We start from the raw sequence: 57,671 nt of genomic DNA, 5'->3' as shown, positions 1-57,671 counted from the left end.
TTGGCTAACATCTACTCTCTTTCCACTTCATGTAATGTTTTTAAGGCATCTTTTCCATTTCTAGCTACTCATTTCGAGCTTTAAGGGCCTTATTTTTAACGTTTAACCGTTCTTCGTCTGTTAATATTGCAGTGGTTTTGATCTACCTCGGCTGTCGATAAGACTGCCAAGACCATGTTTCTTATATATGTTCACCCATGCGTAAACATTATTATATGAAACTTTAAACTTTTCTGACGTCTCTCTATATGACAGGTCGTTATTTAGATAGTCTTGAACAATATTTAGTTTTTCTTCGTAAGTCTTTGTTTCTTTCATCAGTCACATCTCTGACTCTGAATTGTAGGATTGATTTAACTCACTTTTTTATGGCGTGAAAGAAAAAGGTTATCATTGATAAAGAGTACCAATAAATAACGTTATTATCACGTTGTTACGAGAGCAATGAAAAAGCAATAAAGTATGGACGGAACCAACTACACGCATTCTTAATTCTCTCCTTCTCTGTATTAGAATCTATTCTCGCTATCGCTATGGATAACTATCCTACAGTGGATAATGATTTGCTTGAAACGTTCTTAGTCATTGACTGGGCCGGTAAACTTCAGCAGCTTGTTCGACAAAAGAAAGAAATTCAAAAAAACTCATTAGTCGGTGAATTAACAGCTGCTCTTTGAATGCGGAGTTAGGCGATATTACACGATTTGATAATCATAGGCAACTCAATGACTCAATGCCTTTGTTGGCATAGATATCCGTCGGTTTCAACCAGGTGAGTCGCCTAATTACGATAAAATTAGTATATGTGGGAATACATCGGCTAGAAAAACACTATATGTTGTCATAACAAATATGGTTCGTTCACAAACGTCAGGTCCGAATCATATCGATGATTATTATTATTGAGCAAAAAAACAACCTCACACTAAAAGCATAAGGTCGTTCTGATTGGATGTCAGGACCGATTTCTAAGATCCATTCACTATTTAGCACTACATGGGAAAGTATATGAATAATTAAATTGTACCAAGTTTCTACAAAAAGTAGTCTTTTGAAGAATTATTCGGTATGCCTATTATTCTACTGATGTCTCTCTGAATAGTACTTGACTAAAAGTAGGGATAGGACCTGGTTTACAAGTCCTATCCATTATATTAGAAGGTATTTTATTGTTTAGGTGTATAAATTAAATGTTCATTTAAGAAAGCAGTAAAGCCTAATTCACTTAATTCACGACCATAACCTGAGTTTTTAACGCCACCGAATGGTAATTCTGGCAGTGAGGTCCAACCAGAGTTCATAAAGGACATCCCTGTCTCCACTTTTTCGGCAATTTTGCGAGCGTGGTCTAAATCCTCACCATAAACTGAACCACCAAGCCCATAACTAGAATCGTTAGCTAACTCTACCGCCTCATCTTCATCTTTAACTTTATGAACGATAGCTACGGGACCAAAGATTTCTTGATTAAAGATTGGGTTGTCTTTTGTAATATCAGTCAATATCGTTTGCATTACAAAGTTACCTGGATGGTCAATCGGCTCGTTACCATAAACCACTTTTGCTCCATTATCAACTGCTAATTGAATTTGTTCTAAGACGTCTTCCTTCGCTTTGGCTGATGATAGTGGGGCTAAAGTTGTTTCTGGATCCATTGGGTCTCCCCATTTAACTCCTTTGAAGCTTTCAACTAATATCTCTAAGAATGCATCATAATTTTTCTCTGTCACGATGAAACGTTTAGAAGAAGTACACACTTGCCCGGCATTATTCAAACGTAAGCCTGGTAGTAATTCTTTTAGGCCATCTAAGTTCGCATCATCCAAGACGATAAATGCATCATTACCACCAAGTTCTAAAGTCGATTTCTTCAAGTTACGTCCGGCAATCTCAGCAATCGTTGCTCCCCCACGTTCAGAACCTGTTAGACAAACACCTGAAACACGCGGATCAGCAATCACTTTAGCAACTTGATCATAATCTGCGAATAAGTTCTTATAGGCTCCTTCTTGCCCGCCAGCTTCTTTTACTAAATCTTCAAAGGCTTGAGCAGATCCTGGACAAATGGAAGCATGCTTAAGAACCATTGGGTTACCTGCTACATAGTTTGGTGCAAATACGCGCATAATTTGGTAGTAAGGGAAGTTCCATGGCTCCACTGCCATAATCACCCCTGTTGCTTGGCGCACGACATAAGCGTCTCCTGTATCTGTTTCAAAAGGAATTGGTTTCAGGAATTCGTCAGCCTTATCAGCATAGTATTCTGCAATGGAAGCAGATAATTCGACTTCACCCTTAGCTTCTTCGAATAATTTACCCATATCTTTTGTCATAATCTCAGCGTATTTATCGATATCACGACGTAAAATTTCAGCTACTTTATATAAGACCGCTTTTCTATCTTCTAATTGCCCCTCTTTGCGCCATTGTTTGTATAACCTGTGCCCATTCTCTAGATGTTTCTCAATCTCCTGATCCGAAATATTATCATATGTCTTCAAAACCTCGTTAGTAAAGGGATACTTTGTTTCATATGCCATAAAATAATTCCTCCTTAGAATGATATATATTTTTATTATAACACAAATGATAGCGCTTGCTAGGATTTGGCTCATAACCCACTATGATAATTTATAATCACATATAAATTTATACAATTAATTGTAAGAGGTTTCATTAATAACTCTAAAACGAATAATATTTTCTTTACGCTATCAATCTCTAAATTAAAATCCGTTATAGTACATCCATTGCCACATGTCACTACTCCCGTTACAATCCGAAATAACTCCCTCTTGAATATATTTGTAAATTAGAAGATGGGGCGTCGTGAGTGGCTGCCACGGTCTGCTTTCTAGATTTCGGTGCGTAGCAGGAGGGTGCCACGCTCCATTTCAAATAATTCGGACCGTCGCAGGGAGGCACCACGCTAAAGTTTGACAAAACGGACCATTTCGAAGGATCGCGACGCCCTCAAGCCTTGAAATCAAATAATCTAGATAAAAAAAAAACGACCAGTAACTTTCCACAGTCTCTAGCAGTTTAGTTGTTTTAATCTTAGCATCTATTTATTTTTAATCATCCAGGACGAATATACCCGTTCCTAAGATAATTCCTCCGTGACGGTTGCTAAAGTAGCCAGTAATATTTGTGGACTTGAGATAGAATATTCTTCACGGTGATGTTTCCTAAAGCAAATAAATCAATCCCAACTTCTTCTGATAATTTACCTTCTTCAACAATGTTTCGCAATGACTCTTCGAAGCCACTACGCTCCCCCGTACGACTATCTAACGCCACTTCACCAAATGTATCTAAACCTAACTATAACTTATGTATATTCATATAGTAAAACCATCTCTGTGCTGTTTTTTATTATGCACATCATTCTAATTGTTATTTGAATTTGATGTAGTCAACAAAAACCCCACTCTGTTGATTAAACAACAGAGTGGGAAGGGTGTGGAAGAGATTACTTTAACTTGGCTACTTCTTAGATTAACTAGGCTAATTGCTCGACTCTTTGTCTTTCAATCTCAAACACTTTCTTCTTCAGCGAATCTTCAGACACAACCGTTGCATCTTGTGCTTGACGTCGATCAAAAGCATCTGACACAAGCGAATCGTGCGCATATTGGTTAAATATATCAGACTTCTCGCCAAGTATTTCTAACATTGTTTCATCAATACTTGCTTCAGTCAGCAGACGATATACAATAACATTTTTAGTTTGTCCCATTCGATAAACTCTACTTATCGCTTGGTTCTCAGTAGAAGGTTTCCATTGTGGTTCGCATAAAATAACAATATTGGCTGCTTGAATATTTAATCCTACTCCCCCGGCTTCTATTTGACTTAAAAGTATCTTCCCATCTTCAGCTTCAGTAAATGCATCAATCATCTCTTGTCGTTGGTTGGTAGAAACATCTCCAGAAATCATACCCACTACATCTTTTCCAAGTAGATTCAGTAATTTGTTTAAAACAATTTTAAAATAAGAGAATATTAAAACTTTATCTCCATTTTCTTTCGCTTCCAAGCAAATATCCATTAATTGTTTAATCTTTTCTGAATGCTTAGGTTCATCACCGGCAAAACCAGCCTGTCTCATCTTCATTAATCCACTAAGCCCTAATGACACAGCGTGATTATAATATTCCTGCTCTATTTCTGAGAAGTTTGACCATAGTTCAACCGTTTCAATTTCAGGTAGCTCTTTCAAAACCTCATCTCTTTTTCTTCTTAAGTAGACATAAGAAACAAGTTGTTTAAACTTTTCAGGATTATAATCAGCAAAATCTCGATCGATGCGTCTAACTAATTTAGGTTTGAGATACGAAATCAACTTCTTCATCTCTTCTAAACGATTTTCAATAGGTGTTCCTGTCATATATAAATGATATTTTGATTTTTTAGCTAGTGCATTGACATTTTTGGCCCGCTTAGTCGCTTCATTTTTTATGTAATGAGCCTCATCAACTATGATTAAGTCTAATTGCTTCAACTTGTCATCATTTACTAAATGGTGAGTTTGTTCAAAGTTTGTTAGTAAAATACCACCTTGTTCTTGCCATTTATTCAGTGAAATCCCCCTCAAATCTCCTCGATATATATAGGTTGGTAAATCAGACCATTTTTCAACTTCTCGTTTCCAGTTCGCCAACACACTAAGGGGTGAGACAACTATTGAATGTTTTTTATTATCTAAATACAGATGATTAATCATCGCAATACCTTGAATGGTTTTTCCTAATCCCATCTCATCACCTAGCAAAGTACTTTTATATTGTAAAGCATACTTTGTCCCAAATTCCTGATATGGTCTTAAGGTAACTTTTAAACTATCTGTATTAAGTGGGTACTGATTTACTTTTTCAACTATAAAAGAAGGCAGATCATTTGGTGAATATGTTTTAGATCCTCCCATAACTCTATCTAACATAGCAAAATAATTCGCACTATTTTTCTCAAAATCTTTTCTGATTTCATTTGTTGTTAACTGTACGAGTGGAATGTTTTGCACTTCACTAAATTGTTCAATAAATTGTTCTAAACTGTTAAACAGATTTTCCTTGTATTGAGTGATAGTATGCTTAATATCATCGTTATAAAATTGTCGTTTATAGTCGTTTGTATCTTTTTCAGCTAATATCTCTAAGATCGATTTCACTTGGGTTAACAGATTTTTAGCTTTATTAATAATATCTCTTTCAAATTTTCCCAATTGTTGGCGGTGGTGGAGGTGCCCTAGAAGTTCGATTTCCTCCTCAGAGAGATTATTTGACCTCAATTTGGGGTAAAAATCTTTTTCCATCGTCTTTACAAAAATATTTAACTGATTTATTAAATCATCATAGTCTTCTTCTGATACATTATCTTTTAATTGCTGTAATTTATCAGATTCCTTTTTCAAATCACCAATTGTTGTGATACCAATTCTATCCAGTTCATTAATAGGTAACACTTTCTCACTATTAGCTTGTAATACTTCAACCATCATGGAGTCTAATTCATGAGGAATTTGTATTTCTTTTGTCTTATTCCAGCTTTCACTAATGCGTTTTTCAATGACTTCCTCATCAAATTCCATCATTCGATATTCAAGCTCTGCAACTTTTTCAGCAATAAGTTTATTTAATAAATCTCCTTCCTTTGTGTCATATTCAATAACCGCCAAGATTCTTTCCATGTATTTTGAGGGATTTAAGTTGAAGTCGTTGCGCACCTCTATTTCACTGACTGATATTTTATCGAGAAGCTGTAGTTCTCTTTCGAGCGTCTCAATTTTATAGAAATTTGCCATAAATTTCTCTCGCGAATCATTAAGTTTTTTCTTAATTGATCCTCGTTGGAATAATTTCATAAATGCATTCTTATCATGTTGAATAATATAATCTAGTGAGTTTTTTAACTCTACTATCATTGGCATATACTCTTTTTCTATATTAATTTTTTTCACTTTGATGGTATCTGACACGAATAAGACTGTCAGCAGTTTGAGTTTTTGTTCTGATATTTCAGCTCCGATCATTTTAGGAAAGGTATTCAATACTAGTTTGTCTGATAAATTTTGCTTTGCTAATGATATATTATTAGCAGAGTAATTATTGGGCATTATCTTTGAAATAACTGACAATGCTCTTTGATTAAAGGGTTGATTTTCTACTTTTACTTCTTTTGAATGTGTTTCAAATAATGAAAGTATAACATTAACTGGTAATACATCTATCTTATCTTTTACAGCTTGATTTCTTAAATTGGTTGCTAATGAGCGAACATTATAGTCAGTAAAAAAGTCGTCTGATTCAGTTAAAAGCTTTTCAATGTCATTGATTTTACTTTGATATTCTTTTGCATTTTTATAACTTATATCCATACCCTCACGCCCTTATAATTTTTTATAATATCAATTGCTATCATTGTATCAAGATAATGAGAAATAAAATAGTTAAGTAGTGACGGATAGTATAATGATATTAGCAATCTTTAAAACTAAATAAAAAACGCCACAAATCAAATTTGCAACGTTTCTATTTCTTAATTTTTTTCACTTAATAGATAACCCTTCTCATATAAGCAATCGTTCGCTTAACCGATTGCTCAATATCTTCGATATTTTCTTCAAAGGCTATATCTTCCACTTCAATACTCGTATGCCCATCGTAACCAATATCAGACAAAGCAGACACGAACGCATACCAATCAACGTCCCCGTATCCAGGAAGCTTCGGTGCCATATACTCTAACGGTAGTGCCGTCACTCCGACTTTGGCTAATTTATCTTTATATAACTTAATATCTTTGAAATGAACGAAGAACAACTTATCCTTAAAGTCATAGATTGGCTGAATATAATCTAACTGTTGCCATACACAATGCGATGGATCAAAGTTAAGCCCCAAATAATCACTATCTAATATATCAAAAACCCTGTTCCAATTAGCTGGGCTGGTCATGATATTTTGCCCGCCAGGCCATTCATCTTCCGTGAATAACATTGGACAATTCTCAATCGCTATCTTAACCTGCTCTGCTTCAGCTAAATCGATAATAGGACGCCAAACGTCTTCTAAAATCGCTAAGTTATCCGTCACCGTCTTACCTTGATCGCGTCCTATGAACGTAGTTACTATATTCACATCCAGCATCGCAGACGCTTTGATGACTAACTTCAGATGCTCAATAACCGCGTGTCGCTTAGCCAAATCACTATCTAACGGGTTCGGATAATAAGCTAAGGCAGCAATCTCAATATCACGCTCTTGTGCATATTGCTTAAGGTATTGCGCTTTTTCAACTGTTAGATTCTTCACATCTATATGAGAAACACCTGCATAACGGCGCGCCCCTTCTTCTTGTGGCCAACAAGCTAATTCAACACTATCCAAGCCGTTCGCCGAGGCAAAATCAATCACTTCTTCAAAATTCATATGTTCCAGTATCGCTGTTACTAATCCTAACCTCATATATCCACCTACTCTTTTTGTTTTGACATTACTTTGTAATATGACCGCCCCAATGGATTCGTCAAATTGCTAATAATCACGGTTCACTTTTATAAAAGTTGACCGTCGTGATGGTTCGCCACGGGCCAAATCAAAGGAATTAGCCCGTCGCACACCTCCCACCTACTCTTTGTGTTTCGACATGACTTTCTGTAACATAACCGCTCCAATAATGATAAAGCCTTTGATTGCACCAACAAGAAAAGTAGGTACACCTAGTAAGTTCATTAAATTATTAATAATCCCAATCGTTAATGTTCCAAATACCGTGCCAACAATACTACCACGACCTCCACTCATCGCCGTTCCACCAATGACAACCGCTGCGATCGCATCCATTTCATATGAGCGTCCAGATGAGGCTGAGTTCATACTTCCTAATCGCGCTGCTTCTAACACCCCAGCAATTGCCACGAGTACACCAGACATAATGAACACACCAATCTTGACGCGGTGCACATTTACAGCAGCTAGAAAAGTTGCTCGTTCATTACTCCCTACCGCAAAGATATGTCGACCAAAAGCTGTCTTGCGAACAAAGACAATCATCAAGACACTCACTAATAACCAATATACAATCGGCATTGGAATCTCACCAAACAAACGATAGTTCGATATATTCGTAAAGGCGCTCGCATTAGTCGCTGTTGCCATCACGCCCCCACCATTATAGAAATATTGGGCAAAGGACCGGTAGATTTGCATCGTTCCTAAGGTCACAATAAAGGATGGAATCTTAAAGAAGGTTACTGAAACTCCAGTCAAGCCGCCTGTTAGAGCACCAATCCCTATACTCGCTAAAATGGCTAAAACAACACTTTCCGTATTATTTAAAACACTTACTCCAATTAATCCAGATAGTGCTAATTGCGACCCTACAGCAAGGTCAATGTTTCCTGTCAGAATAATTAAAGTCATTCCTAAAGCAATAATTCCAATAAAGGAATTATTCATCAAAACATTCATAAGATTATTGTAAGTAAAAAATATATCCCCACGTAATATAAACCCCACAATAATAATAAAGAGCAATGCTATAGCCGCACTGTGATTAGCAAGAATCGTTTTGATAGAATCGTTTCTTGATTGATTCGGATTATTGAGTATGTCTTCTCTTGTCTTAATCTCTTCCATTAATTGATCCTCCTGTCGCGACTAACATAATGTCTTCTTCATTTAATTCCTCGCGCGTAAACTCGCCCCTCACTTGACCTTGGAACATGACATAGACCCGATCGCATAAATTATGCATCTCAGGAAATTCACTTGATAAGATAACAAAGCTAATGCCTTCTTCAGCCAACTTCATAATGAGCGTATATATTTCTAATTTAGCACCGACATCCACTCCTTGGGTGGGATTATCTAAGATCACAATATCCGGATTGGTTCCCAGTGCTCTCGCTAAGACAACTTTTTGTTGATTACCACCTGATAATGATGTAATTAAATGATTCACATCCGATATTTTAATAAACAATTCTTGAATATAACACTGATTATGTTCCAAGATGGCTTGATTATTTAATAAACCATTTCGGTAGAAATTCTTAAGAATCGGCAATGTCATATTCTCCTTAATACTCAAGTCCGTTATAATACCATTCTCTTTGCGATTTTTCGGCACATAGGTAATACGACTACGCATGGCCTGCGTTGTATTATGTAACTTCACAGTCTTTTGATTGACTATCATTGACCCTGAATAAGGCATATTCGCTCCTGCCACAGTCATAAAAAGTTCACTGCGCCCATCACCTAAAAGACCAGTTACACCAAGTATCTCACCTTTTTTCAACGTCATATTAATATCTTTATACTCACGTTCTTTAGACAAATTGGCCAACTCAAGAATCGTCGAACCAAGGGGTCTTTCTCGGTAAATAACTTCTGTACTTAACTCACGCCCGACCATATGGCGACTCAACATCGCTTCTGTTAAATCCGGCGTAACTTCTCCGGTTGCGACAACATTTCCGTCACGCATAATTGTATAAGCGTCACAGATTTCCAAGACTTCATTTAACTTATGTGAGATAAATATAATACTCACACCATTCTCCCTTAAGTTACGAATCACATTAAAGACGTGATCAATTTCAACATCGGTTAATGATGATGTCGGCTCATCCATAATAATAATTCGTGCTTCTTGCATCACTGCTCGAAGTATCTCCGTTATTTGCTTCAGAGCCGGATTCAAACTCGACACCATCTGCGTTGGTTTTAAGGCAACATCTAATAATTCAATATAATGTTGTGTTTCTTCAATCATTTTCTGTTTGTCTAAGAAGAAGCTTTTTCTCAGTTCTCTACCTAGATAGACATTTTCAAAGACGGTTAAGTCATTGACTAGAGACAGTTCTTGATGGATGAAAGCAACTTGTTGGTTCATCTCATTACTTTCATAAGCTTCTCCAAATAACTTAATTGAACCAGAATCCTTGGGAATAATGCTCCCAAGGATATTCATTAACGTTGTCTTTCCAGTACCATTCTCTCCTAGGAGCGCATGAATTGATCCTGGCATTAATGTGAAATCAACATTCTTTAACACATGATTTTGACCAAATGATTTGGTTATTTGTTTCATCTCTGCTACAGGATTCATAAGTTCATTCCTTTATCTTATAGATTAATATGGAGAATCTGCGTCTAAGAAGTCACTAACATTCTCTTGATTCACAATCGTTGGTGATACAATTTGGTCTTTTTCAACATCTTCGCCGTTTAAGATCTTCCATGCTTCTTCAATCGCATCGCCAATCATCGAAGGTGAGTATGTTGCTGTAAACAAGTTAATACCCTCGCTGTCAGCAATTTGTTGGAAGTAAGCTTGTGAGCCACCCGCACCTGATAAGAATTGAACATCTTCACGACCAGCGTCACGAATAGCTTGTAAGATTCCTAGAGAAGACTCATCATCAATTGAGAAGATTGCATCTAGTTCTGGATTCGCTACTAACATATCGGTCGCCACACTTAAGCCTTCTTCTTGAGTAAAGTTCTCAACCGTCATATCAACGAGTTCAATATCAGGATATTTTTCTTCCATTACGGCCTTAAAAGCATCAACACGTTCATAACTAACTGATCCTGCACTTGGATTGTTCAAGACCGCAATCTTACCAGCTCCACCAAGTTCTTCGCCTAATACCTCAGCCGTTGCTTCACCAATTTCTGGGTTACTTCCAGCAACGTAAGCTGTGTAGTCAACATCAACACGACGGTCAAAGACGATTAATGGAATATCAGCTTCGACTAATTTTTGCGCCGAAAGTGACAATTCATCCGTATGTGGTAGTAAGACAACACCCGCTACTTCTTGTGAGAGCACTTCATCAATTTGCGATGCTTGTTCATTCACATTAGAACTTGTTAAAATACGATAGTTTTCGATCCCTAATTCTTCGGCTTTAAGTTCGGCATAATAAGCAATTCCTGCTAACCAACCGTGTTCTGCTCCTGGAATAATTATTGCTAACTCCCCTATTTCCTCCTCTTGGGCATAGGTAGCTTGATTGAAGGCGAAAATATTGAATATGCTTAGAGTAAATACAGCGAGTAATATTTTTTTAATTGTTTTCATTATGGATACTCCTTTAATGTGTGTTTATTTTAACCGGTTTACTTTCTTTTGCACTTATTAGACATGCATCGATCAACTTCATAACATAATGCGCCTCGTCCACCGTCACATAGCCTTCTTCATCATCTTCCACAATACCTCTATAGAAATTCCGAATCCCTTGTGTCACTGCGTCATGCCAACCAACAGAATGCCCATTAGGTAAGATCGTCAACTTCCCAGCATAATCTGTTAAATACTGTTCCGATGCATAAATTTCCGAGTTACCTATATCACGATTCCCAATCCATAAGCGATCAGGTCGTTCCTGATACCATTCCAAGGTCTGATTATCCCCTTCAATCGAGATAAGAAAGTCATTCTTCTTACCCGCCGTCACTTGCGATACTCGAATCAATCCCATTAAACCGCTTTCAAAAGTGACTAAAATAATTGCTGCATCTTCATTTTTAATCTGTCTTGTTTGATCACCATCTTTTCGTTCAGCAAATTTTTGTAACATTTTCACTTCCACTTGAATAATGCGCTCATCTAAAATATATTGAATCGTATCAAAACAATGAGATCCAATATCTGCAATCGCCCGCGACGGTCCGCCTACTTCAGGATTCATCCGCCAATCATAATCTGTCTCGTATAATAGCCAATCTTGCAGGTATTCAACATGCACGAACCACGGATGACCAATGAGCGCTTCTTTAACGCGCTCTCGCATCTCAGCAACCATAATATTTTGCCGGTAATTAAAGTTAATCCCACATTTCACGTTCTTTTCTTTGATCAATTTAACCAATTCTGCTGATTCATCTGCATCCAATGTAAAAGGCTTTTCTGCATATAGATGGATGCCCGCTTCAATAATTTGTTTATTGATTGAATAATGCAAATTATTGGGGGTACAATTATGAATCACATCAACTTCAATATCACTTGTTAACATTGCCTCGACACTGTCGAAAGCACGTTCAATACCTAATTCTTTGGCCTGTCTTTGTGTCTTCCCAAGATTCCTTCCAACAATCGCCACCACTTGAGTATTAGGAAGCCTACGAATCGCTTCAATGTGCTGAACACCTAAGAACCCAATCCCAATTACTGCTACACGAAGTGTGTTCACATCACCCCTCCTTTTTGTAAATCTTACATCATTATGTAAGTGTTTACTTTATTATATTGTCAAGGTATAATTAAATCAAGAAATTAATCTATGTAAATTTTACATTATTGTTAAAATATCTGATGGGAGTGAATAGAATGGCTCGTAAGAAAACAGCAACATTGCAATCCATTGCCGACGACCATAAGGTCTCAATTGCAACAGTATCACGCGTCTTGAATAATAAAGGCAATGTGAGCAATGGCTTAAAAGAAGCCATTACCCACTCATTGATTCAAAACGGCTACGAACTCGCTAACCCCGTAAAACAATCACAGACGGTGGCTGTATTCGTACCTGATTACTCAAACCCCTTCAATATCGATGTCCTCGCCGGCGTTGAGAAAGCCGCTAAACTCGCTGGATACCGCATGATTCTCATCCGAACAAAAAGCCAAGAAACAGAACTGAAACATTATCTATCTTTAATTGAAGATGTGGATATTATTGGGATTATCTCGCTATCTCCCTTTAACGATGTTAAAACTGTCCAGCAGCTAAACGCAATCATTCCCACAGTGATGTGCTCAGATTATATCTATCATGACCATCTATCGTTCGTGAGTATTGATGATACAAAAGCCGCATACAACGCGACCAACTTCTTATTAAAGGCAGGTTGTAAAAACTTAATTCACATCACATCCACACTGAATCATAACTATGCCATACTTCGTCAAGAGGGCTTTCTAGCCGCTTGCACAGATTACAATATTGAGGTTTCCGAAGATAATATTTTATACTTCTCAACGATTAATTATGATCTCGCGTACTCACAACTTAACTATACCTTTCGTAATAATAAGAACATTGATGGTGTCTTTGCAAGTTCAGATATATTCGCAGCTGCTGCAGTTAAAGCCGCACTGAATAATGATTACCGCATTCCCGAAGATATTGCGATCATTGGTTTCGATAATATTGATATTACCTCAATCATCCAGCCTACTATCACTACAGTAAACCAACCACGCTTTGATATCGGATTTCAATCTTTGGAGTTATTGCTCGAGAAGATTCGGAAAGAGAATACTGTTGAGAAACAAATCTTTTTGGAGACGACTTTGATATTGAGGGAGTCGACTTGAGGGGGTGGATTTGGGCTGGGAGTCGGGGCGTCGCGGAGGTGAGTGACGCTCCGATTTGGTGAATTTGGGTCGTCGTGAGGCGCAGCCAAGCCCCAGTTTTACAAAACACAACAAAACCCCGCTAATATCAGAGGACAATCTGATATTAGCGGGGTTTTTTACTCTACACCTTCTAAACTCTTCTCTATTCTATTTAAACCTTCAATTAATTTAGCTCTTGGGCAACCTACATTCAATCTTAGAAAATGTTCACCGTTACCTCCGTAAACCTCCCCATCCATAATCGCCACACGTCCGATATGAACCAAGCGCCTTTGAACCTCATCCATAGGTATACTTATTCCGGATAGATCTATCCACATAAGATAGGTTGCTTCTGTAGGCACAATGACTACTTTTTCAAATTTTTCTTCAAAAAAGGTTGTCGCTAAGTGAATATTATCCGCGATGTAAGTATTTAATTCATCAACCCAATCACTAGAATAATTATACGCTGCCATCGTCGCTTCCATTCCTAGAATGCTCGTTGAAGATAAGCCGTCTTTATTCTTTAAATGATTCAAAAATAATTCTCTATCTTCTGAGTTAGGTAAGATGAGATAAGAAAATATCAAACCAGGAAAGTTAAAAGTCTTACTTCCTGATGTAACTAAAGCAACGTTATTTGTCATGAATTGTGTGATGGGAAGGTGCTTGTGCCCTTGACTAACTACGTCCATATGAATCTCATCACTAATTAAAAATACATTGTATTTCACACATAAAGAAACAACGGGTCTCAATTCTTCCTCAGTCCATACCCTTCCTGTAGGATTATGAGGTGAACAGAAAAGCAATATTTTGTTGCGAGGATCAGCTAACTTCTCCTCTAAATCTTCAAAATCAATCCTATAATATCCTGCTGAGTAAATGAGCGGATTTTCAATAACGCGTCGCTGATTTCCTTCAATAGTCTTAAAGAATGCATCATAAGCCGGTGTTTGAATAATAACACCATCACCTTCATTAGATTCCATCTGAATCAGCTGAGCAACACTATATATGACCGATGGACTATATAGTATCCATTCAGATTGAGGTTGATACGCAAATCGCTTTTGATACCAATTCATAACCGCTTGTTGAAAATCCCCATTGTTCCACCGTGTATAACCAAATACTTGATGTGATAATCTCTTCTGCAAGGTATCCATCACCTCTTTTGGAACAGCAAAGTCAGTATCTGATATTGTAAATGGTAGTAAGTCTTCTTCACCAAATCGATCCGCAACGTAATCCCACTGCGTACAATAGGTTCCACGACGATCAATTACTTTATCAAAATCCACAGAACTACCCCCTTACAAATACGATTCTAATTCATTGCGGACACTCGTTACCTTCGTCCCAATCACAACTTGAACATTTTGCTTATCTAAATGAATGACACCTAAGGCACCTAAGTCTTTTAGTCGATCATCATCCACAATCGTACCATCTTCAAGCACTAGTCGTAATCGTGTTACACAATTATCCAGCGAAGCGATATTCTCAGCTCCACCTAATGCTTCTAAAATACCTTTCACATCAAAGCTCGTATCTTTGGAATAGTTTAATTCTTCTTTTGAATATTCTGTATCATCTTGTTGAACTGCTCGACCTGGCGTTGGTAAATCTTGTTTTAATATCACAAATTTAAACACCCAATAATAAATTGCAAACCAAATCGCACCAACAATTAGGACTAACCACCAACGCGTGTAAGATCCTTGCATAATTCCGAATATTAAGAAATCAAGTATACCACCATCAGTATTTCCAATTAAAACGCCTAGTAAACTCATAACTAAGAAGCCTGCTCCGGTCATAATCACATGGAAAATCCATAATAGAGGACTGATGAATAAGAATAAAAACTCAATCGGTTCTGTAATACCTGTCACCGCAGTAGCAACAACACCTGAAATTAAAAGACCTTTAATGCGAGCACGATTCTCTGGTCTAGCAACTTGATACATCGCAAATGCCGCACCTGGAAGTCCAAAGATAAATGTCGGCATTTTCCCTTGAGATAAGAAAGCCGTTGCTGCACCTGAAATAGCTTCACCTGAATTAAGTTGCGCAAAGAAAATATTTAATGCACCCGAAACAGTCTCACCATTCACAACTTCTGTACCACCTGCATCAGTAAAGCGAATCATCGCTACTAAAATGTGATGTAGACCAAAAGGTAATAATAAACGTTCCCCTGCACCAAACAAGAACGGTCCAAATGCACCCGCACGTTGAATTAAGTTACCAATACCTTGAATAATTAAAGCAAAGAATGGCCAAATAATAGGCAAGATTAAACCAACTACTGATAGAACTAAAGATGTAATAATAGGAACAAATCTTACACCTGAGAAAAAGGCAAAACTATCTGGCAGTTGAATATCGTAGAATCTTTCGTGTAAGTAGTAAACTAATACACCTACAATAATTCCTCCAAGCACTCCTAATTCAAGTGTTTGAATACCGAAGACCATCCCTTGGCCAGCTTCTCTTAATACGTTCGCTTCAGCAAGGCTTCCTGCCTCAGTTAAGTAAAAGTTAATGGCTAATATCATCACCGTATAACCAACAAAACCTGAAAAGGCTGCGACCCCTTTTTCTCTACGAGCAAGTCCTAAAGGAATTGCCATTGCAAACATAACTGGTAAATAGCTAAAAGCAAAACCACCAATCGTTGATAAAAAGCGTAAAATAATTTGTAAAATCTCATTATCTAAAAACGGCATTGCTTCGATTGTTGAAGTGCTTGAGAAGGCACTCCCAATCCCTAATAGTAACCCCATGAATGATAATAAGGCAACGGGTAACATAAACGTTCTACCTAAACCTTGTAGAAACTCCATAAAACTCGGTCTATTTCTCTTCTCCATATAATAACCTCCTAAAAAATAAAAGCGCTTTCTTTGTCGTTATTATACTTTATTCAATTCACTAAAAGTGCTCATTCTCAACCTTTGTAAGTGGTTACATTAAATTGTATGAACATTCGTTAATATTCTAACATTTCACTATACTTAATCATTAAATACTCAAGCACTGTAATAATAGCGACTCGCGAACTAATATCTGCATCTTTATGATATTTCATACGAGAAGGGGCATAAATACAATAATCAACTAACTCTTCTAAGCGAGATTCTTTAATCCCAACAATACCAAGCATTGGAACACCACTGTCTCTTAAATTCGTAGCAAAATCAATGATATGCTTCGTTTCACCGCTTAGACTAATTAAGATAGCTAACTCCGAATCCGTTTGAATCTTTGACTTTCGATTCAAATCATCCCAATCGATGAGCGCGTTGGCAGGCTTTCCTAAAGAAAGCATCTTCCTAGATAAATCAATCCCAATTGGTAAGCTAGACCCCACACTATAAATTTCAATATTCGATGCTTCTTTAATGGTTTGAAGGATTGTTTCCAACTTAATATCATCTAACAATGCCATCGCCTCAACAATTTGATCAATCACATAAGTTTGATAGTTTGTCGCATCAAGCGATTTATTATTTTGTTTAGTATTAGTTTGAGAATACTGTTGAATGGTAAACTTTAATTCCTGAAAGTTTTGAAAACCTAACTTCTTCACTGTCCGCGAGATAGTAGCGGTTGATACATAAATAATTTCAGATATTTGATGAATGGTCTCATTCGCAAAGGTTTCTGGACTGGATTTCAAAAATTTAAACACAGCCTTCTCCAAATCACTTAAATCCACTGCTTGTTTCTCTAGTTTATAAAATAATTCATCCATTGTTGATCCACCTTATATTTTGACTTTATTCACTACAATTATAACATGATGAAAACAAAGAAGCCGTTGGGATGAAGTGTTATGGTCAGTTTTTGGGGGGCGTGGCGAAGGTGCGCGACGGGCAGCTTTGTCGAATCTATTGACCATAGTAACTATATAATGATAAAAAATTTTTAAACTAAAAACACCTACAAGCTATCTCAACTCGTAGGTGTTCCTCTAAAAATATATATTTCATCACCACTCCGCATTCTCATGCTCCCATCCAGTCCATGGGTGTGGCGTAACGAAAATAACTTCTCTCGTTTCTGGATGTTCAACAGCATCGTAAGTTTGATAGTGATTATCATATACCTGAACCGTTAAATAAAAATAACTATTAGCATCTTCTATATCGACAAAATGTTTATAAAATGCCCCGAGCGACATCCCATCTTGGCAACAATGTCCGAAACTTTAACTTGGCTTAAAGGTTGATGATGGAAGGTCTCCAACAAGATCGACTCAATTCGTTGGCGCTTAGGCAAAATTAAATTAAAAAATGTATCATGTGGCATCATAAACATCCTTTGTAAATAGATTGAAAAAGCTGACATATAAGGTATTTTCGATATTAAATGATTATTATTGAAAAAGATTTAATCAAAAATGACACTTTGTCACTTTTAGAGTATAGATAGCTTAATGGACTTGTGAATAAAGAAAGTGTTGTGGATTTATCAACCTGCACCATGTAATCATATAAATTCTTGAACACATAAAAAACCCCCGAAATTAACATGAGTCTCGGGGGTTTTATGTGATAGTCAAAGCCAAATCTAACTCTCAACTAAATCAATACGTTTTCCATATATTTCTTAAACATCGCATCATAATCTTTGTCAGACTGCGGTTCAACAATCCGATATTCTCTGAGTAACTCTATCTCTTTAACAGCTGCAATACTTCCCATTGTTTCTGCATTTTCTATCAGTGGAATGTATAATTTATAGCCTAAGATATCGGCAATTAATTGTGGAAATGCTTCGAGTTTTGTAATTCCACCCACTAAACCAATGGCGTTAAAATCAGCAAGTTCTTCCAAGATACTCACATTGTGCTTAATATTAAACAACATTCCTAGAATAATCGAGAATAATACAGATTCTCTCGAACTTGTGCGTGTTAAAGCCAGTAAGTTTCCTGTTGCCGCCTCATCCCAAGTAGGTGCTCGCTCACCGTTTAAATACGGTACAAAGATACTTTCTGTATGTGGCCGTTTGGCTGCAATTGCATCCAACTCTTCAAAACTACTATTGAAGACTTTGTTGGTCCAAGATAGAACATCTGCTCCATTGTTACTGGGTAAACCAAGTAAATATTTATTTTCCCTAATATTATAGGCAAAGTTTTGGTATTGATCGTTTAATTGGGCCTCTGAGTGAATGACACGCGCAGCATGGCTAGTGCCAATCGATAATACGGCCAGTTCATCCAAGTCACTAAATACGTAATTCGATGAGATGCCATCCGACGTTCCAATCGTAACTGTTACCTCCGCATCAAAAAGTGAAGGTAAAGCTGGCCGATTATAGTCAACCGCTTCAATTCGTGGAAGATGATTAACACCTAAGCCAATCTCACTTAACGACCTATCATCCCAAGTCAACTCCGCCAAATTCAACAATCCACTGCTGGAGGCATTACTTACATCAAGTACCCATTCCCCTGTCAATCGGTGGAATAATATATCTTTTAATGAGCCAACCCGCTTGTCCTTTTGATACATACTCAATAATTTGTAATACGGATTCATGCTATGAATCGGCGTTCCAGTCCGGTAATATTGTTCTAATAATATTTCAGGACTCAACTGTTTAATCATCTCAGCCCCGCGAGTATCAGCCCAAGTTACCAAAGCCCCAAAGAGGGTATCATCTTGATTGATTAATTGAACACTATGCATTGCAGTTGTCAGAATGATTTCCAAGTTGCTAATGGCATTTCTCGATATCAAATCTTTCAAGCCAGCTCTAATATTCACCCAAATTTCTTCCAAATCCAACTCAAATAGTGAGTCCGTTTTGTAGATAGTTAAGTGAGGCGCTTTAACTGTATCGATGACTTCATATGTTGCATTAAATAAATTAATCTTGATATTCGTAGTTCCTACATCGATACTCGCAATGAATTTATTCAATATTCCTTATGCCCACCAAAGTTGAATCTCATGGCAGATAGCACTTGGTTTGAGAAGGGCACCTCTTTCAAGGACGCGTTACGCTTCATTAATGATAAAGAAATGACAGGGGTAGGAACTTCCTCCTGTAGGGCTTCACTTACCATCCATTTTGCTTCACCAGATGCATGAACTTTCTGATTAAATTGGGCTAAGTCTTCATCTCTAGATAACTCTTCATGAATATTATCCATTAAAGCTGACTCGATAATTGATCCATAACGCCAATTATTGGTGACACGACTTAAATCAAAGTCATAGTGACTCTGACTATGCAATAGTTCTAAGCCTTCAGCGATCGCTTGCATCATGCCATATTCAATCCCGTTATGAACCATCTTTAAGTAATGCCCACTTCCTGGTTGGGGGTAAAATTCAAAGCCGCCTGGTACGCAAAGTGAGGCTAATAAATCAAGTAATGCTTGGTCCGTCTCAGCTTGGCCACCTAACATCATACAAGCCCCATTCAGTGCCCCTTCCACACCACCCGATAGCCCACAATCATAGTACTTAATGCCTAAATCACGCAGTGCTTCAAAATTATCAATCGAATCTTTATAGAATGAATTCGAAAAATCAATAATCACATCATCTTTTTTCAGAAGACTTGACAGTTCATAAATCGTTGCTTTTGTTGGTCCACCTGCTGGTAGAAGTAGAAATACTAAATTTTTCGTATCTTGAACTGCTTTTAAGTCATTGATACTACTTAAGTAGTTTAGACGTTCATCAGAATAAATGTCAGAAATTAACGGATTCACATCGAATCCGTTAATTGTCTGACCTTGCTTATTCAATTGTTTAGCAAGCGATAAGCCCATCTTGCCTAATCCAATAATTGTTATTTCCATAAAGTCCACCTTAGTGTAATTCTGGCCAGAAATCACCATTGGCAACAATTAAATCATCTAATACTTCACGTGCTTTTGTTGCACTTGGTATCGTTCTAGATAATGTATAAGCTTGCCACACTTTTTGATAACTTCCTTCAATAAACCCTTCAACTAATAGTTTTTCCGATGAAGCCTGTTGGAACATTAGCGCTTGTTCGAACATTGGAATCTTTCCTTGAGCTAAGGGCTCTGGTCCTTTTGAACCAATAATACATGGAACTTCAACCATGACATCATCTGGGAAGTTGGCAATCGCCCCATTATTTTCAACAATCATAATCATTCGCTCATGAGTATTGAATGCGATCGCTCGCGCTAAATCCACAATAAAAGATGCGTGACTATCAATATGGAAGCCATTTTCTTTAGCTGTTCCAGCGGCAATAATTCCTTTTGCTGTATCAAAGACATCTTTTTCACGTCCAGCCATTACTTCGTTTGCACGGGTGAATTCTGGATTAGAATGTTCAACCATTTCATCTGGGAACAGGTAATATTGTAAGTATGTATTTGGCAAGAAGCGTGGCTCAACAGCGAATAAATCACGTGCTTTTTTATGTGTCTCTTGCCAGCTTGGGTCAGTATGTTGCGTATCAATCTCTACTTGGTTCAAGTATCCATTCTCTTTTACATAGGCTTTAACTTGTTCTGTGTAATCCGTTCCATCTTTTCCACGGATTGATGTCCACCAACCAAAGTGGTTTAAACCAAAGTAATCCACTTCTAATTCGTCTGGTGTCATGCCTAAGATTTGAGACATACGGCGTAACGTACCAACTGGCATATCACAAATATTTAAGACTTTAGATTCCGGCTTTAAGACGCGGCACGCTTCTGCTACGATTGATGCTGGGTTGGAGTAGTTTAACATCCAGCAATCTGGTGCATATTCTTCCATTAGGTCGATTAATTCAATCATGCCACCAATACTTCGCATACCGTAAGCCATTCCACCCGGTCCACATGTTTCTTGCCCGATTAAGTCATGCTTTAACGGTATTTTTTCATCTTGTTCACGCATTGCATATTTCCCTACTCGAATGTGTGCCATACAGAAATCCATACCGGTGAAAGCTTTCTCTGGATCTGTCGTATAAGCGAAATCAATATCTGGTGCTTCTTCTTTTAACATAATATCAATCGCTTCACCTAAAATCGCTTGACGCGCTTCATCATTATCATATAGATACAATCTTTCTAAGGGGAAGCGGTCGATATTTTCAAGTAACATTTTAACAATACCTGGCGTAAATGTACTTCCGCCTCCTGCAATAACAACTGAGAATTTCTTCATAATTTAATGACGTCCTTTCCTAATGACTAATCTTTTGAACTGAAGCCTAATACTTCATCAACTGATTTTCTAATTGATCCAACTTGAACCCCGTAAACTACTTGTACATTGTTCCCTTTGACAACAACTCCACTCGCTTGAGTTTCATTCTTCAACCCAGCTTCATCAACAAGTTCAGGATCTTTTAATACCGTTCGAAGTCTTGAATAACAATTCGTGACTGATTCGATATTATCTTTTCCACCTAACAACTCAACCACAGTAACTCCGATGCTTCCACGTTCTTGAGTAGCGACATCTACGTCATCTTCATGGCTAAGGTTCGTTTGCTTATCTAAATAATCTTTTTTTGAATATAATCTTGTCTCTGCTCCCTCAGTCTCACGTCCGATTGTCTTCAAGTCCATCATTTTAATTAAGAGTCTAAAGACAACAAAGTAGATGACAAAGAACACAAGTCCAACCAAGATATACATTGGCCAGCCCGTTTTTTCAATTCCCAAAGGTACGTTCATTAATAAGAAATCAATAAAACCATTAGGACCAATTGAACGGACATTGAATATGTTTAATACAACCATACTTAAGCCACTTAAAGCCGCATGCACAACATATAAAATGGGTGCGATAAACATGAATGAAAATTCAATTGGTTCAGTAACTCCAGCAATAAATGAAGTAAAGGCTGCCGGAATAAGAATAGCTTTCGCACGTTGTTTCTTATCTGGATCTGCTGTAACGTACATTGCCAGACACGCTCCGATTAGACCAAACATCTTCGAAATACCACGCGCGTCCCAGATAACACTTTCAGATAATTGACGTATTGACGGTTCAACCATCTCAGCATAATAAATATTACGAGACCCCTCGAATACAGCTTCCCCAATTACTTCAGTCCCACCAAGTGATGAATATAAGAATGGTGTATAAACTAAGTGATGTAAGCCTGTTGGGATAAGTAATCTTTCAAGAGCACCATATACGAACAGACCAAAGTTACCCGCATGTTGAATCCACCCACCAAGTGAATTAATACCACTTTGGAAGAACGGCCAGATGTAAGTCATCACAATCGCAAAAATAACCACGACAGGAATTAAAATTATAAATGCAAAACGTGTTCCACCATAAATATTAAAAGCATTATTGAATTCAATATCTGCATACTTGTTGAATACATATGCGATGATGACACCAAGTAGGATCCCAGCGAATACACCCATGTCTAAAACTTGAACCCCTAGAACGACACTCTGACCAGTTCCTCTTAAAGCTTCTGGATCAGCTAATGTTCCGTTAAGTTCCATAAATTTGTTCATAGCGTTAATGAAAACTAAAAATGCTAACATTGCAGTGAAACCAGCTTCACCTTTTTTATTATCAGCTAAACCAACCGCAATTCCGACACAGAATATGATACCTAAATTCTGTAGAATTGTTACTAATGATCCGGATATAATCGTTCCAAATCCGACGGTGTATGGATTATCTAGAAATGGTACCACCTCTAGTAAATTTGGATTCGTAAAGATATTCCCAATCGCAATCAACAAACCAGCTATCGGTAGAATCAAGACGGGGATGAACATTGCTTTTGAAAAACGTTGCATGACATCCATTATACTTTGCCCTTTGTTCATACATGAACCTCCTTTTTGTTTGTAAATATACACTACCATCAAAACGCTTTCATTAACATAGGGAAGGGCTTCTTAGGAATTTTTTCCAAAAAAAAGAAAAGTTTTTCTATAATTTAGAAAGACTTTTCAATAAGATACTCTAAATAGAGTAATAACATCGAATAAAATTGGGTGGAGTTAATATTATTTCGATCCAAAAACTGATTGTCATCAATCGTAAAAGCAATATCTGATAGCTTTGCGAGTGAATTATCACTGGAGTGGGTAAATGAAATAACACCTATACCTTTCTCTTTCGCAATCTCAGCTTTAGTATTCACGAGATCTGTTTCGCCACTTTTTGAAACACATATAATATCTGAAATACGATGTAAATTATTGAGAAATAAAGCATTTGTATCCGCCCCATTAGAGTAATAAACCAACTCGCCTTGCCCAAGTATTTTCTTATATAAATACTCTCCGATAATCCCTGAATATCCTGTTCCAATAATGTAAAGTGAACGGTCATCTTTTTTTGTCCGCTCGACAAAATCTAGTAAATTTTTTTCATTTTGTATAAATATCTTCTGAATACTCGTTGATAAGTCACCAATATAAGTATCCACTTCGCCGTCCACCGTCTTAACTTGCTGACGACTCAAGTGATAAATCATATCTGTAAATCCATCGAATCCAAGCTTCTTAGCTAATCGAAAAATTGTCGACTTAGAAGTAAACGTCTCGTCCGCTAACTTTTGAATCGTCAAATCTTTTAACAAAGTCTGATTATTGTCGATATACTTCAGGACAGTATTTTCAATATCGGTAAATTTTTTGTTCGTTGTATAATAATTATGTTTCAATATGGTATCCTTTCTAAAATGTAGTAGTTTATGATTCCGTTCATTTCATCTGTCTTTATTATACATCTAATTAGTTACTGCACCAAAAGTTACTTTGATATTAATTTACAGGTATTTTGAGAAAAATATTCTTATTATTGGCATTAATCCGTTTTATTTTATTTTACAAGGTAAGTTAACCATAAGTACCTATAAAAAAACCACAGTTTATCAGCTGTGGTTTTCTATCTCTACTAATTCTTCCGCATCCCACTCCGCCAATAATCGTAAGCCGTTTAAAATAACTAAGATGGTTGACCCTTCATGGAACACAACACCCATTGGCAAGTCGAGCGCACCAATAATATTTAATTTGACGAACTTTACAATCACTAAGTTTGAGAAAATGAATGATACACATTTCTCAGTCTCATCCTGTAAATAATTCAACAAAAATTCTTTTTTCTCAAGTTGATTAATAATTAAGTTTGGATCATATTGCGAGCCATTTGATAGCAACATGTTCAGTCAATACTGGTTCACCAAGTTCCAATTGACAGATAGACGTCGTTAAATTAACAGTCCCAAAATCACCAGTTGTTGACTTTTTTAAAGCCAAAACAAATCATTGACACTTTCTGTTTATTCACGTAATACGCAGTCGATTCACTTTTATAAACGTTATGGCTTTCAATTTATTGAGGAGAGTTTGGATGAAGAGACTCAGAGAAAGAATGGCTGATGACCTGGAAAGCGACATAGATTAACAAAGAACCCCCAATCAAACTCGCCGGATTTGGTTGAGAGTTATTTACTTTATTAAACTATCAATTCTTAAATTACCTTCTATCTAGATACTTTTTAATAAATCCAATTATCAAAGCGTTCACTAAAGCTGAGCCAAAAATTGTTGCAATCCAAATTGTTCTTGGTGAAGATCCACCAGCCATATAGCCGACAACTGCCCCTAAAGGAGAACCAATCCCTCCATAGAAATGAATATTTTGAGAAGCGATGATTCCTCCAGTCAAAGCAGATGTAAGTGTGTTAGAGATAATAAACCATGGATGAGTACCTATATATGGAAGTGCACCTTCTGAAACTCCCATAAATCCCATCATAAGTGTGGAAAAACCAGTAATCCTTTCTTGTTTTGTAAATTGATTTTTAAATATTATAGTCGCTAAAGCAATACCTATCGGAGCAACAGCAATTGCCGCTCCAGTTGCAGCTTGTGGAACTCCATTTACACCCAAAGGTCCATTACTTGCCATAGTATCGATAAATATGGCTGAAGATACTAGAGATGCCGTCTTATTTATAGGACCACCTAAATCAAAACCAATCATTCCACCTAAAATTGCTCCATAGATAATTGGAGCTGATGCATTTTTCTCAGTAATATCGTTTATGAATTGGTATAGTTCACTCATCCCAAAAGATAGCGGTTTGCCAATGATAAAGTAACTAATTATAAATGTTACTACTGTTGTAAAAAAAGGAATGAATATCATATGGACTGTTGACTCAACATAATTTGGCCATTGAATTTGATTCAAATACTTAACCAAACAACCTACTCCAAAGCCAATAATAATTGCACCAATAAAGCCTGCTCCTGATTCTGTATCTAATATACTTGGGTCATTAATTATATAACCACCCAGTAATGCAGGCGCAATTGCCATCACTCCACTTATAGAATAAGCAATCCCAGCTGCAAATACAGGAATCATTAAAGTAAACCCTAATTGACCAACTTGATATAATTTTGAAAATAACTCTCCCCAAGCTGTCTTGGGAAATTGCCAAATAACTACTTCGGGATTGACAGGACTTTGTTGAAAAGCCATTGCACTGGCTATAGCGATTATAAATCCAGAAGTAATCGTTATTGGAATCATATAAGTTAATCCCGCCATTAACAGATTCAAGAACCCTTTATTTTTTTGAGCTTCTATATCCACCACTCCTCGATTTATTGAATATAAATCGGGTTGGATACAAGCAGAAGATTTCCTTCAATTCCCTTAAGAGAAACAATACTCTCGCCATCCCAAATTTCTATTCTTATAAATTTTCTATTTTTTGTTGTCTTATTCATTTGAAGTTCTTTTATATTCTCTGTGATTCTAGTAATTTTTGTTTCTTTATCATCAATCACTTTAACAATATTTCCTTTATTCAAGTTATGAATAGTGATTGAAATATCTTCACCAGAATGTGTAGTTTGACCCATATAACTCCCATCACTTGCTCTCATATCAATCTTTGGTCCGTTCACATTATTAGTAATATAAACTGCACCTTCTTTTATCGCTTTTAAAATATCACTTCGACTCTTTGATTTAGAAAATATATGCGTAGTGGGTGAGCCGAGAGAATGAAACTGATCGAATCGATGAAAGTCACTTCCACCAATGACCGGCACTTGATTACCATTCACTAATTTTTGGTGCCACCACTCAATTGCTTTCAGATTTGCACGTGGATCTGAACCCCCATTAATAATTTCAACCGCATCATAATTCAATTCCATTGTCCATTTCCAAGGAACATTTGAACAGAATGGATGATTTATGACAAAGAGGGCTCCTATATCATTTCCTTTATTAATCATTTCTCTTAATTCTTCATCGGATGTTGTCACAAAAGAAGATGACAGAGGCGCATCAATATTAATAAAATTCCCATGACCATTATATTGTGTCCACTCTACTCCTGGTATCACAGTAAGCTGAGAATCAGAGAGATAGCTTGCTTCTGGATGGTAATTATTATGATCTGTTAGAATAATAAAATCCAGTTTCATGTCTTTTGCTACATTTACTAATGTTTGGCTAGTGAGTTGCCCATCAGATGCTTGCGTGTGCATATGTGTATCTCCTTTGAACCAACGATGTCTTTTTTCAGTTGTTTTAAATTCATATGTCACATCGATACCACCATCTGGAATTTTATAAGCTCCAATTAGTATAGTCCAAACACCTGCCATTTGTTTTAACTTTTCAAACCCGATAGAACTTTCCAATTCAGAGAAAAATAAATATTCTCGATCTGAGCCAGATGAGCCAAGAAATTGCTCATTAGGACCGATTATTGAGAAATCTATGACTGCATTTTCTTTTACAGAAATCTGATTATCTTCGACTATCTCTTTATAACGATTATAACTGTAATGAATTTCTAATTTCTCAATATCTTCGACTTGAATTTCTAATGGTATATATTTTCCTTCTTGCTGTTTTTGTAACCTGATTACTTTATTTTCCATTCTATCTCCTCTTTATGAAAACACCACACTCACATAGAGTGTGGTGTCAAATACCTTAACCTTTAACTGAGCCTATGATTGTTCCACTTACTAAGTATCTTTGTGCAAATATATATGCAATCAATAAGGGTATTGTTGATATAACTATAGCTGCCATAATTGCATTAGGTGGAACGAACTCACTTCCTGACACCGATGAACTATTAAAAACTAAATTACGTAAAACCATCGGTAATGTATACTTATCTTGGTCTGTTATGATAGTGACTGGTATCATTAAACTATTCCACTTGGAAACAAATGCTATAAAGCTAACAGTGGCTATACCCGGCTTGGATAGTGGTAAATAAATACGAGTAAATATTTTGAATTCCCCTGTATTATCAATTAATGCAGCTTCCGATAAACTCCTTGGTACGGATTCAAAATAATTATTTAATAATATGATACTCAATCCTGATACTAATCCATTAATGATAAGTCCTGAATAAGTATTTAGTAAATTTAAATTCTTATTCAAAGTATAAATTGATACTAAAGTTAATTCACCTGGTATCATCATAGTAATCATAATAAAACTGATAATTAGTCGCCTAAATGGTAAATCTTTTTTCATTAAAATATACGCTGTAATTGCTGACAGAAATGTCTGTAAAGCAGCTCCTACCACTGATACGAAAAGAGAATTTAAAAAAGGACTCCATAACTTAGCACGTTGCCATATATAAGAAAAACCTTCCGTAGAAAATTCTTTAGGAAAAATAGATATCCCAGGTGACATTGAAGCTTGTCGGCTTGAAAACGCAATTGATAAAACATTTAAAAATGGAACGATCATAGATAGCATTAAAATGATTAACATAATGATATTCAGAAATTTTAATGTTGGTGTTAATTGATTTCTATTACTCTTTGGTTGTTTTTTACTCAACTTAGAGGGACTAAAAAGCGCTGGTAATTTCATTATGATTCATCCCTTCTGTATAATATGTATCTTAGCCCTAACGTTACTACCCCAGTTAATAATAATACAATTACTGAGGCTGCTGTCGCAATTCCAACATCAAATGCCTGAATCCCATTCTCATATATGTATAATATTGGCGATCTAGTTTTTTCAATCACAGCAGGGTTTGCCATAACAAATATCTGATCAAAATTAGTAAATAATCCCATAATACTTAGAACTAAAACAGTTTTCATTGTAGAAACCATTTCTGGTAACACTAGGCGTCGAATTTGTTTCATTCGAGGAGCTCCATCTATTTGAGCTGCTTCAAATATATTTGGATTAGTTGCTACGATACTTGTTAAGAACAAGACAGCATAATAGCCAAGATCTTTCCAAACACCTGTTAAAATCATAATCCATCTACCATATTTCTGGTTTGATATAAATAGAATTGGCGATTCTTGTCCAAAAAATCCTAATATTCCATTTAATAGTCCGTTTGGACTGAGAATAAATATCCAAATACCACCCACGATTGTCCATGATAGTAAATATGGAATGTAAGTAGAAGTTTGAACAGTAGTCTTTTGCCATTTTGTCGTTAACTCATTAATACCAATAGCAATAGCCACACCACCAATAAATATTAAAATCCACTTTCCTAAACCAATAATTAAGGCATTCCAGATAGATTGAATAAATTTCGAATCATTTAAGACTTCTTGATAATTTTCCAATCCAACAAACACACTGTTGCCCGATAGTTTTACATCATTAAAACTTTGGACAATCCCCATAATGAGTGGTGTGTATGAAAAAACAATGAAATATAATAAGATTGGCAGAAGGATAATATAGATAAAACGATATTTTTTAATATTTTTCCATGTATTCTTCTTTTTCTTCATAACACACCCATCTCATTTCTTAATCAATAATACCAGCGTCTTGTAGATTAGCTTGCATTTGTGCTAATCCCTCTTCAACACTAATCTCACCAGATACAATTGCAATCGCACCTTGTCCAACGATTTCTAAATATTCAGGAGATTCTGGTAAATATGTTTCAGTTGATGCAAATTCTAAAAATTCCATTGCTTCATCTACACCAGGATTATGTTCTAATGGTGCTTCAAATTGCGATGAAATTGGGAATGGTGCACCGTGGTCCTTAGCATGTAATTCACCTTGTTCCGTAAGGACATACTCACCGTTTTCAAGGTTATAGTCATATCCTTCAGAACCTAATGATAGTAAGATTCCACCTTCTTGAGTGGCGAAAGTTTCAAGAACTTTCATTGCACCTTCAACATTGTCTGAAGTTGTAGGTACACCCCATAATGAGCCAGCTCCACGGTGCAGCATATACTCTCCATCTGGAGTAGTCGTTCCACCAAAAGGTACTGCTTCAAAATTGTCTGGGTAATCATCACCAGCATTAGCATTGTATAAACCAGTCCATGCTGCCCAATCAACTACTAATCCAGTTTGACTTGACTGGAATTTGTTTCTTAATTCAGCAGTGGTATCTGTTAAACTAGCTGGATCTAATAATTCTTCTTCGTATAATGTTCTTAACCATTCCCAAACAGGAGCCGATTCATCAGATACGATAGGTACAGTTTTATTTCCATTTTCATCTACAACAATACCAGTTTTCAATCCTTGACTTGCGAACCAAGGTTGTACATCATTTAGATCACTTAAAACAATATTAATTGGATAAAATCCTTGAATATCTATTTTTTCTTTCATTTCCGTAAATAAATTATAATATTCATCTAAAGTTTCTTCTTGTAATGGTTGAATATCGTACTCATTTAACAAGCCTTGGTTAATATTTGGTAAACGATGTACTTCTTTTTTATTGAAACCAGCATATATTTGTCCATCTAGAGCAATATTTTCCCATTCTTCTATAGGAATGATATTAGGATCAGAAAGTATTTCAGAACCTTCAACGTATTCTGTAATATCCATGATTCCCTCTTGCTCAACTAAGTCAGCCATAGAATCCTGACCGAAGTAAACTAAGTCTAATCCTTCTCCGCCATTTGCTAATTTTTGTAACATAACCGTTCCATAGTCATTCGCAGGTTTTTCCATATTAATAGTCAGACCAGTCAACTCTTCCAATTCAGCAACAAAAGCTTCCATATCTGCGTCGTCTTTACCACCTGTTACGTTTGTTAATATGTCAACTGTGCCATTATCTTGAGCAGAAACATGAAATGGTGTGAATAGAGCACCGATTAAAGATAAAACAATTCCTGATTTTTTAAGTAAATTCATTATTATTTCTCCTTTTATATTAAATTCTCGAGCCATTTTGTTTGTCAAATATATATAATTTTTCTGGATTAAATTTTAATTGATAATTATTATCACTTTGAAGTTTTGACGATTTATGTACTTTTACAATTAATTCACCTTGTGGTGTGTCAAAATATAGTAAATTTTCAGAACCTAAATACTCGATAAGCGCAGGTTTTAGCCCTGCTTGATCAATACTCAATTCAATTTCTTCAGGTCGAATCCCAACTATCACCTCCTTTCCAAAATAGTCATTAGCCCTTTCTAGTACGTTATTAGGTAATTGTATTTCTGCATTCCCTAATTCAATACTTCCAGATTCATTAAAATTACTCTTCATTAAATTCATTGAAGGAGTTCCGATAAAATTTGCTACAAAGGTATTTTTAGGCTCTCGATATATTTCTTCAGGTGTTCCAATTTGTTGAATAACTCCTCTGTTCATTACAACAATCTTGTCACCTAAGGTCATTGCTTCAATTTGATCATGTGTCACATAAATCATTGTCGCTTGTAATTTATTATGCAAATCAGATATCAATTTACGGGTTTGCACACGTAAACGGGCATCTAAATTCGATAAAGGCTCATCAAGAAGGAATAATTTTGGGTTCTTTACTAAAGCTCGTCCAAGTGCAACACGCTGACGTTGTCCACCAGACAATTGTTTTGGTAATCGTTCTTTTAAATCCCCTAATTCTAATACATTTAAAGATTGATCAATTTTTTCTTCAATATCGTTTTTTTTCATTTTGGAATTCTCTAATCCGAAACCCAAGTTATCTCCCACACTCATATGCGGATAAAGTGCATAGTCTTGAAAGACCATTGCAATTGCTCGTTTACTAACTTCCACCTCATTAATAACTCTCTCGTCTAATATTATTTCGCCTTCACTAATATCTTCTAAGCCTGCTATCATTCGTAATAAAGTTGATTTACCACAACCAGAGGGTCCAACAAATACAACTAATTCGCCTTCCTCTACTGTGAAATTTGCTTGTCTCACTGCATAGTTTTCTGTGTCCCGATTATCAAAGTAGACTTTTGATATGTTTTTAAATTCTAAGTAAGCCATATACCTCTCCCTTCACTCTCTCAATGAACCTTTAATTTTAATCTCACTTTTTACTATTTCTCTTTTGGAAATATCTTGATTATTTATTTTTTTAATTAGATTGGCAGCTATCTTCTCTCCCAATTCCTCTTCTTTTAAATCTACATATGACAAAGGAGGAGTAAAGAACTCACTGGATTCTAGACTCTCTGAAACTGCAATAATAGACAATTCCTCTGGAATACTTAACTGATTATCCATTGCAAATTTATACACCCCTTGTGCCATAAAATCATTATCTACAATGATTGTGTCAATATTATTTTCTTTCCATAATTCTGATAAAGTCTCATATGCAAATGTAGCCGGACTTAATCCTCTTTGATAATTAACATGAAGTGTTTGAATATCAAATTCTTTATTGTTTATAATTGCTTTAGAAAATCCTTGTTCTCTATCCCTAGAAACGGTCATATCTTCCGGTGCATTCATAAACAGAACACATTCTTTAATATTAGGGAGTAATAAATCCATTAATCTTTCCATTACTTTTTCGTTGTCATTATCTACGAAATATGAAGTTTCAATAATAAAATAATTAGGTCTCCCCAGCCAAATATGAGGGGTATCCACTATTTCTAAATCAGTTAATGTTGGGTTCATTTGGATTAATCCATCAATCGGAAAATACTCTTTTTCCTTTGCTGTATTTGGCATCAACAGCAAGTAATACCCTTCATCTGAGCAAACTTTTAATATCCCATTCGTTACTTTTTGTTGGAACATATTCATTGATCCAGTTGGAGAATCAAGTTGAATTCCAATGACTTGTGACTTGTTTGTCGCAAGTGTTTTTGCATAATAATTGCTTTTATAATTTATTTTTTCCGCTGCTTCAAGAACACGTTGAGTTACTTCCTCGCTGGTATACTTTGTATTATTAAACACGTGTGATACCGTGCTTTTGGATACTCCAGCCAGCTTTGCTACATCATTTATATTTGCCATATCTCACCTCAGAAAACCGGTTTTCTCAACAGATTTATATTAACAAAGGATTGTAAATATGATGTAATTTTTATGTAAATTTGAGTTTTAAATTGTAAAGAGTATGTAAATTTCACAGTTTTTATTGTAAAGATGATTATTTTGTAATTTAATATTACGACAGACAAGTCAAACAACCCCCAACCAAACTCAATAGATTTGGTTGGGGGCTCTTAATTTTTTGTCTCTACAAACGCTGCAACAACTTATTTCATTTTAAGTATAATTTTCCCTTTTGCTTTGCCTGTCTCGGAATAGTTTAGTGCGTCTTCTGCTTCTTCGAAAGGATATACTCGGTCGATGACTGATTTCACGGTACCTTCTTCTAATAATTTAGTAAGGGTTTCTAATTGCTTACCGTTATGTTCCATAAAGTAGAACATATAATCGACACCATATTCTTTTTCTAAGTTAGTTACTTTACGGCTAATAGTAGAAAATATTTTTCTCTTCACGAAACCAAAGCCCATTTTTTCAGCAAAAGCTTCATTAGGTGGTCCTGCGATGGATATAATGTCTCCACCTTTTTTCACGGACTTGAAAGATTTTTCTAACGTATCCCCGCCAATAGTGTCTAAGACCGCATCAAAGTCTTGAATGATATCATCAAAATTCTCTGTCTTATAATTAATCACTTGATCGGCTCCCATTGATTTGGCTAGATCAATGCCATCACTGGACGTCGTTGCGACATAGGCCCCCATTGCTTTGGCTAATTGGATCGCGAACGTTCCGACACCACCGGAGCCTGCATGGATGAGAATTTTGTCGTCTTTGTTTAAATTCAAAATATCGTTAAATACTTGATAAGATGTTAGGCCTACTAAAGGAATACCAGCTGCTTCTTCAAAACTTAAGTTCGTTGGTTTTAAAGCAATTTCTGCTTCATTTAGTGCAATGTATTCTGTGAATGTCCCCATCTTTTCTGAACGTGGTTTACCGTAAACTTCATCTCCAATATTAAATTTCGTGACGTTCTTCCCTTTTTCCACAACGGTACCACTGAAGTCATTACCCAACACGAGTGGCATATCGTATTCTAATAGTGCTTTTAACTCACCCTTTCGGATCTTACTATCTAAGGGATTAATACTTGCGGCGTGAATTTCGATGAAAACCTCTTCGTCATTGATTTGGGGCTTTGTTTGGTCAATGAATTTAGGGTCTTGATTATATGCTTCTATAGCGAATGCTTTCATTTTATAACGCTCCTTTATTATTGTTATTTGTTTTTAGAGCGGTCGTTCTAGAATATTAAAAATAGAAACCTAATCTAGCACTTTTAATACTAGATCGAGCATTCTTTCAAATTCTGCTTTCGAGTAATCTGCCTTAACTAATACTCTAAAGCCAACAAGATTATTATGAAGATATTGTGCAGTCAGCTGTGGATTTATATCCTCCTTGAATTCTCCATTAAGACGTCCTTTTTCCAGTAATTCTTCAAACATCCGTTCACTGTCTCTAAACATCTCTGTGACAATTTTCTTTATATCAGAATCGATCGAAGAAAGTTCTGTCGTCGTATTCACTGCGAGACAACCAACGGGAGAATCATTTAATTCCATGGAATTTAAGACATACCGAAAGATATTTCTGATGGCATCTTTTGTCGTTGGGGCAATCACAATGATTTCAGTGAATTTTTGGTGTACAAAGGATTCATAATATTCAAGGCTAGCTAAAAATAACTCATATTTATTCCCAAACGTATCATAGATACTTCTTCGGTGTATGCCCATCTGATTGACTAAATCTTGTAATGAGGTTTTTTCATAACCTTGCCCCCAAAAAAGATCCATTGCTTTTTTAAGTACTACTTTTTCTTCAAATTCTTTATTTCTAGCCACAGTATCTCCTTCTCCTTATAGTGTTATTTTCTAATAGATTTTAGAACGCTCATTCTAATATGAGTTTAAACTGTTTACAAACTAAAGTAAAGCTGAAGGCCTCTTAACGACATACGTCATTGGTATTACATTCAATGAATTTGTGATAATGTCCGCGGTTTCACACCTTTATCTGTGCATTTACTAAATTTTTCGATATTTTTGCGCCAAAACACGAACGTTCGCTAATTATTTCTTTCTCATTATTCGTTAATCTATTGAGTATTCTATGAGACTAGTTATAATCCATTAGTAGTTAATTTTTATTTTAATCAAGGAGGAATTATATTTGTCTTCTAAACAAATCCCGTACGTTATTATCACTCCGGGATTAATCCTTTTAGTTGTATTTTTAGTATTGCCTTTACTTTCAATCATTTGGCCGACGTTCTTTGATGGGGCCTTTACGTTTGAGTCGTACACGAATTTCTTCTCAAGCAGCTTTAACTTGAGTATCTTATGGCGAACGATTAAGTTATCGCTTATTGTGACGGTCCTAACGATTATTCTAGGTCTACCAACGGCTTACTATATCTCAAAAACAAGTAAACGCTGGCGCTCGCTTTTAATGGGCCTGGTTTTATTCCCATTACTGACAAACTCAGTCGTACGAAGCTTTGCTTGGATTAATATCTTAGGTACCAATGGTATTATTAATCAATTTCTATTAAGTACTGGGATCATCTCAGAACCTTTAAAGATGTTATATACAGAATTCGCCATTGTGATTGGTTCAGTTTATCTTTTCCTACCATTAATGATTACTACTTTAGTGGGAATCTTGGAGAATATTGATAGCGAAATGATTGAAGCCGCTGAAACGCTTGGTGCGAATCCCTTAGTCGCTTTTGTGAAAGTGATTTGGCCTTTAAGTATTCCTGGGGTCATTGTTGGAAGTATCTTAGTTTTCACTGGGTCATTCACGGCTTATACCACACCACAATTACTTGGTGGTAACCAAAACATGATGATGTCGACGTTTCTATACCAACAAGCAATGTCTTTAGGCAACTGGCAAAGTGCTGGAGTGATTGCCTTAATTATGATTGTGACAACAATGCTAGTAATGAGCCTATTCAATGGTCTCGCAAATCTAGTTGACCGACGAGGAGGTGATTTAAATGCGTAAACAATTTGGTTTGAAACTTTTCGTCATTCCAGTCTTTTTATTCCTATTTATCCCATTATTCATTATTATCGTCACTTCTTTCGGTGAGAATCCGACGATTCAGTTCCCGATTGAAGGTTTTACCTTAGATTGGTACGCCAATGTCTTTAGAACTGGTGGGTTCCTTTCGAGTTTCTGGTTAAGTTTACGAATTTCTTTCTTAGCAACAATCTTTGCTTTATTGATTGGAGTTCCGGCAGCTTATGCCTTATCTCGCTTTAACTTTCCAGGTCGTCAGGGGCTGAAGAGTTTCTTCCTGTCCCCAACGATTATTCCTGGTGTTGTGGTTGGTTTTGCGCTTTTCCAATTTATTGTGATTCGGATGCAAATTCCAATTTTCATTGGTTTGCTTTTAGGACATTTCTTAATTAGCTTGCCTTACATTATTCGTGTCGTGGGCTCAAGTTTAGAACAATTGGATATGTCCCTTGAAGAAGCAAGTTGGACTTTAGGTTGTACACGTTTGGAAGCCTTCTTTAAGATCGTTTTACCTAATATTACTTCAGGTATTTACGCTGCTTTTATGTTGGCCTTTATTAATTCATTCAACAACATACCGGTGTCACAATTTTTAACGGGTCCGGGCTTTACAGCCTTACCTACGAACTTAATGGGTTATATCGAATATAACTATGATCCAACGGTTTCGGCATTATCTGTTCTGTTAATGCTACTGACAATTATCTTAATGATTATTATTGAGAAGACTTTAGGTCTCGCTTCAATATCTTAATAAGGAGGACGCCAATACAATGGCTTTTGTTAATTTGAATGACATTCGCGTCAGTTATGACGGGAAGACAGATATATTAAAAGATTTAAACCTCTCCATCGAAAACGGAGAACTTGTGTCACTGCTCGGTCCATCGGGTTGTGGAAAGACAACAACTTTGCGGGTCATTGCTGGATTAATTAATCCTAATGATGGGCAGTTTACAGTGGATAACGAAGATTTGACTGCTACACCCGTACATAAACGCCAATTCGGAATGGTCTTCCAGTCTTACGCCCTGTTCCCGCATTTAACGATTTTTGAAAATGTGGCCTTCGGTTTAAAAATGCAAAAAGTAGACAAACAGACGATTAAAGAAAAAGTCACTGCCATGCTTGAAGTGACTGGCTTAGCTGACTTTGCTGACCGTTATCCTAAACAGTTATCTGGTGGGCAAAGACAACGGGTTGCCTTAGCTCGCGCTTTAGTTATTGAGCCGAAGTTATTATTACTAGATGAGCCTTTAAGTAACTTAGACGCTAAATTACGTGTCTCTATGCGTATGGAAATCAAACGAATTCAAAGACAATTAGGTATTACAACTGTCTTTGTAACCCATGATCAAGAAGAGTGTTTCTCAATCTCAGATAAAGTTGCCGTGATGAATCAAGGTGTCATTGAACAATATGCAACACCAGAAGAAATTTATAATCACCCTAAAACTGAATTTGTTGCTCGTTTTATTGGCTTTGAGAATTTTATTAATCTAACGAAACAAGCAAGTGGCGCTTACATTACTGATAATGGGACAGCGATTCATACAACTCAAGCGGACTTAGACCGTGCAGAAGTGAAGGCGACGATTCGCCCAGATGATATTCAAATCATTGCCCAAGTAATTTCAGAAGAGAATACAATTGTTGGTAAGATCTTAGTTCGGACATTCTTAGGTAAAAGTTACCAATACGAAGTGGAGACTCCGGTTGGTAAGTTAATTGTCAATGATGACTCACAAACTCTGTATCAAAGTGGCGATCAAGTTACTCTTTATCTAACACCAGAAAAATTAATTTTAGTTTAAAAACATTCTTAAAGGAGAATATATAATGAAAATTATTAAAACATCTGTATTAGCTTTAACATCAGTTATGGTCCTTGCGGCTTGTGGTAATTCAGACACGGCTTCTACTTCAGACACAGTGTCTGCTCAAGATAACGGTGAATTAATTGTCTCAACCTTTGCGATTTCAGAAGATGTGATTCAATCTGACGTCTTTGCTCCATTTACTGAAGCAGAAGGTATTAACATTACGCACGAAGTTGGGAATTCAAGCGAACGATTTACAAAATTACAAAACAACCCACACTCAACGATTGATGTCATTGAACTCTCTCAAAACAACGCAGCTTCTGGTGTTGCTGAAGGAATGTTCGAGCCTTTAGACGAAGAAAAAGTACCGAATCTAGCTTTATTAGTAGACGGTGCCCAAGATGCTGTGGATACAGCTGGAGCGCCTTATACAATGAATAGTATTGGAATTATCTACAATGAAGAAGCGGCTGGCATGACTATCGATGAGTGGTCTGATTTATGGGATCCTGCTTTAGAAGGTAAGATTTCGATTCCAGATATTACAACAACATTTGGTCCAGCGATGTTACATGTTGCAAGTGCTCACGCAGGTGTTGATATTACAACTGATAACGGTGACGCAGCTTTCCAAGCTTTAACTGACTTAAAACCAAACATTACAAAAACTTATACAAAATCATCTGACTTAGCGAACCTTTTCCAATCAGGTGAAATTGTTGCAGCCGTTGTCGGTGACTTTGCTTACCCAATTATTTCTGAAGCAAACCCAGATGTGCAATTCATTGTCCCTGAATCTGGAACTTACGCAAACTTCAATACTTTAAACGTCGTTGCTTCTTCAGAAAATAAAGAAGCGGCTTATGCTTTCATTAACTGGAAACTCAGTGAAGAATTACAAACACAAACAGCAAGCTCATTAAATGAAGCCCCAACAAATGCGGACGTTGAATTAGACGAAGAAACAGCTGCTAATAAAACTTACGGTGATGTTGCTCAACGCGCCAAAGCCATTGACTTTACTTTTGTTAACGAGAACTTAGACGAGTGGATTAACACTTGGAATGAATTGATGAACCAATAGTCTTTAGCTCACTTTTGAAAAGATGAAATTTCGGGGAGTCACCTGAAGTTTCATCTTTTTCTCATTGTTCTTGAAAGGATTGAATAAATTGATTGATTTACTCATTGAAAATGGGCAAGTATTTAATGCCTTCTTAAAATGCTTTGAAAGAAAAAATATCGCGATTATTAACGACCGTTTCTACTATATTAAAGAGACTAATTTGCGTTATTTAAATCCGAAAGAGATTGTGGATGCTTCGGATAAATTTATTATTCCAGGCTTGATTGATATTCATATGCATATTGAAAGCTCGATGATTCCCCCATCAACCTTCTCTGGAGCTGCCCTGTTTCATGGAGTGACAACTGTGGTTGCGGACTCTCATGAGATTGCGAACGTCTTTGGCATTGAAGGGATCTATGCGTTTATGGCACAAGACACGGTGATGGATATCTTCTACGCAATTCCTTCATCGGTTCCGTCGACGGTTCCCGAACGCGAAACAACTGGTGGAATCATTGGTACCGCTGAAGTGACGGAGTTATTGGAACATCCGAAAGTAATTGCTTTAGGCGAAGCCATGAACTTTAAAGGCATCACTTCAGAGCCGGATTCACTGATCCGAAATATTCTACAAACAGTACAGACAAACAAACCTTTCATGCCTCTCGAAGGCCACATTCCCCGCGTTGAGGGTGAGGACTTAGCTAAGTTTATGTATGCCGGTTTAAACGCTGACCATACCCACCAATCCCCTGAATCGATTCTAGAAAAGATTGGGAGTGGGATTTTTATAGAGTTACAAAAGAAATCACTAACAAAAGAGAATATTGCGGTAATTAATGAACATCAGCTCTTTGAACATGTCGCTTTAATTACTGATGATATTATGCCTGATAACTTAATAGAGGGTCATTTGAACGCCAACTTGCGTCTTGGTATTCAGGAAGGCTTAGACCCGGTCGATGCCATTTATATGAGTACATACACACCGGCGCGCCGAATGGGCTTTCAAGACCGTGGTGCCATTGCGAGTGGGTTAAAAGCGGACTTTATTCTGTTGAATGATTTAGAATCTTTCGCTATTGATTGCGTCTATAAAGATGGCCGTTTAGTTCATCGATCCGGTGATGCCTTGGCTTTTGATCAAGAGGCTTTAGACTTTCCAAGCCACTTCTATTCGTCGGTTAACTGTGCTGAACTCACCCTCGATGATTTGCGGATTCCAGTGAGTCGTGATGTATCCGAAGTGATGTGTAATGTGATTCAAATTCAATCTGTCGGGACCTTTACCGAACATGTGAAGCGACCGGTTAAAGTGAAGAATGGCTATTTGGATTGGGAAGCTAGCGGCTTGTCGTTAATTATTGTTCAAGAACGATATGGGAAAAATAGGCAAGTTGGTTATGGGCTCGTAGAAGGCGCATTGAGTGACAAAGGTGCTGTCGCAACGACTTGGGCACATGATCATCATAATTTAATGGTCATGGGAACGTCGAGTGAAGATATTTTACAGGCTCAACGCGAAGTTTTAAGTCTGAACGGGGCTTATGTTGTTTCGCAAGACGGAGAAGTTGTCGCAACTTGTCCCCTGCCGATTGGCGGGATCTTAAGTGATAAAGCCCTACCTGAGATTGGTCGCGATTTAAAAGCGGTCCGTCAAGCCATGGTTAATTTAGGGTACGACAATACAAATGAAATTATGTCTTTTTCTACGCTATCCCTTCCAGTGTCGCCTCAAATTAAAATCACAGACTTTGGTATGATGGATGTACATACACATCAACTGATTCCATTAATGGAGGATTAAGGATGAAAACATTAATCAAAAACATTCATTTAATTACCATGGACGCACAATTTACACAATTCGAAGACGCCTTTTTAACGATTGCCGGTACGCAAATTGTGGGCTTTGGCGACACTAGTCAAGCTCCTTCTGAGGCGGATTTCGATACAGTGATTGACGGAAATGGTGCCATAGCCATGCCAGGTATGGTGAATACGCACACGCATGTAGGCATGATTCCTTTTAGATCGCTTGGAGACGACACACCCGACCGGTTAACGCGCTTCTTATTTCCTTTAGAGCATGAATGCATGACGAAGGAATTAGCCTACCACAGTGCTAAATATGCCATTGCAGAAATGCAACTTGCTGGCGTGACAACTTTTTTTGATATGTATTATTTTGAAGAAAAGATTGCAGTAGCAACGGATGAAATGCATGCTCGCGCGATTTTGGGCGAGTCTATCATTGATAAAAGTCCAGACAGTGAAGTTGAATTCGGTGGGTTGGAATATAGTGAAGCCTTTATTCCGCGTTGGTTAAATCATGACCGCATTACGCCGGCGGTTGCGCCCCACGCGCCTTACACAAATACGGATGAATCTCTCCTTGCGGCGAGTGAATTGGCTCGCAAATATAATATTCCTTTCTCAATTCATTTGAGTGAAATGACCTTTGAGATGGATAAATACTATGAAGAGTATGGTCAAACACCCGTTGAATATTTAAGTCAGCTTGGCGTATTGGATGAGAAAACCTTGGCTGCTCATTGTATATTCGTGACTGATTCGGATATCGCCTTAATGAAAGAAAAACAAGTTTCAGTCGCTCATTGTATTGGTGCGAATACGAAATCAGCTAAAGGTGTGGCACCACTTTCTTCAATGTTGGAGGCGGGTTTAGCTGTCGGTTTGGGAACGGATGGTCCTAGTAGTGGCAACACGCTCGATTTATTCACACAAATGCGTATGGTGGCGAATTTTCATAAGACGCATACTGGAAACCGCGCTGCCTTCCCTGCACGAGAGATTGTTCGCTTAGCGACTCTAGGTGGGGCTGAAGCAATCGGGATGTCAGATTCAATCGGGTCGATTGAAGTTGGGAAAAAGGCAGATATTGTCTTAGTTGAAACTGATTCGGTGAATATGTTCCCAATCTTCGATGTTTATAGTGCTTTGGTTTACTCTGCGAATGCATCGAATGTGAGCCATGTCTTTGTTGATGGGAAGTTAGTTGTGGAAGATAAGAAACTGCTCCTGGCTTCGGTTTCTGATTTGCGCGGGAATTTAGCTAAGGAAATGACTTATTTCACCGAAAAAGCACTGGAGTTTAGTGAGGATTTATAATAATAAAAAATAGCACTACTTCATAATTTCTATTTTTAGCATTTTTAAGACGCTTAATATAGAAATAATGAGTGGTGCTATTTCATTAGTTTAATTTGATAATACAATAGACCGATTTTGTGATCTAATTCATAAAATATTAAAGGAGTTTTCTTCTGACAGCGAAGTATATTTTAAAGTTTTTTTGATTATCTTCCAGTAAAATTAGCTTGACGTTTTTCAAGAAAAGCTACTACGGCCTCGGCATGGTCATCTGTTTTACTTGCCTCAACCATATTTTTCGTTTCGAGAGAAGTAAATTCTGATAAATCTTTATAGAAAAACTCATTTAGAATTTTTTTATGCTGAGCTAATGCTTTTGTAGGTAACGAAGCTACTTTTTGAGCGAATTGTTTTGTTGCCTCTTCTAAAGTTCCATCCTCAACTGTAAGTGTTGATAAACCTAACTCTTTTGCTTCTTTACCTTTCACTTTCGGTGATAACATCATCATTTCATTCGTTTTGGCTGTACCTAATATTTTTTGCAGATAATAGGAAGTTGCCGTATCCCCGGGGAATCCCATAAAGATAAATGATGTAATTAATGTACTTGATTCTTCCATAATTCGAAAATCACTGGCTAATGCCACCCCTAGCCCTGCTCCAGCAGCAGCTCCATTAATTGATGAAATAATCGGTTTCGGACAATTTCTGATTGCAATACTTAATTGTCCTGTTGCATCTACAAGATGATTTGGTAATCCTTCCGAATTTGGATCATCTAAGATTTCTTTAAACTGATTCACATCACCACCACCACAGAATAATTTCCCTTTACCTGTTAAAACGATTGCCCTAACGGATGTATCTTCATTTGCTTTAGATAAAGCTTCAGGGATTTCTCTAAATGAAGTTTCAGAGAATGCATTTCCTTGCTCTGGACGGTTAAATGTAATAAACGCTATATTATCCTTTACTTCATAAAGTATTGCTTCAAACATATTTTATATTCTCCTTTACTTATTCTAATGTAAGAACTCAAATACACCTGCAGCACCCATACCGTTACCTATACACATAGAAACCATACCATATTTTGAATCTGGTCGTCGTGACATCTCATTTAATAAACGTGCAGTCAGAATCGCACCAGTCGCACCTAATGGATGCCCTAAAGCTATTGCTCCACCATTAACATTAACGATATCCGTATTTAACCCTAACTCTTTAATCGAAGCAATAGCTTGCGAAGCGAAAGCCTCATTTAATTCAATTAAATCAATATCTTCAATATTTAAATCCACTAATTCTAATACTTCTGGGATTGCGTAGGCAGGGCCCATTCCCATAATTCTTGGATCTAAACCAACCGCTTTGAATCCTAAAAATTTAGCAATTGGTTTTACTCCTAATTCCTCTACTTTTTTAGCTGACATTAACACAACAAATCCCGCTCCATCTGATACTTGAGATGCGTTTCCAGCAGTTACCGAACCACCTGCTTTAAATATTGTTGGTAGTGAGTTTAACTTCTCAACTGTAGAATTCGGACGAATACCTTCATCTGTGTCAAATACAAATTCTTCTACAGATGGGAATCCTCTATCATCATACGATACTTTATTCGCATGAACTGGGATAATCTCATCATCGAATCGTCCTGCTTCTTGAGCGGCTTTGGCACGCATATGACTTTCAACAGCAAATTCATTCTGTTCTTGAGCTGATATCTTAAATTCTTCTGCGACGTTTTCTGCCGTTACACCCATCGGAATTGATGTACTTCCGCCATTTTCTTCTAGATATAAATTACTCGTTGCCTCTGAACCACCAATTGGTGTTGTACTCATTAATTCTACTCCACCGGCAGCTACGATCTCCATTTGTCCATTTGCAATTGCATTTGCTGCCTCAGAAATAGATTGAAGTCCTGATGAACACCAACGATTCACTGTTAATCCAGGTACTGATAATGGCAGTCCTGCACGTAAAGCGATTGTTCGAGCAATATTAAAACCTTGTATTCCTTCTGGAAATGCACAACCGACAATCAGATCCTCAATTAAATCTTCACTAAAATCGCCACCAACTCGGTCAAGAGTTCCTCTTAGTACTTCTGCAGCAATGTCATCTGGACGAGAATGGTAAAGAGACCCTTTTGGGCTCCCTTTACCTACTGCTGAACGTCCATAGGCTACTACGTAAACATCTTGTTGCATATTTTTATCTCTCCTTTTAGTTGCGTAATGGTTTCTTCGTTTTAAGCATATGCTCCATACGGTCTAATGTCTTCTGGTTATTACAAAGCTCAATAAATGCTTCTTTTTCAAGCGACATTAAATATTCTTTGTTAGCTAATGTGTTTAATGGCACTCTGCCTCCAGATAAGATTGATGCAATGTGTTTACCAATTTCAGCATCATATTCAGAAGCAAAATTCCCGACAATCATTGCATCTAATTGTGCTAAAGCAATTGCATAGAAGTTTGTACCTTCTACTGAAAATCTCTTTGGTGCTTGTGGAATATAATTGTACGATGCTTCTAAATCTGCTTTTTTAATCGCCGCTTCTAAAACTAAGTCTTCATTTGCAACGATCATGTCTGTATCACGTAAGTAACCCATTGCTATAGCATCATAAGCATTTTTTGATACTTTAGCTGTTGCAACTCCCATAAATGCTTTCTTCAATAGTCGAATCTCATCAGCACGCTCTAGATTTTGTACATAGATACGTTCTGCTAATTCACTTAGTCCGCCCCCTGATGGAACGAGACCAACACCTGCCTCTACAAGACCAATATAAGTCTCAGTGGCTGCCACAACATATGGAGAATGGAGTAACAATTCTGCTCCTCCTCCTAATGCTTGCCCTTTTACTGCTGTAACAATTGGTTTGTTACTATATTTAACCGCTGATACAGCTTGATGTAAGGAGTCGACTATTTGACTTACTGATTCTTTTGCGCGACCTTCTCTAATTTCAGTAGCGATATCTGCTAAATTCGCGCCAACACAGAAATTTTTCCCTTCAGATTGAATAACCATTGCACGATAATCACTAGTTTCTAAGTAATTTACTGCTTTTTGCAAGTCATCTGAAAATTCTGCAGTGATTGTATTATTTGGAGTTCTCATAGTATAAATTAATATATTATCTGAAGTTGCTTGTAAGTCTGATATTTTTTCTTTCTCCCAAATTGTTTCAGATACATAATCATTTAGTGATTTAACTTGAACTAATGATTCATTTTCGTCATAAAATTTGTTAGTACGTTTCTCAACCCACTCTGGCAATTCTCCATGTTCTTCTCGAAGTTTATTTTTCACCTCTTCAAAACCAATCATATCCCAAATTTGGAATGGTCCAACTTTCCAACCGAACCCCCAAATTAACGCTCGATCAATATTTTTGTAGTCATCTGTTGCTTTTGGAACATTTATTGCTGAATAATATAAAAGATTTGAAAGTGTGGTCCATAAGAATTTTCCAGTTTTATCTTCTGCATTAAAGATAGTTTGGAAGTTTTTAGATAGATTTCGTCCTAACTCATCTAAAATTGGTAAATTAACTTCTTTTGCTGCACTATAATCCTCAGTATCAGAATTAAAAGTTAAAAATTCTTTTTTTCCTTCCCGTTTATAAAATCCTTGTTTTGTTTTATTTCCTAAATTTCCTAATTCCATTAACTTTTCAATAGACTTAGGAACTACGAAGTACTCTTCCTCTGCCGGATCTTCTCTCATGCCTGTAGCTACGTGATAAGCAATATCTACACCAACTAAGTCTGCTAATCTGTAAGTTGCAGTCTTAGGTCGTCCAATAACTGGTCCTGTGATAGCATCGACTTCAGAAATTGATATTCCTTCTTTTTCCGCACGATTTATAATATCCATCATAGAATATACGCCTACACGGTTTCCAACGAATCCATTTACATCGTTTGCTACCACTACACCTTTACCTAGAGTATTAATCGTAAAGTCTCTTAGTTCAGAAACTACATCTTCCTTCGTTCCACTATGAGGGATGATTTCAATCAATTTCATATGACGTGGAGGGTTAAAGAAATGGAATCCCAAGAAACGTTCTTGTTGTTCCGGTTTTAGAACAGAAGCAACTTCATGTATAGGAATACCAGATGTATTCGATGTTAAAATTGCATCTTCCTTCGCTACTTTCCCAACTTTAGTCCATAAATCATGTTTAATTTCTAGTTCCTCTGAAACTGCTTCAATAAAAAGGTCTGAATCTGACTCATCTTTTAAATCTGTTTCAAAGTTTCCATAGGATAGATTTCCAACAAATTTATCTGAAAATAATTGTCCCTTACGTTTATCTGTGATGCGATCATAAGCAGCTCTTGATAATTTATTTGGTTCATTATCGTCAATGACGATGTCTAACATTTTAACTTGTAGTCCGGCATTTACTAATAGGGAAGCAATTTGACTTCCCATATTACCTGCACCCAAGATTGTTGCTTTTCTTATAGTCATTCTATATCCTCCATTTATTAATTAATATACCCAGCTTCTCTTGCCTGTTGAGTTAACTCTTCTCTGAAATCCGGATGAGCAATCTCTATTAATCTTTTTGCACGTTCTGGAATTGATTGACACCATAAATCTGCAACCCCGTACTCTGTAACAATATTCATTATATCCTGTCTCGGAACAGTCACAGGTGTCGCAGATTTTAGTGAGAATTTAATATTGGATTCTCGTTCACCAGTTTTCTTATTAACATAAGATGATGGTAGACATACAAAACTTTGTCCACCTTTAGAGTGTGTGGCTCCACGAACAAAATCCCCTGCTCCCCCAGTCGAACTAACTTGACGAGTTCCGATAGCTTCTGATGCAATTTGTCCTGTTAAATCTACAGCTAAAGTCGCATTAATTGATACAAAGTTATCATACTCTGAAATAACTGAAGCTTTATTTACTAAACTTAATGGTTTAATGTGTACAGAATCTGTTGCTGTTGTCCAATCATATAAGTCTTGTGTTCCTAGTGAGAATCCTCCTACAATTTCACGTGTAATAACGCCTTGTTTTTGTAACTCCATGATCGACTCAGTAATCATTTCTGTATGAGCACCCAGTCCAGTTACTTTTCCAATTAATCCGTAACTAACTGCATTCGTTAACCCGCCATATCCTACTTGTAAAATAGAATTTTCTTTTATTAGTGGAACAATATGATTTGCAATCTGCTCTTCTATTTCTGTTGGTTGTGCTGCAGGTATGGTTAATACAGGAGCATCTGCTTCGACAATATAATCTACTTCACTAATGTGGATTAAATGATCTGATCCCATTTCTTTTGGTAAATTTTTATTAACAGGTTGCACTTCTTTATTGACCTGAATAATAACTTTTTCAGCCACGTCTATGGCTTCACGTCCATATGCTACTCCTAGCATTCCAAGATTCATGAATCCATCTTCATCCATGGGTGAGGTTTGTGCAATAAATATATCAGGTTTTACTGTGTTTTTTATGTAACTAGACAAATCAGAAAAGTTTACTGAGTTAACACGGAACAAACCATTGCCATATAGTTTACGTTCAAAAGGTCCCATAAACATAGTTTCATAATTAATCTTTTCTGCTACTTTCTCGTCAGTTAGAAAAGGATAAGGTTTCAAAGCGAACAATGAATAGATGGATACATCTTCTAATTCTTGGTATCTGTCAGTAATTGCATCAGACAATTCACTTGGGTAACCGACAACTGGATTTGCTACGATATTATCGCCAGATTGCACAATTTCAGCAGCCTTTTCCATTGAAATTAATCGTTGATTGTAAAGTTCTTTGACATTTGACATAAAATCCCTCTTTCTGAAATTTAGTTGTTTTTATACAAAAGCACTCTTACCTGTTAAAGATCGTCCAATAACTAACGAATTGACTTCATGAGTACCTTCGTAAGTGTGGATGGCTTCTGCATCTTGGAAGAATCTTGCAGTATTGTAATCTAACACAATTCCGTTTCCACCACAGATTTCTCGCGCATAAGAAACTGATTGACGCATTAATAAAGAATTTTGTAATTTTCCAATCGAAGCACGAACTTCATCAAATTCTCCTTTGCTTTGTAAATCAGTAATACTAGCATTTAATGAAATTTGAGAGGAAATATTGCTAATAATTCTTGAAAGTTTTTCTTGAATTAATTGATAAGATGCAATACTTTTACCAAATTGTTTACGATTAGTTGTATATTCTAAAGCTGAACGATATGCTCCAATTGTTAATCCAGTTGCAATGACTGCAACCATAGATCTTGTAACATATAAGATCTGAGCAACATCTTTAAATCCATTTATTTTTGGTAAACGATTTTTTTCACTCACTTCAACATTCTCAAGATAAATGTGACCATTTTGAACCATACGAAGAGCAATTTTGTTTTCAATCTTATCGACACGTAGACCTGGTTGACCCTTTTCTATAATAAAGCATTTGATTTTTCCATCTTCAGTATCTCGGGCATAAATTGGTAATAGATCAGCTGTTCCTGCTCCACCAATCCAACGTTTTTCTCCGTTAATAATCCATTTATCGCCTTTTTTCGTTGCTGTTGTCTCTAATCCTCCAGCAATATCAGAACCATGATCTGGTTCGGTTAATCCAAAACAAGTCTGCAACTCAAATTTTTGTAATTTGGGTAACCATTCTTTCTTCTGTTCTTCACTTCCACCTAAAAGGAATGAATAATAACCTAAACCAGCGTGCACGCCGACAAATGTCGCAATACTAGTATCGATACTTGCAAGTAATTGGTATAAAAACATTAAATAATATTGAGAAGGTAAATACTGTTCTTCATCATCGTCAGAAAATAATCTTTCATCAGAAAAAAACTGTACTTCATCAGTAACTTTTTTAAAGGCTTCAGTTGGAAATTCCGCTTTTTCTGTATATTCAGTCAAAAGTGGTCTAATGTGTTTTTCCATCGCTGCTTCTAATTCAACGAGCACATCCACTTCCCCTTCATTTAAATTGTCACTATGTAAGAACAAGTCCTCAGGAAATAATTTTTGTAATTTTTCTTGCTTTGTAGCCATTTTTTCTCCCCCTTATAATTTAGCGCTTACTTGAAGCTTTAACATAAGCTTACCTAATGTTGATATCGCTTACAAATTAGCATTAATAATGTCACCATTACTTGAAATAATATATCTTCAATTTATTGTTACTACAGCTATTTATTAAATTGATTCCAAAAAACCAATAGTTGTTAGTAATTAAAAAAGATAATATAGTTGATAATTAAATATATTACGAGTATTGTTATTAATAAGACTGGAGTGATTAAAATGGATGAAATGCATATTGATCTAATTCAAATGAAATATTTAGTTGATATTATTGAAAATAATTTCAGTATTACAGAAGCCGCAGAAAAAAACTTTGTTACTCAATCGGCTATTAGCCAATTTGTGATTAACTATGAACATAATAATCAGGTAAAAATTTTTGAACGGAGTTCAAATAAACGGATTATTGGTTTAACGAAATTTGGAAAAGCTATTTATTCTTATTCAAAAGGTATTTTAGAACAATATAAAGAAATGAAGAAGTACTTAAAGACTATCGCAGGAAATCAAGTAGAAGAGCTCACTTTTGGCTTAACTGCATCCTATTTAAAAATGCTGTTTATGAATGTATTTACTGAATTTGCAATTGCTCATCCTTCTATACATGTTAAAGTTATTGATAAACCCATGCCAGAAATACATCACATGTTCAAAAAAGGGTTACTAGATTTCGCATTAATCTTAAATCCTTCCGAGGATTTATTACAAAAAACTGACACTGTTTATATTGGTTCTGATGAATTAATGGCCTTTATGACAAAAAACCATCCATATAAAGATAAAAATCTAATTTCATGGAATGATTTGAAAGGGTATCCAATAATCAGTTTACCCGAACAATTTAACACATATCAAACATTAGAAAAAAAATTGAACCTCGAAGGATTAGAGAATCGAATATTCACCACCTCACCGGTTTGGGAACATTTGGTGGATACTGCTCATTTGACAGAAGGTATCACAATATTACCTGGAACAAGACCAAATATAATTACTAATAAGCATATTATTGTTAAAAAGTTCGAACAGCCAGTAAAATATGATATGGTATTAGCTCGACTGAAAAAAGAAGTCGAAACTGAAAGCTCTGATATATTATTTAACTTCATTAGAGATACAAGACCGTATACTGATTCTGAATAATAATTCTAAAAAAGGAGAAAATCAAATGACAAAAAAAGCATTATATCTTGAAGATTTAAACATTGGGGATACTTTTAAAAGTGAAGAGTTTACATTAAGTAAGAATGATATTATCACATTTGCTAAACAATACGATCCCCAAGATTTTCATATCGATGAAGATTTAGCGAAAGATACATTTTTTAATACATTAAGTGCTAGTGGCTGGCATACAGCTGCTGCAACAATGCGTGTACTTGTAGATAGTATTCCACTAGCTTCTGGAATGATTGGTGCCGGTGTAGAATTATCTTGGCCAAACCCAGTACATCCCGGTGATACTCTTAGTACAACAAGTGTTATTAAAGATATTACATATTCACAATCCAAACCCGACCAAGGTATTGTTGTTTTGGAATCAACAGTAACCAATCAGAATAACGAAGTTTGTATGATAAACACATCTAAATTGGTAACATTCAGAAGTAAATCATAAGTGTAATTAATAACACTCTGTCAAGTTTATAACGCATTAAATATAAGGCGCACTTTCAATAATGATAAGCTATTCCTAACTGATTACAAGTTAAGTTTACACTTGAGTTTAGTGAGGATTTATAATTTTGCAGGGACTATTTTTATAGTTCCTGTTATTTTTTTCTTGCTTTTGTGTTTGAGTTCCTTTCTGTTCAATTCCAGACAAATTGAGTCTTTAATTAAGGAGGCCATGTTATGAAATATTCAAAAGCAACGAATTACGCCCTGCATTCGATGGTTCATTTAGCTATGTAATCGGATCGTGAAGCGGTTCGGGTTGAAGATTTGGCTAGTCGCCAACATCTGTCGCCGAGCTATTTATCTAAGTTTTTGACAAAGTTATCTAAAGCTGGGCTCATTACATCAACGCCTGGGGTTAACGGTGGCTACCAATTACTTGGTTCGCCTGATTCATGTACATTTTTAGATATTATTCAAGCGGTCGAGCGACAAGAAGCTATGTTAAATTGTACGATGACTCATGAAAGTACGCATCATCATGAATGTTTAATCGAAAATGCAATTTCTGAGGCTGAAGTTAAGATGCAGGTAGTTTTGGCGCAGAAGGCAATCGGAGACATTTTAAAAGAAGCGCACGCAAGACATTAGCATTAGGCTAATGTTGGATTAATTATTAACCAACTGGTCTCGCACTACGACTCACCTAATAATATGAAGATGTCTTCACTCGCGATTGAAGACATCCGCACACATTGCCTCTGTCCGCTTGATAGATTTTGAAAAAGATATTCAACTCCCTGAAAAAGTCGATACGATTATTATGTCACTTCTCTTGCACCACATTCCTAATTACCAAGCATTGTTAGCGTCACTAATTGAACAGTTGAATGAAGACGGCCAATTATTATTAATTAAAAAGGGTAAACAAGGTCATGGACACGGCTTTGACATGAATCAGTTGGCTGAAGAAGTTCAAGGAGCGGGTTTTTCGAATGTAGAAGCAGATCTATTCTTTGAAGATCAGAATAGTTCGCGTTTTTTATTGCGCGCGACAAAATAATAGAGAAAAACCACTTCAAATTTCGGATTTGAAGTGGTTTTTTGTTTGCGGGGCGTCGTGGGGTGGCGCGACGCTACGCATTTTGATTTGCAGTGCGTCGTGAGCCAGTACGACGCTACGGAAACGAATTTGCGGTCCATCGCGCTGAGTCACGATGAACCGCAAGACTATTTATCCTATAATATAGATACTTATTGCTGATATAATACAGAAAACTCCTAGAATGGTCATCGCAATTGATGTGAGGTTCCATTTTTTGTCATTTTTATAATAAATTTCCCAGGCAGTATACAGCTGTGGGATTGAAACAGCTAAAAGTAGTAGCGAAGTGAAGATATGCCTTGATATGAGGTCATTCATTTGAGCAATAAATGCTCCAATGATGATAACAGCACTGAAACCTCTTGTAATTGAATTTAGATTTTTAATTTGTCTCACCTCTTTATTTTCATTCTAACATAAACTGAAATTAAAGAGGTAGGACACAGCGAACACTTGCTTACGCGTGTATTTTGAAATGCCTATTAAAGTTGACTTAAAAATGAATGTAAGGGAAACAGAATAAAATTGGCTTTGCAGGGCGTAGTGAATGAGTACGAATTTGGGTTAATGACCCTGATGATGCGATTGATGTCGAGGGAAGCTATTACAATCTATTCACCGATGCTTTACATGAAGCCGGTCATCCAATTCCAATGAGTGAATCATCATAGATGAATACAATGGTTCACGTTGAGTCAGAAATTGCTGATGATATATTTTCTTAAAAGTAAAAGACGCCTGAGGTAGGCGTCTTATTTTTATGCTTTTTCTTCGACTTTATCGGATAGTTTACTTGTGAAACGGTTTGAAAAGAAATCAATCAACGGACCAGCCATGAAACCAGTGATGAAGGTTGAAACGCCAACTGGACCCCCAAGAATCCAAGCAGTTATTACAACAACAATATCTTGAATCATTCTGACAGTTTTGTAACTCGCTGAAACGCGGTCCGTGATGACTGGCGCAATCGCATCATAGGGTGATACCCCAAGATCAGCGTCCATATATAACGCGACACCGAAAGTAAAGATTAAAATTGCGACAACTGTAATTAAAAGCTGAACGATAAAGGCTAATTGAGTTGGGTCTATGAATGACTCTAACATGCTGATAAAGAATTCAATCATGTAACCAACAAGCACTAAGTTAAAAATCGTCCCCCAGCCAATAATCTTCCGGTCAAAAAACAAAATAATTGCCAAAATCGCAGCATTGACAAATAACTGATAATTCCCCAAAGTAAAGCCAAGTAACTCACTCGCACCTGTGTTAATCGCAGTGAATGGATCCAAGCCCATATTCATTGTTTGGCTCAATGCAGCCCCAAAACTGATGAGGGTAATACCAATTAAAGACATTAACGCCTTCCATATAAATTCTTTCCCATTTATTGAAAACATATATAGCTCCTTAAAATTTAGTTTTATATCTGTTCTTTAAGGTTAATACAATTGGAGGTAAATATGCAACTGATTCGATTATAAGCGCTATTACATTTCAAAAAAATGTCTACTAAATCTTCTGATCTAGTAGGCATTATTGACTATTTAAATACACTGTTTAAATCCTTTCTCAATAACATGGGTCAATTTATTCGCGCTCTTTTGGTCTTACTACTAATACGTCACACGATGCATGACGAATAACATTTTCCGATACAGATCCCATAAAGAATCTTTCTACAGCACCCATACCTCTCGCACCCATAACAATTAAATCAATATTCTCGCGTTTTGGAATATCTTCAGCAATGACATATTTTGGAGATCCCATCTCAAGGATTGTCTCAACATCTGTTAAGCCACGCTCTATCGCTAAATCCTTCGCATCACTCATCACCCGGTTGCCTAGGTCTCTTAATGCATCCCTAAAATGAATATCTGAATTTGATGTTGCTTGGATTGCTCGTGTATCTAATACATGTAAAATAAATAGTTTGGCATTATTCCGTTCTGCAATTGCTACGGCTTTATTCAAAGCCAACTCAGCGCCTTCAGATCCATCTGTCGCAACTAATATGCGTTGATACTCTTGTAACATTTTACACACCTCCTGTATGTCTTATATATTTATTATAACACATAATGAATGCGCTTACTTTAGAGAGGGTTAATATTTCTATAAAATGGATATTATTTTAGATAGTGACTTGTTTATAGTAGAATTTAGTTAAAAGGAGGAGAGATGTGTCAAAGAATTGTGGCAATTTCAAATTCGAGCGCATTTTAGAAAGAGGGATTCAAATATGGAAAACAACGCACTCAAACGTATTCTAGCGTCCATTCTATTCGCTGCGGTACTATTTGCCGGCTTTCGCTCTGCAGTAACCGCTGAAGAAGCAACTGAAAGTGTTGATACTAGCAACTACGCACCTGGTTTGTTCTATCCCTATTATGATCACATAGGAGTAGGCATGGAATTTGCGCCTTTTACCTTAACTTTAGATCATGAACCTGATGAAGACGGGATTTACCAAGTAAGTCATGCCACTGCTGGTAATACAGTCTCTTATGTCTATCAGTTGACTGAGGATGGTGTTATCGAATTAGCTTACTATCCAAACTCATACGAAGGTGAAGACTTCCGTTATCACGAAGACTCCCTAGATGAGCAAGTCGCGGCATTCTTCCCAGCTGAGTTAGCAGTTGGAGACACATTCACAAGAGGTTACCGCGATGAGCAAGAGTATACAGTCACGGATATTCTCGCTGAACATGAAGTTGAGGGTGAAATGTATCATGATGTCTTAGTGATTGAATCGGTTATGCCAGAAGGTGAAGTGCAACGATACTACTACGCCCCTGAAATTGGTGAAATCGCTTCTGAATATATCTTTGATGACGAAGGAAATGCTATTACCACTGCATTGAGTGAATATGGGGAAGTACCAACTGAATAATTTGTATGAGTCAATTGCAAATAAACAAGGGGGCTGACAGTTAATCATTGTCAGCCCCTTGTTAAGTTTTATAGATTGGATTTTAGTTTACAAATAACGCACTCTGCTCTCCTGCTTGGCGACCAAAGATAATTATATCAGCTATAGCATTTCCGCCAATGCGATTTGATCCGTGAACACCACCACTTGCTTCACCAGCTGCATATAAACCAGTAATTGCTTCATCAGCTTCGTTTAATACTTGAGCGTTTGTGTTAATTTTTAACCCGCCCATTGTATGGTGAATTCCTGGCGCAATTTTTATTGCGTAAAAAGGCGCTTCTTCTAATGCAATCTCCATACCCGTTGTTCTTGCAAAGTTGTCATCAGTTCCGTTTGCTACACTATCATTCCAAATCGATAGAGTTTGACTCAATACTTCTGGATCCAATTCTATAGTAGTAGCTAATTCCTCAATAGTATCTCCAACTTTAACCAAGCCCATTTTTTCATACTGATCTATGGCTTTCACTCGCCCTCTTAGTGCTTGGTCGAAAATTACGTAAGCAGATGAATCTGTTTGAGATAAGATTGCTTGTGACACTGCATCACGTGTATCTAATTCATTAAAAAATCTCTCGCCCTCTTTATTAACCAAAATAGCACCTTCACCTCGTACAGCTTCAGTAATTAAATATGATGTCTCTTGCTCAACTGTTGGGTGAATTTGTATTTGATCCATATCTACTAACTGAGCTCCAACTTCTTGGGCCATTACTAAGCCATCTCCGGTCGCTCCTTCGTGATTTGTCGTAACAAATCCTTCTAAATCCGGATTATTATCTGTAACCATTTCTAAGTTACCGCCAAAACCACCCGTTGCAATAATTACAGCTTTTGCATTCACTTGATGTTCATTACCTTCAATATTAACTTGGACACCAGTGACTACTCCGTCTTCTTCTAGTATTTCAGTGACATTGGCATTTACGAAAGTTGGAATTTCACGTTCAAATACATTTCGTTGTAAGCCGTCCACTAGATATCCTCCAATTGCTGATCCAGCTTCAGGACGATGAGCTCTTGGTACACTCATACCACCTGTAGTGGTAATACTACTTAAAGTGATACCCATAGAGTCTAACCACTCTATTGCTGAAGCAGAATTATCTACTAAATAATGAACTAACTCTTCATCGTTTGTATCGTGTCCGCCTGCCATTGTCTCTTCAAAAAACAATTCATTTGAATCTTCTATACCTTCAGCTTCTTGGAACTTAGATTCAGATGCATTCATTCCAGCTGATGATTTCAGAGTATTTCCACCTAATATTGGCATTTTTTCGAATATGGCCACATTTGATCCAGCATCTTTGGCAGCAATTGCTGCAGCCATTCCTCCTCCACCAGCACCAATAACTATGACATCATATGATTCTGCTAAATCATCTGGGTGTGTAAAGTCTGCTGTGACTTCCGATGCTCCAGTTTCTGCATCTGTTTCGCTATCTTGTGCACTAACGTTCAAACTACCTACTATACTGCTTAATACTAAACACATAATCAATACTGACTTCATTATCTTACAAACGAACTTCATACTTTAACCCCTTTGTGATTTAATACACATATTATACATATTAATGAAAGTCATTTCAATCTGTTGAATAAATAAAATTTATAACTTATGCCGGAATATTTCGGTTTTACGTCCTAATGTGTATTTTTTTGATTAAATCTGCAGTCCTTTTCAATTCGAATGCGCATTAAACACATCTAAAAAAATAAACCAAACACCTTTAAGTGCTTGGTTCGTTTTACTACTGATTCATTTCCCATTGTTCTACTAATGCTTGATACACGGCTTCAGTCTCTGCTTGCGTCGTTTGGTTAAAGATCAACCACCCTGGTGACTCCCCACCACTTAACTGAATATCGATATGGTAAGGATGACTGTCATAGATGAAGAGTTCTACTGGTCCGTAACCCTCTAAGTTAAAATGACCAAAGCGTTTCTCCATTCCACCAAAACCATTTGTGCGTGAGCCTTCTAACGGACCTTCATTTAATTCAATCGATTCGATTTGGTCATAGGCCACTTCAAGTCCGTACATCGGTGCTTCGACGGCAACCGTATCTGCTTGGATTGAAACATCATATTCTGACAGACTCATCATCAGAACGAGCCCAATAATACCGACGACTAAGATTCCGAGGATCGCCATGATGACCTTTCCAGATGGATGAGCGACATTAATTGTCGTACCCATTCCGGATATACGTTTAGGGACGAATAATCTGAAATCATTTGGATTATAGTAGGCACCCCATTTATACTGGCCTTCTTCTTCAGGCATTTGCCACTCCGCTTGATCAAAGAATTTTGCTTGGAGGTCTTTATTTTTCTGAGTTGTTCGGGCCATTAAAGCAACAATGGCTAGTAAGAACACACCCAATAATAGGATTAGCCACAGATCCGATGGATTAAAGAGAATGAGTGCTGTGAAAGCAATAAAGAAGATATTGACCATTAAACTCATCTCCAAGTAGCTCACCGCATTATTTCTTTCAAAATGACGCATGTAAGCTTGGGTCACTTCACTATCTTTGGACACAAACGGCGTCTTACTGCTAATCACCATATCATAAGACAAGGGTATCACGATGAGCGTTAGCGGTACAAGGATTAAAGGCAGAAGGAAACTTCCTGAACTTTGAGCGACCCATGCCATGATTACTGGCACCCAACTCAGTAACCAAATGAGCCATGCCCATTTCTTGCTAGGCGCTGCTTTTCCTTTTTCTCGGGTCACACTGATATCGACCACGCGTTTTTGTGTTTCATATATCCAACCCTTTTCCTGCTTTAAGACCATGAATTTTCTTTGCCAAATTGATACTGGCACATAAGATAAGACAAAATAACTAAATAATATGAGTATCCACATAAAATCTCGCAACCCTTGGAATAGATCCAAACTCACCAAGAATGACAAGCCAATAAAGACGGCTCCTATAATTAGTTGAGTCACTCTAAACTGGCGTTGTAATGTCTTAACTTCATCTGTTTCAGCATGTTCTGGCGCAAAAGACAGGCCAAATATGTTGAAATTTTGGTAACTGACGGCGTAATTCATCATCATTACAAAGACTAGGATTAGAATAATCGTCATTAAAATCATTGATTCTCTCTCCCTTCAATTAAATTTTCTACCATCGACACGACTTTTTCTTTAAAAGCTTGATTATCTTCCGTCTTGGCTAAGCCTTCTGCCAAAGT

General features: G+C 36.7%; 49 protein-coding genes and 1 pseudogene (1 of these 50 only partly in view). 12 read left to right on the top strand and 38 right to left on the bottom strand.

Annotated elements, in window-relative coordinates; all coding sequences use genetic code 11:
* Window positions 1-120: 120 nt before the first annotated feature.
* The 9 genes from HW423_RS11485 to HW423_RS11360 form a co-directional block, all read right to left on the bottom strand.
* Entirely contained in the window at window positions 121-318 is a 198-nt protein-coding gene (locus HW423_RS11485) for a helix-turn-helix domain-containing protein (RefSeq protein ID WP_218930149.1), read from the bottom strand.
* A gap of 848 nt (window positions 319-1,166) precedes the next feature.
* Window positions 1,167-2,540, bottom strand: a complete 1,374-nt coding sequence (locus tag HW423_RS01300; RefSeq protein ID WP_218930148.1) for an NAD-dependent succinate-semialdehyde dehydrogenase — start codon at window positions 2,538-2,540, stop codon at window positions 1,167-1,169.
* 589 nt (window positions 2,541-3,129) lie between these two features.
* Entirely contained in the window at window positions 3,130-3,300 is a 171-nt protein-coding gene (locus HW423_RS01295; protein ID WP_218930147.1) for a hypothetical protein, read from the bottom strand.
* Window positions 3,301-3,502: 202 nt separating this feature from the next.
* The gene (locus HW423_RS01290) at window positions 3,503-6,376 is read right to left on the bottom strand and encodes an SNF2-related protein (protein WP_218930146.1); all 2,874 of its coding nucleotides are present in this window, start codon (window positions 6,374-6,376) and stop codon (window positions 3,503-3,505) included.
* Between the two features lie 175 nt (window positions 6,377-6,551).
* Window positions 6,552-7,466, bottom strand: coding sequence for a sugar phosphate isomerase/epimerase family protein (locus HW423_RS01285; protein WP_218930145.1), 915 nt, complete (start codon window positions 7,464-7,466; stop codon window positions 6,552-6,554).
* A 162-nt stretch (window positions 7,467-7,628) separates the two neighbouring features.
* Window positions 7,629-8,639: an ABC transporter permease gene (locus HW423_RS01280; protein WP_218930144.1), complete on the bottom strand. Its 1,011-nt coding sequence runs from the start codon at window positions 8,637-8,639 to the stop codon at window positions 7,629-7,631.
* Window positions 8,626-10,116: a sugar ABC transporter ATP-binding protein gene (locus HW423_RS01275; RefSeq protein WP_218930143.1), complete on the bottom strand. Its 1,491-nt coding sequence runs from the start codon at window positions 10,114-10,116 to the stop codon at window positions 8,626-8,628. Before HW423_RS01275 ends, HW423_RS01280 begins: the two co-directional genes overlap by 14 nt.
* Before the next feature lie 24 nt (window positions 10,117-10,140).
* Window positions 10,141-11,094, bottom strand: a complete 954-nt coding sequence (locus tag HW423_RS01270; RefSeq protein ID WP_218930142.1) for a substrate-binding domain-containing protein — start codon at window positions 11,092-11,094, stop codon at window positions 10,141-10,143.
* Between the two features lie 13 nt (window positions 11,095-11,107).
* A complete protein-coding gene (locus tag HW423_RS11360; RefSeq protein ID WP_218930141.1) occupies window positions 11,108-12,211 on the bottom strand; it encodes a Gfo/Idh/MocA family protein in 1,104 nt (367 codons plus the stop codon).
* Window positions 12,212-12,348: 137 nt separating this feature from the next.
* Between HW423_RS11360 and HW423_RS01260 the strand changes: the two genes are divergently transcribed.
* The gene (locus HW423_RS01260; RefSeq protein ID WP_218930140.1) at window positions 12,349-13,338 is read left to right on the top strand and encodes a substrate-binding domain-containing protein; all 990 of its coding nucleotides are present in this window, start codon (window positions 12,349-12,351) and stop codon (window positions 13,336-13,338) included.
* 158 nt (window positions 13,339-13,496) lie between these two features.
* Here HW423_RS01260 and HW423_RS01255 read toward each other — a convergent pair whose 3' ends face one another.
* The 19 genes from HW423_RS01255 to HW423_RS01165 all read right to left on the bottom strand — a co-directional run bounded on the left by HW423_RS01255 (window position 13,497) and on the right by HW423_RS01165 (window position 34,490).
* Window positions 13,497-14,666: a MalY/PatB family protein gene (locus tag HW423_RS01255; RefSeq protein WP_218930139.1), complete on the bottom strand. Its 1,170-nt coding sequence runs from the start codon at window positions 14,664-14,666 to the stop codon at window positions 13,497-13,499.
* Window positions 14,667-14,678: 12 nt separating this feature from the next.
* Complete coding sequence (malX, locus tag HW423_RS01250; RefSeq protein WP_218930138.1) at window positions 14,679-16,241, bottom strand: maltose/glucose-specific PTS transporter subunit IIBC; 1,563 nt, start codon at window positions 16,239-16,241, stop codon at window positions 14,679-14,681.
* 119 nt (window positions 16,242-16,360) lie between these two features.
* Complete coding sequence (locus HW423_RS01245; RefSeq protein WP_218930137.1) at window positions 16,361-17,125, bottom strand: MurR/RpiR family transcriptional regulator; 765 nt, start codon at window positions 17,123-17,125, stop codon at window positions 16,361-16,363.
* Between the two features lie 237 nt (window positions 17,126-17,362).
* On the bottom strand, window positions 17,363-17,554 hold the full coding sequence (locus HW423_RS11480) for a hypothetical protein (protein WP_218930136.1): 192 nt from the start codon (window positions 17,552-17,554) through the stop codon (window positions 17,363-17,365).
* A gap of 400 nt (window positions 17,555-17,954) precedes the next feature.
* Window positions 17,955-19,304 (bottom strand): FGGY family carbohydrate kinase, encoded by a 1,350-nt coding sequence (locus HW423_RS01235; RefSeq protein WP_218930135.1) that lies wholly within the window; start codon window positions 19,302-19,304, stop codon window positions 17,955-17,957.
* Window positions 19,301-20,194: an NADP-dependent phosphogluconate dehydrogenase gene (locus HW423_RS01230; RefSeq protein WP_218930134.1), complete on the bottom strand. Its 894-nt coding sequence runs from the start codon at window positions 20,192-20,194 to the stop codon at window positions 19,301-19,303. The genes HW423_RS01235 and HW423_RS01230 overlap by 4 nt, the downstream gene beginning before the upstream one ends.
* A gap of 10 nt (window positions 20,195-20,204) precedes the next feature.
* Entirely contained in the window at window positions 20,205-21,530 is a 1,326-nt protein-coding gene (locus tag HW423_RS01225; RefSeq protein ID WP_218930133.1) for a 6-phospho-alpha-glucosidase, read from the bottom strand.
* A 26-nt stretch (window positions 21,531-21,556) separates the two neighbouring features.
* On the bottom strand, window positions 21,557-23,173 hold the full coding sequence (locus HW423_RS01220; protein ID WP_235956198.1) for a PTS transporter subunit EIIC: 1,617 nt from the start codon (window positions 23,171-23,173) through the stop codon (window positions 21,557-21,559).
* A gap of 113 nt (window positions 23,174-23,286) precedes the next feature.
* A complete protein-coding gene (locus HW423_RS01215; RefSeq protein WP_218930132.1) occupies window positions 23,287-24,018 on the bottom strand; it encodes a MurR/RpiR family transcriptional regulator in 732 nt (243 codons plus the stop codon).
* A 210-nt stretch (window positions 24,019-24,228) separates the two neighbouring features.
* The gene (locus HW423_RS11475) at window positions 24,229-24,519 is read right to left on the bottom strand and encodes a hypothetical protein (protein WP_218930178.1); all 291 of its coding nucleotides are present in this window, start codon (window positions 24,517-24,519) and stop codon (window positions 24,229-24,231) included.
* 317 nt (window positions 24,520-24,836) lie between these two features.
* On the bottom strand, window positions 24,837-25,964 hold the full coding sequence (locus HW423_RS01205) for a PTS fructose transporter subunit IIC (protein ID WP_218930131.1): 1,128 nt from the start codon (window positions 25,962-25,964) through the stop codon (window positions 24,837-24,839).
* An 11-nt stretch (window positions 25,965-25,975) separates the two neighbouring features.
* Entirely contained in the window at window positions 25,976-27,271 is a 1,296-nt protein-coding gene (locus HW423_RS01200) for a CehA/McbA family metallohydrolase (RefSeq protein ID WP_218930130.1), read from the bottom strand.
* A 55-nt stretch (window positions 27,272-27,326) separates the two neighbouring features.
* Complete coding sequence (locus HW423_RS01195) at window positions 27,327-28,235, bottom strand: carbohydrate ABC transporter permease (protein WP_218930129.1); 909 nt, start codon at window positions 28,233-28,235, stop codon at window positions 27,327-27,329.
* Window positions 28,235-29,131 carry a carbohydrate ABC transporter permease gene (locus HW423_RS01190; RefSeq protein WP_218930128.1) on the bottom strand — a complete coding sequence of 299 codons (897 nt, stop codon included), beginning with the start codon at window positions 29,129-29,131 and terminating at the stop codon, window positions 28,235-28,237. Before HW423_RS01190 ends, HW423_RS01195 begins: the two co-directional genes overlap by 1 nt.
* Before the next feature lie 19 nt (window positions 29,132-29,150).
* Window positions 29,151-30,515, bottom strand: a complete 1,365-nt coding sequence (locus tag HW423_RS01185) for an ABC transporter substrate-binding protein (RefSeq protein ID WP_218930127.1) — start codon at window positions 30,513-30,515, stop codon at window positions 29,151-29,153.
* 19 nt (window positions 30,516-30,534) lie between these two features.
* Complete coding sequence (locus HW423_RS01180; RefSeq protein WP_218930126.1) at window positions 30,535-31,614, bottom strand: ABC transporter ATP-binding protein; 1,080 nt, start codon at window positions 31,612-31,614, stop codon at window positions 30,535-30,537.
* 12 nt (window positions 31,615-31,626) lie between these two features.
* Window positions 31,627-32,601 carry a LacI family DNA-binding transcriptional regulator gene (locus HW423_RS01175; protein WP_218930125.1) on the bottom strand — a complete coding sequence of 325 codons (975 nt, stop codon included), beginning with the start codon at window positions 32,599-32,601 and terminating at the stop codon, window positions 31,627-31,629.
* 245 nt (window positions 32,602-32,846) lie between these two features.
* Window positions 32,847-33,839, bottom strand: a complete 993-nt coding sequence (locus HW423_RS01170; RefSeq protein ID WP_218930124.1) for an NADP-dependent oxidoreductase — start codon at window positions 33,837-33,839, stop codon at window positions 32,847-32,849.
* A 69-nt stretch (window positions 33,840-33,908) separates the two neighbouring features.
* On the bottom strand, window positions 33,909-34,490 hold the full coding sequence (locus HW423_RS01165) for a TetR/AcrR family transcriptional regulator (protein ID WP_218930123.1): 582 nt from the start codon (window positions 34,488-34,490) through the stop codon (window positions 33,909-33,911).
* A 328-nt stretch (window positions 34,491-34,818) separates the two neighbouring features.
* On the opposite strand from HW423_RS01165, the gene HW423_RS01160 reads away from it, so the two are divergent.
* The 6 genes from HW423_RS01160 to HW423_RS01135 all read left to right on the top strand — a co-directional run bounded on the left by HW423_RS01160 (window position 34,819) and on the right by HW423_RS01135 (window position 41,700).
* On the top strand, window positions 34,819-35,658 hold the full coding sequence (locus HW423_RS01160; RefSeq protein WP_218930122.1) for an ABC transporter permease: 840 nt from the start codon (window positions 34,819-34,821) through the stop codon (window positions 35,656-35,658).
* A complete protein-coding gene (locus HW423_RS01155) occupies window positions 35,651-36,430 on the top strand; it encodes an ABC transporter permease (protein ID WP_218930121.1) in 780 nt (259 codons plus the stop codon). Before HW423_RS01160 ends, HW423_RS01155 begins: the two co-directional genes overlap by 8 nt.
* A 19-nt stretch (window positions 36,431-36,449) precedes the next feature.
* Entirely contained in the window at window positions 36,450-37,490 is a 1,041-nt protein-coding gene (locus tag HW423_RS01150) for an ABC transporter ATP-binding protein (protein WP_218930120.1), read from the top strand.
* Window positions 37,491-37,515: 25 nt separating this feature from the next.
* Window positions 37,516-38,583 (top strand): ABC transporter substrate-binding protein, encoded by a 1,068-nt coding sequence (locus HW423_RS01145; protein ID WP_218930119.1) that lies wholly within the window; start codon window positions 37,516-37,518, stop codon window positions 38,581-38,583.
* An 88-nt stretch (window positions 38,584-38,671) separates the two neighbouring features.
* Window positions 38,672-40,375 carry an adenine deaminase C-terminal domain-containing protein gene (locus tag HW423_RS01140; protein ID WP_235956196.1) on the top strand — a complete coding sequence of 568 codons (1,704 nt, stop codon included), beginning with the start codon at window positions 38,672-38,674 and terminating at the stop codon, window positions 40,373-40,375.
* A gap of 2 nt (window positions 40,376-40,377) precedes the next feature.
* Window positions 40,378-41,700: an amidohydrolase gene (locus tag HW423_RS01135; RefSeq protein ID WP_218930118.1), complete on the top strand. Its 1,323-nt coding sequence runs from the start codon at window positions 40,378-40,380 to the stop codon at window positions 41,698-41,700.
* A gap of 188 nt (window positions 41,701-41,888) precedes the next feature.
* Here the strand turns inward: HW423_RS01135 and HW423_RS01130 are convergent, their stop codons facing one another.
* From HW423_RS01130 to fadE, 5 genes are read right to left on the bottom strand one after another with little or no spacing between them, the layout of a single operon-like run.
* Complete coding sequence (locus tag HW423_RS01130; RefSeq protein WP_218930117.1) at window positions 41,889-42,680, bottom strand: enoyl-CoA hydratase/isomerase family protein; 792 nt, start codon at window positions 42,678-42,680, stop codon at window positions 41,889-41,891.
* Between the two features lie 24 nt (window positions 42,681-42,704).
* A complete protein-coding gene (locus HW423_RS01125; protein ID WP_218930116.1) occupies window positions 42,705-43,898 on the bottom strand; it encodes a thiolase family protein in 1,194 nt (397 codons plus the stop codon).
* 16 nt (window positions 43,899-43,914) lie between these two features.
* Window positions 43,915-46,179 (bottom strand): 3-hydroxyacyl-CoA dehydrogenase/crotonase FadB, encoded by a 2,265-nt coding sequence (fadB, locus tag HW423_RS01120; protein WP_218930115.1) that lies wholly within the window; start codon window positions 46,177-46,179, stop codon window positions 43,915-43,917.
* 17 nt (window positions 46,180-46,196) lie between these two features.
* Window positions 46,197-47,516, bottom strand: coding sequence for an acetyl-CoA hydrolase/transferase family protein (locus HW423_RS01115; RefSeq protein ID WP_218930114.1), 1,320 nt, complete (start codon window positions 47,514-47,516; stop codon window positions 46,197-46,199).
* A gap of 30 nt (window positions 47,517-47,546) precedes the next feature.
* Window positions 47,547-48,758, bottom strand: coding sequence for an acyl-CoA dehydrogenase FadE (gene fadE, locus HW423_RS01110; RefSeq protein WP_218930113.1), 1,212 nt, complete (start codon window positions 48,756-48,758; stop codon window positions 47,547-47,549).
* A 252-nt stretch (window positions 48,759-49,010) separates the two neighbouring features.
* Here fadE and HW423_RS01105 point away from each other — a divergent pair, with 252 nt between their 5' ends.
* The 4 genes and pseudogenes from HW423_RS01105 to HW423_RS01090 all read left to right on the top strand — a co-directional run bounded on the left by HW423_RS01105 (window position 49,011) and on the right by HW423_RS01090 (window position 51,471).
* Entirely contained in the window at window positions 49,011-49,934 is a 924-nt protein-coding gene (locus HW423_RS01105) for a LysR family transcriptional regulator (RefSeq protein ID WP_218930112.1), read from the top strand.
* Between the two features lie 25 nt (window positions 49,935-49,959).
* Entirely contained in the window at window positions 49,960-50,409 is a 450-nt protein-coding gene (locus HW423_RS01100) for a MaoC family dehydratase (RefSeq protein ID WP_218930111.1), read from the top strand.
* Window positions 50,410-50,720: 311 nt separating this feature from the next.
* Window positions 50,721-51,059, top strand: a pseudogene (locus HW423_RS01095) (Rrf2 family transcriptional regulator); the annotation flags it as partial.
* An 85-nt stretch (window positions 51,060-51,144) separates the two neighbouring features.
* On the top strand, window positions 51,145-51,471 hold the full coding sequence (locus HW423_RS01090; protein ID WP_218930110.1) for a class I SAM-dependent methyltransferase: 327 nt from the start codon (window positions 51,145-51,147) through the stop codon (window positions 51,469-51,471).
* 800 nt (window positions 51,472-52,271) lie between these two features.
* Here the strand turns inward: HW423_RS01090 and HW423_RS01085 are convergent.
* Together HW423_RS01085 and HW423_RS01080 are read right to left on the bottom strand one after the other, a co-directional pair.
* Window positions 52,272-52,913 (bottom strand): YczE/YyaS/YitT family protein, encoded by a 642-nt coding sequence (locus tag HW423_RS01085; protein WP_218930109.1) that lies wholly within the window; start codon window positions 52,911-52,913, stop codon window positions 52,272-52,274.
* A 190-nt stretch (window positions 52,914-53,103) separates the two neighbouring features.
* Window positions 53,104-53,553 (bottom strand): universal stress protein, encoded by a 450-nt coding sequence (locus HW423_RS01080; protein ID WP_218930108.1) that lies wholly within the window; start codon window positions 53,551-53,553, stop codon window positions 53,104-53,106.
* Between the two features lie 205 nt (window positions 53,554-53,758).
* Between HW423_RS01080 and HW423_RS01075 the strand changes: the two genes are divergently transcribed.
* Window positions 53,759-54,412 (top strand): hypothetical protein, encoded by a 654-nt coding sequence (locus HW423_RS01075; protein ID WP_218930107.1) that lies wholly within the window; start codon window positions 53,759-53,761, stop codon window positions 54,410-54,412.
* Window positions 54,413-54,494: 82 nt separating this feature from the next.
* On the opposite strand, the gene HW423_RS01070 is transcribed toward HW423_RS01075, so the two are convergent.
* The 3 genes from HW423_RS01070 to HW423_RS01060 form a co-directional block, all read right to left on the bottom strand.
* Window positions 54,495-55,991 carry a flavocytochrome c gene (locus HW423_RS01070; protein ID WP_218930106.1) on the bottom strand — a complete coding sequence of 499 codons (1,497 nt, stop codon included), beginning with the start codon at window positions 55,989-55,991 and terminating at the stop codon, window positions 54,495-54,497.
* Between the two features lie 220 nt (window positions 55,992-56,211).
* Complete coding sequence (locus HW423_RS01065; protein ID WP_218930105.1) at window positions 56,212-57,573, bottom strand: DUF5808 domain-containing protein; 1,362 nt, start codon at window positions 57,571-57,573, stop codon at window positions 56,212-56,214.
* On the bottom strand, window positions 57,570-57,671 hold the 3' portion of the coding sequence (locus HW423_RS01060) for a GntR family transcriptional regulator (protein WP_218930104.1). Its footprint extends 282 nt past the window's final position; the window shows 102 of its 384 coding nt (coding positions 283-384); its start codon lies beyond the right edge, outside the window; the stop codon is at window positions 57,570-57,572. Before HW423_RS01060 ends, HW423_RS01065 begins: the two co-directional genes overlap by 4 nt.

This window comes from Ruoffia halotolerans (genome assembly GCF_014049385.1).
GTDB lineage: Bacteria > Bacillota > Bacilli > Lactobacillales > Aerococcaceae > Ruoffia > Ruoffia halotolerans.
The sequence above is the reverse complement of the archived record's forward strand: the minus strand, read 5'-3'. Positions and strand labels throughout refer to the sequence as shown.

Bases quoted from the DNA above. Each gene is read 5' to 3' on its own strand.
- HW423_RS01155 (WP_218930121.1), top strand. From the start codon at position 35,651: ATGCGTAAACAATTTGGTTTGAAACTTTTCGTCATTCCAGTCTTTTTA.
- HW423_RS01275 (WP_218930143.1), bottom strand. From the start codon at position 10,116: ATGAATCCTGTAGCAGAGATGAAACAAATAACCAAATCATTTGGTCAA.
- HW423_RS01150 (WP_218930120.1), top strand. From the start codon at position 36,450: ATGGCTTTTGTTAATTTGAATGACATTCGCGTCAGTTATGACGGGAAG.
- HW423_RS01070 (WP_218930106.1), bottom strand. From the start codon at position 55,991: ATGAAGTTCGTTTGTAAGATAATGAAGTCAGTATTGATTATGTGTTTA.
- HW423_RS01195 (WP_218930129.1), bottom strand. From the start codon at position 28,235: ATGAAATTACCAGCGCTTTTTAGTCCCTCTAAGTTGAGTAAAAAACAA.
- HW423_RS01080 (WP_218930108.1), bottom strand. From the start codon at position 53,553: ATGTTACAAGAGTATCAACGCATATTAGTTGCGACAGATGGATCTGAA.
- HW423_RS01065 (WP_218930105.1), bottom strand. From the start codon at position 57,573: ATGATTTTAATGACGATTATTCTAATCCTAGTCTTTGTAATGATGATG.
- HW423_RS01145 (WP_218930119.1), top strand. From the start codon at position 37,516: ATGAAAATTATTAAAACATCTGTATTAGCTTTAACATCAGTTATGGTC.
- HW423_RS11480 (WP_218930136.1), bottom strand. From the start codon at position 17,554: ATGTCGCTCGGGGCATTTTATAAACATTTTGTCGATATAGAAGATGCT.
- HW423_RS01300 (WP_218930148.1), bottom strand. From the start codon at position 2,540: ATGGCATATGAAACAAAGTATCCCTTTACTAACGAGGTTTTGAAGACA.
- HW423_RS01280 (WP_218930144.1), bottom strand. From the start codon at position 8,639: ATGGAAGAGATTAAGACAAGAGAAGACATACTCAATAATCCGAATCAA.
- HW423_RS01100 (WP_218930111.1), top strand. From the start codon at position 49,960: ATGACAAAAAAAGCATTATATCTTGAAGATTTAAACATTGGGGATACT.
- HW423_RS11475 (WP_218930178.1), bottom strand. From the start codon at position 24,519: ATGTTGCTATCAAATGGCTCGCAATATGATCCAAACTTAATTATTAAT.
- HW423_RS01200 (WP_218930130.1), bottom strand. From the start codon at position 27,271: ATGGAAAATAAAGTAATCAGGTTACAAAAACAGCAAGAAGGAAAATAT.
- HW423_RS01075 (WP_218930107.1), top strand. From the start codon at position 53,759: ATGGAAAACAACGCACTCAAACGTATTCTAGCGTCCATTCTATTCGCT.
- HW423_RS01290 (WP_218930146.1), bottom strand. From the start codon at position 6,376: ATGGATATAAGTTATAAAAATGCAAAAGAATATCAAAGTAAAATCAAT.
- HW423_RS01185 (WP_218930127.1), bottom strand. From the start codon at position 30,515: ATGAATTTACTTAAAAAATCAGGAATTGTTTTATCTTTAATCGGTGCT.
- HW423_RS01270 (WP_218930142.1), bottom strand. From the start codon at position 11,094: ATGAAAACAATTAAAAAAATATTACTCGCTGTATTTACTCTAAGCATA.
- HW423_RS01085 (WP_218930109.1), bottom strand. From the start codon at position 52,913: ATGTTTTCAATAAATGGGAAAGAATTTATATGGAAGGCGTTAATGTCT.
- HW423_RS01230 (WP_218930134.1), bottom strand. From the start codon at position 20,194: ATGGAAATAACAATTATTGGATTAGGCAAGATGGGCTTATCGCTTGCT.
- HW423_RS01260 (WP_218930140.1), top strand. From the start codon at position 12,349: ATGGCTCGTAAGAAAACAGCAACATTGCAATCCATTGCCGACGACCAT.
- HW423_RS01130 (WP_218930117.1), bottom strand. From the start codon at position 42,680: ATGTTTGAAGCAATACTTTATGAAGTAAAGGATAATATAGCGTTTATT.
- malX (WP_218930138.1), bottom strand. From the start codon at position 16,241: ATGGAGAAGAGAAATAGACCGAGTTTTATGGAGTTTCTACAAGGTTTA.
- HW423_RS11485 (WP_218930149.1), bottom strand. From the start codon at position 318: ATGAAAGAAACAAAGACTTACGAAGAAAAACTAAATATTGTTCAAGAC.
- HW423_RS01190 (WP_218930128.1), bottom strand. From the start codon at position 29,131: ATGAAGAAAAAGAAGAATACATGGAAAAATATTAAAAAATATCGTTTT.
- HW423_RS01175 (WP_218930125.1), bottom strand. From the start codon at position 32,601: ATGGCAAATATAAATGATGTAGCAAAGCTGGCTGGAGTATCCAAAAGC.
- HW423_RS01225 (WP_218930133.1), bottom strand. From the start codon at position 21,530: ATGAAGAAATTCTCAGTTGTTATTGCAGGAGGCGGAAGTACATTTACG.
- HW423_RS01115 (WP_218930114.1), bottom strand. From the start codon at position 47,516: ATGTCAAATGTCAAAGAACTTTACAATCAACGATTAATTTCAATGGAA.
- HW423_RS01170 (WP_218930124.1), bottom strand. From the start codon at position 33,839: ATGAAAGCATTCGCTATAGAAGCATATAATCAAGACCCTAAATTCATT.
- fadB (WP_218930115.1), bottom strand. From the start codon at position 46,179: ATGACTATAAGAAAAGCAACAATCTTGGGTGCAGGTAATATGGGAAGT.
- HW423_RS01180 (WP_218930126.1), bottom strand. From the start codon at position 31,614: ATGGCTTACTTAGAATTTAAAAACATATCAAAAGTCTACTTTGATAAT.
- HW423_RS01125 (WP_218930116.1), bottom strand. From the start codon at position 43,898: ATGCAACAAGATGTTTACGTAGTAGCCTATGGACGTTCAGCAGTAGGT.
- HW423_RS01105 (WP_218930112.1), top strand. From the start codon at position 49,011: ATGGATGAAATGCATATTGATCTAATTCAAATGAAATATTTAGTTGAT.
- HW423_RS01245 (WP_218930137.1), bottom strand. From the start codon at position 17,125: ATGGATGAATTATTTTATAAACTAGAGAAACAAGCAGTGGATTTAAGT.
- HW423_RS01135 (WP_218930118.1), top strand. From the start codon at position 40,378: ATGAAAACATTAATCAAAAACATTCATTTAATTACCATGGACGCACAA.
- HW423_RS01285 (WP_218930145.1), bottom strand. From the start codon at position 7,466: ATGAGGTTAGGATTAGTAACAGCGATACTGGAACATATGAATTTTGAA.
- fadE (WP_218930113.1), bottom strand. From the start codon at position 48,758: ATGGCTACAAAGCAAGAAAAATTACAAAAATTATTTCCTGAGGACTTG.
- HW423_RS01220 (WP_235956198.1), bottom strand. From the start codon at position 23,173: ATGAACAAAGGGCAAAGTATAATGGATGTCATGCAACGTTTTTCAAAA.